Genomic DNA, 57,671 nt, shown 5'->3' with positions numbered 1-57,671 from the left:
AACGCCCTGGCCGGCGCCTGGCTGCAGTTCATGGTCCACGACTGGCTGAGCCACGGCGAGAACGATCCGGAAGACAAGTTCTACGTGCCGATCCCCGAGGGCGACAGCTGGCCGGGCGGGGTGATGGAGGTCCTCAAGACCCTGCGCGATCCCGACCGTCCGGGCGACGCGGGCCGGCCCCAGGCCTACACCAATGTCGAGACCCACTGGTGGGACGCCTCGCAGATCTACGGCTCGTCGCTGCGGCGGCAGATCAAGGTGCGCACCGACCCGACGACGGGCCAGTTCCTGACCGACGGCAAGCTCGGTTTGCAGCCCAACGGCCACCTGCCCATCGACGAGGCCGGCAAGATCCCGGGCCTGGAGCTGGCCGGGGTCAACGGCAACTGGTGGATCGGCCTGTCGGTGATGCACACGGTCTTCGTGCGCGAGCACAACTCGGTCGTGGACCGGCTGAAGATCGACTTCCCCGAGGCCTCGGGCGAGTGGCTGTTCCAGAAGGCCCGTCTGGTGATCTCGGCCCTGCTGGCCAAGATCCACACCGTCGAGTGGACGCCGGCCCTGATGAACAGCCCCGAGGGGCGCCTGGCCATGCGCGCCAACTGGTGGGGCCTGGCGGGCGAGACCTTCCACCGGGCCTTCGGCCGGCGCGGCGAGAGCGAGATCCTGTTCGGGGTGGCCGGCTCGCCGGTCGACCACCACAACGCGCCCTACGCGATGACCGAGGAATTCGCGGCCTGCTACCGCATGCACCCGCTGATGCCGGACGACTATTCGTTCCGCAGCCACGTGGACGACAGGGAGCTGCTTAAGCGCGACCTGATCGGCGTGGCCCGCGGCCAGGCCTCCAGCGTCTACGAGCACGCCAGCTTCGACGACGTCGTCTACTCGCTGGCCACCAGCCACCCGGGCGCGCTGTGCCTGCACAACTACCCCAACACCCTGCGCAGCCTGCCGCCCAAGCGCGAAAACGACGTGCTGACGGATCTGGCGGCCACCGACATCCTGCGCGACCGCGAGCGGGGCGTGCCGCGCTACTGCGAGTTCCGGCGCCACATGAGCATGCGCGCCCCCAAGACCTTCGCCGAACTGACCGACAACAAGGAATGGCAGAAGGAGCTGGAGGAGATCTATGGCGACGTCGAGAAGGTCGACCTGCTGGTCGGCACCCTCGCCGAGAGCCAGTGCACGCGTAACGGCACGCCGCCGGGCTTCGGCTTCTCCGACACCGCCTTCCGCATCTTCATCCTGATGGCCACCCGCCGCCTGAAGAGCGACCGCTTCTACGGCGAGGACTTCAACGCCAAGGTCTACACCCCGGCCGGCTTCGCCTGGGTGCGCGACAACGGCCTGCGCCAGGTGATGGAGCGACACGTTCCGGCCCTGGCCGCCCAGTTCGCCGACGCCCGCAGCATGTTCTTCCCCTGGGCCAAGGGAACGGCGGGATGAGCAGCCGGATCCGCATTCCCGGCCTCGTCGACGTGATCCGCCTCGACGAGCCAGCCGCCATCCGCGCGATCGTCGCCGATCCGCGCCTCGACCGCGACTTCAAGAAGGAAGGGCCGCTGATCAACCGGCTGCTGGCCGGGCGCATCCGCAAGGTGCTGCGCGTCGGCTCGCACCCGCTGCCGGCCGTCGCCCCGCGCGAGGCCGAGGACCGGGCCCGCCTCCAGGCCCTGCTGGAGCAGCGCTTGCAGAACGCCCAGCTGGGCACGCCCGAGCAGCGCGCGACCCTGGCCGCCTATGTGCGCGGCGAGAAGGGGGAGGGGGTTCTGGGCCCCACCGCCCAGGCCGCCGTCGGCGAGCTGTTCGCCCCCGGCTACGCGGCCCGCAAGGATCGCTGGAAGGCCGCCCGCACGCTAGACGCCGCGCCGCGCTCGTTCAATCCGCTGCAGATCCTGTGGTGGGGCCTGACCGGCGCCGTCGACCGGGCCCGCAAGACCCTGGCCGCGCCGGTCGACAACGATCCGGCCGCCGTCCACGCCACCGGCGTCGCGGTGCATAACCTTGTGCGCGGCCTGAAGATCATGCGCGGCCTGTGGCGCCAGCCCTTCGCCCGCGAAAGCCTGACCGAAGAGGCGGTGATCTGCCAATGCGCGGTCGCTCCGGCCAACGTGCTGCGCCAGTGGAAGGCCCCGGCCAGCACCCTGTGGGGCGAGGTCGAGCCCGGCGCGATCACGCTCTTGCAGCTCGACGCGGCCCGCTATCGCAGCCCCAGCCACCAGATCGTGTTCATGACCGACAGCTGGAGCCGCTGCCCCGCCCACCACTGGACCGCCTCGCTGCTCGGCGCGGTCTGGCGCGAGGCCAAGGCCAGCGCGCCCGTGAAGGCAGCGTCCGGCAAGGGAGCGCGCTGATGACCGACGTCCTGCCGCCGCGCGCCGCCGCCGGTCCGATCATCCGCACCCCCGCCGATGCGGCGGCCGCGGGCGACCCGATCTTCCAGCCGCTGCATTTCCGCAATCTCACGGTCAAGAACCGGATCTTCCGCTCCAACATCTCGGGCATCTTCGACAACCAGGACGGCTCGCTGACCCAGACGCGGATCAACTGGGAGAGCAAGTTCGCCAAGGGCGGGGTGGGGGCGATCATCTCGTCCTATGTGCCGGTGCTGATGGAAGGCCGGATCATCGCCGGCTACGCCACCGTCCACCGCGACGAGTTCATCCCGCTGTGGGCCAAGCTGGGCGAGGCGGTGCACAGCTTCGACGCCAAGTACATCATGCAGCTGAGCCACTCGGGCCGGCAGATGGACCTGCCGGGCGTGCACAACCAGATGCGCCCGAGCCTGACCTCGACCAGCAACAGGGAAACCCTGCACGGCTTCCTGTGCCGGGCGATGACCAAGGGCGACATCGAGCACACGATCAACGCCTTCGCGGCGGGGGCCTGGCGGGCGCGCGAGGCGGGGCTGGACGGGGTCGAGCTGCACGCGGCCAACGGCTACCTGTTCACGCAATTCCTCAGCTCGGGGATCAACGACCGCACCGACGAGTACGGCGGCTCGCTGAAGAACCGCGCCCGCTTCCTGCTCGACGTGATCGGCGCCATCCGCTCGCGGGTGGGGCGCGACTTCCACCTGCAGGTCAAGCTCAGCGCCATCGACCGCAACAACGTCATCCCGTGGGAGCACAAGGGCAACACCCTGGCCGACACGGTGCAGGTGGCCCAGTGGGTCGAGGCGGCCGGCGCCGACGCCATCCACGTCTCGTCCGGCTCGCTGTTCCCGCACCCGCTGAACCCGCCGGGCGACCTGCCGATCGACATCCTGGCGGTGACCTACGACGCCATGATCAGCTCGGGCGTCTACGGCTTCCGCAACTTCCTGCTGTTCCGCTACCCGCTGCTGCGGCCGATCTTCCACTGGATCTGGTTCCGCATGAAGAAGGGCCATCCGATCGAGGGCGTCAGCCTGGAGGAGGCCCGGGCGATCAAGGCGGCGGTCAGCGTGCCGGTGCTGTGCACGGGCGGCTTCCAGACGGCTTCGTTCGTGCGCGACGCCATCTCCGGGGGCGTGGTCGACGGGGTGTCGATCGCCCGCTCGCTGATGGCCAACAAGGATCTGGTCCAGCAGTGGGCGGCCGGCCACGACCTGCCGGAAAAGCCCTGCACCTACTGCAACAAGTGCCTGGCCAACGCGCCCAAGAACCCGATGGGCTGCTACGAGGAGGCCCGCTTCCCGTCCCGCGAGGCGATGATCGACGAGATCATGAGCGTCTACAAGCCGCGCGCCGACATGCGCATCCCCCTGGCTTCGGAGCTCTAGGATGGCGGCGCGCAAAGCGGTGACGGCGGTCGAGGCCCATCTGGCCGCAACGCGCTGGCAGCTTCGGCTGGGCGTGGCGGTGGTGGCGCTGCTGATCGCCCTGGCGGTGATCGTGCTGGGCCTTGGCCTGTGCGCGGCGCTGCGGCTGTCGGGTTCGGCCACGCCGCGCTACGCCAGCGACGTCGACCACTTCAAGTACGGCTCGATCGGCTCCGAACCGCAGAGCGGCGTGCCCTATGCGGTGTGGAAGGCCCTGCCGGCCCTCTATCCCAAGCAGTTCGAGGGGCGCAACGACTACACCGCCTTCGGCTTCATCTACGAGACCGACGACAAGGGCGTCCGCAAGGAGCTGCCGATCGGCGTCTCCAAGCGCCAGGTCAACGGCGTCGACGTGGTCTGGCTGAACTGCGCCACCTGCCACACCGGCACCTGGCGGGCCTCGGACGGCGGCGTCGTCCACGTCGTGCCAGGCATGCCGTCCAACAATCTCGACTTCCACCGCTTCGTCTCCCTGCTGCTCACCGCCGCCACCGACGAGCGGCTGGAGGCGGCCGACCTGTTCGGGCCGATGGAGAAGGCCGGAACGCGTCTGGACTGGTTCGACCGCCTGGTCTGGCAGGCCGCCGTCATGCCGCGCTTCCGCGAGGGCCTGATCCGCGTGCGCGGCCGCCTGGCGCCGCTGCTGGAGCGGCAGTCGCCCTGGGGAGCCGGCCGCGTCGACACCTTCAACCCCTACAAGCTGCTGCAGTTCGGCACGCCGGCCGCCAGCCTGACCGAGGCCGAGGTGCACGGGGTCTCCGACTTCCCGGCGATCTTCAACCAGCGCCCGCGCGAGGGCATGGAGCTGCACTGGGACGGCAACAACACCTCGCTGCAGGAGCGCAACCTGTCGGCCGCCATCGGCGCGGGCGTCACGCCCAAGACCGTCGACCACGCCTCGCTCCGGCGGGTGGCGGGTTGGCTGATGGACCTTCCGGCGCCGGTCAGCCCGCATCCGCTGAACGCCCAGGCGGCCTTGCGCGGCCAGGCGATCTACAAGGCCGAGTGCTTCGCCTGTCACGGCGGGCAGGAGGCCGGCGGTTACGTCTTCAAGGCCGAGAAGCTGGGCAAGGTGACGCCGATCGCCCTGATCGGCACCGACCGCGCGCGGCTGGACTCCTACACCAAGGAGTTCCGCGAGCAGCAGCTGAGCAAGATGTTCGCCGGCACGCCCTACCAGTTCCGCTACTTCCGCAAGACCGACGGCTATTCCAACCAGCCGCTCGACGGGCTGTGGCTGCGCGGGCCCTATCTGCACAACGGCTCGGTGCCGACCCTGACCGACCTCTTGAAGGCGCCGGCCGAGCGGCCCAAGGCCTTCCTGCGCGGTCGCGACCAGGACGTGATCGACCCGGTCAACGGCGGCTTCCTGACCACGGCCTGCACGCCCGGTCAGCCGACCCCGCGCGGGACCAACTGCTACGACACGGCCCTGCCCGGCAACGGCAATGGCGGACACCTCTACGGCGTGGGTCTGACGCCCGAACAGAAGGCCGACCTGTTGGCCTATCTGCTGACTTTCTGAAGGGGGAACGACGATGAGCGACGGCCTCAGCATCGGCTGGTCGGATGAGCAGGCCAGGCGCGCGCGCGACGTCTATCGCGGCGTGCTCGGCTTCAACATGTTCCTGCACCTGGTGGTCGGCCTGCTGTGCATGTTCGCCCCGAACTTCGTCTCGCAGACGGTGGGCCTGGACGCGCCGAATGTCGCGGGCTGGACGCGCGGCTGGGGCGCGACCCTGATCCTGGTCACGGCCCTTTACGTGCCGGGCCTGCTGGAGCCGGTGCACAAGCGCGCCCCCAACCTGATCGGCATACTGGGCCGGATCTGGATGGGCACGGTCTGGGTGTTCTGCGGCGGCGGCTTCCTGTGGTTCGCCCTGTTCGACTACGCCTGGGCGCTGATCATCTTCCTGTTCTACCTGCGCCTGTTCCGCGCCCACGTCATGACGCGGCCTTAAGGAGGCGCGCGCCATGGCGACCGATCGCACGCCCGCCGTCCTGATCAAGGCCCCGCCGCTCAAGTCGCAGAGCCTGCGCCTGGGCATCGGCGCGGCGCCCGTCCGGCTGAAGGCCGAGCCTCTGTTCGAGCACATCTCCCAGCCGGCCGGCGAGGGCGAGGGTTTCGCCGCGGCCGGCGGAGGCGGGGCCGAATGGCAGAAGCTCAGCCTGGAGCAGGGCGACGAGCGCAATCTCTGGGACCTCTGCCACGCCCTGGCCGGCCAGGGCGGCGAAGGCCTCGGCGCGGCCGGCGGCGGCGGACCGGTCTTCGCCGAGCCCGACCTCGAGCAGCGCTGGTCCTATCCCGCGCCCGAGGTGACGATGGGCGCGGCCCCGGCCTGCCGGGCCCAGCCGACGCCGCAGCGCCGCAACTTCCCCCATGTCGACAGCGACAATCTGTGGTTCCGCAACGGCGACCATTCGGGCTTCGGCCCGGCCAGCCACCAGACCGGCGCGGGCGCGCGCATCGCCCATATCGACACCGGTTACGACCCGACCCATCGCTACCTGCCCAAGCACCTGCGGCTGGATCTGCAGCGCAACTTCGTCGACCGAGACCATCCGCGCGACGCCAGCGACCGCTCCGAGGGCCTGTGGGTGCAGGACGGCCACGGCATGGGCACCATCGCCATCCTGGCCAGCGAGCAGTACGGCGGCGCGCCCGGGGCCGAGGTGGTGCCGATCCGCATAGCCGACCGCGTGGTGCTGTTCCGCTCCAGCACCTTCGCCCAGGCGCTCGACTATGTTTACGGCCTGCGCAACGACCCCAAGACCCGCATCGACGTCATCACCATGAGCATGGGGGGGCTGGCCTCCCAGGCCTGGGCCGAGGCGGTCAACCGGCTGTACGAGGCGGGGATCTTCATCGTCACGGCGGCGGGCAACAACGACAACAACTTCCCGACCCGCAACGTGGTCTATCCGGCTCGCTTCAACCGCGTGGTCGCCGCCTGCGGGGTGATGGCCGACGGTTCGCCCTACGCCGATCTGGGCCAAGGGCGGATGGCCGGCAACTACGGCCCCGACAGCAAGATGGGCACGGCCCTGGCCGCCTGCACGCCCAACCTTCCCTGGGCGGTCGGCGGCTGCGCGGACCTTGTCGACTGGAGCGGCCAGGGCACCTCCTGCGCCACGCCGCAGATCGCCGCGGCCGCGGCCCTGTGGATCGCCGAGAACCGCGCCAAGCTCGACGCCTATCCCGAAGGCTGGATGCGGGTGGAGGCCGTGCGCAAGGCGCTGTTCTCCAGCGCCCGTCCGGGCGCGCGCACCACTTTCGGCGCCGGCCTGCTGCGCGCCGACAAGGCCCTGGGCGTCAAGCCGGCGGCCGTCGGCTCCCTGAAGAAAGCGCCCGCCGACGATGCGGCCTTCGCCCTGATCCGCCTGGCCGCCGGCCTCGGCGCGGCCGGAGGACCGCCGGTCGATCCCGCCGTGCAGCGGATGCTGGAGTTGGAGATCCTGCAGCTGTCGCAGTCGGCCGCGATCGAGGCGATCATGCCCGATCCCGCCGAGCCGCCGGACACCGAGACCGGCCGCCGCAAGCTGCGCGAGGCCCTGGCCGAGCAGCCCCGCGCCTCGCGCCGGCTGAAGGCCTATCTGCGCGGGTCCGACAGCCGCACCGTCCAGCCGCCGGCCGCGCCCGCAGCGCCGGCCCCCGCTCCCGCCGCCGCCCCCGCCCTGGGCGACATGGAGCGGCTGCATCTGGACCACGCCCTGAACCCGACCGTGCGCGAGCCGGCCGGCCGCCGCCTGCGCGTCTACGCCTTCGACCCCTCGTTCAGCGCCTCGCAGGACACCGCCGGCATCAATGTCGCCCGGCTGGAAGTGCCCTGGGACGCCAATCTCAAGCCCGGGCCGATCGGCGAATATCTGGAAGTCATCGACGTCGATCCGGTCAGCGACGCGGCCTATGCGCCGGTCGACCTCAACCATCCGCACCTGCTCAGCCAGGACGGCCTGTCGCCGAGCCCCTCGGACCCGCGCTTCCACCAGCAGATGGTCTATGCGGTGGCGATGAAGACCATCGGCCATTTCGAACGGGCGCTGGGGCGCACGGCGCAATGGTCGTCGCGCAAGCTCAACGAGGGCGACGTGCCGACCCTGGCGCCCGATGACCTGGGCAAGCCGCCCAAGCGCCGCGAGCGCGAGGAGTACGTCCAGCGCCTGCGCATCTATCCGCACGCCTTCCGGGGCGCGAACGCCTATTACAGCCCCGACCGCAAGGCGCTGCTGTTCGGCTATTTCCCCGCCGCCGGCGGCGACTGGCGCGGCTCGCCCGCAGGCCAGATGACCTTCAGCTGCCTGTCGCACGACATCGTCGCCCACGAGACCTCGCACGCCCTGCTCGACGGCCTGCATCCGCGCTATCGGGAGTCGACCCACCCCGACGCCATGGCCCTGCACGAGGCCTTCGCCGACATCGTCGCCCTGTTCCAGCACTTCACCCTGCCCGAGGCGCTGGAGCACCAGATCGGTCGCAGCCGCGGCGACCTCACCGGCGGCGGACCGCTGGTGCAGCTGGCCGTCGAGTTCGGTCGCGCCACCAGCCGCGAGGGCCAGTTCCAGAAGGCCCTGCGCGAGGCGGTCGACGGCCTGTCGAAGGAGAAGCTGTCGGAGCTGCAGGGCGCCGCGCCCGAGCTGCCGATGGAGGCGCACGATCGCGGGGCCATGCTGGTGGCCTCGGTGTTCGACGCCTTTCTGACCCTCTACGCCGCCCGCCAGGAAGAGGTGATCGTGCTGGCCACCGGCGGCAGCGGCGTGCTGCCCGAGGGCCAGCTGCCCCAGCCCCTGGTCAAGGCCCTGGCGCGGGTGGCGGCCAAGCTGGCCGAGCAACTGCTGAACATCTGCATCCGGGCGCTCGACTACTGCCCGCCGGTCGACGCCACCTTCGGCGACTATCTGCGGGCGATGATCACCGCCGACCGCGACGTGGTGCCCAACGACGTGCGCGGCTATCGCCTGGCCCTGATCGCCGGCTTCGCCAAGCGCGGGATCTTCCCGCAGAACGTGCCGCACCTGTCGCCCGGCAGCCTGGTCTGGGAAGCGCCGCCGCCGGTCATCACCACGGCCTCGCGGCTGCTGCCCAAGCTCGACCTCGGCTGGAACCTGCGCAACCGCCGCCAGAAGGCCTGGAACCTGTCGCGCGACAACGCCCGCGTCCTGCATGCCTGGCTCTCGGGCCGGCGCTGGGAGAACGGCGCGTGGGTCCAGGTCCCGCTCGACGAGCGGGCCACCGACTTGGAGCTCAAGGCCTTCGGCCTCTACCGCGACGAGGGCGTGCAGAAGATCGACTATGTCGAGAACGGCGAGACCTTCAGCGAGGAGGTGACGATCGGCAAGATCGAGGTCCACTCGGTGCGGCCCGCCCGGCGGATCGGCCCCGACGGGGTCACGGTCAGCGACATTGTCGTCGAGATCACCCAGAAATGGACCGACAGCGGCGGGGTCACTCGCCGGGGCGGCTGCACGGTGCTGTTCGATCTGGAGAGCTACCAGGCCCGCTATCTGATCCGGAAGCGGGTGGCCAATCTCGCCCAGGCCTGGGCCGAGACGGCCGCCGCCCCGCCGCCGCGCGGGACCGGCCACGTCCGCAGCGCCTATTTCGGCGTCATGGGCGACCGCGAGCCCTTCGCCATGCTTCACGACTGCTGTTGAGACGGGGAGGGCGAGCGTGACCGAGCACCGCGCCAAGGTGAGAATGTATCGCCACGGACTGGGCGACTGCCTGCTCGTCCGTCTGGCGCGCGACGGCGACCGGGACTTCAACATCCTGATCGACTGCGGCGTCATCCTCGGCACCAAGGACGCCCGCGCCAAGATCAACGCCGTGATGGAGAACGTCGTCGCCGAGACCGGCAACGTCATCGACCTGCTGGTGCTGACCCACGCCCACGGCGACCACGTCTCGGGCTTCCTCCAGGCCGAGACGATCTTCCGCAAGCTGGAGGTCGGCCAGGTGTGGATGGCCTGGACCGAGGATCCGGACGACAGCTTCGCCAAGTCGCTGCTCGACGCGCGGGGCCGGCGCGGGGCGGTCGACGCCCTGCAGGCGGTGGCGGGCCAGATGCAGGCGGCCGGCGACGCGGCGGCGGGCGAGAAGATCGCCGGGCTGATGGACTTCTTCGGGATCGACGACGTGCCGTTCGGGGCGGCCGGCGGCCGCGCCACGACGGAAGACGCCGTGCAGGTGGCGCGCGAACTGGCCCCGGAGGGCAAGCTTCTCTACTGCAAGCCCGGCCAAGACCCCTACCGGCCGCCGGGCGCCAAGGCGCGGATCATGGTGCTGGGGCCGCCGCGCGACCACGACCTGATCCGCAAGTCGACGCCCAGCAAGAAGGCGCCCGAGACCTTCGACATGGCGCTCGACGCGCCGGGCGGCGGGCCGCCGCCGGGGATCGAGGGACGTCCGTTCTCGCCGCTGTTCACGATCCCGCTCGACGTGGCCCGCGCCGAGGTGAAGTTCTTCCAGGACAACTACTGGAACCAGGCCGGAGCGTCCGGCTGGCGAGGGATCGACGATGTCGGCTCCAGCGCGCTCGACTTCGCCATCAAGCTCGACAACGACACCAACAACACCAGCCTGGTGCTGGCCATCGAGCTGGACGGGCCGGGGGACGGCGGAGGTGACGCCGGCCGCGACGTCCTGCTGTTCGCCGCCGACGCCCAGGTCGGCAACTGGCTGTCCTGGAAGGACGTCAAGTGGACCAAGCCCGAGGGCGAGGCCGCCGACGTCGAGGGCCTGGACCTCGTGCGCCGCACCATCGTCTACAAGGTCGGCCACCACGGCAGCCACAACGCCACCCTGAAGGACTATCTGCTGTCGATGGAGCGGCTGCGCATCGCGCTGAACCCCGTCGACGAGGTGATGGCCGGCAAGAAGCACTGGGAGCACATCCCCCTGCCGTCGCTGGAGGAAGCCCTGCGCAAGCAGGCCAAGGAAGCCCTGGTCCGCGCCGACGAGAACGGCGTCAAGGGCGACGACATCGTCGAGGATCCGCTGTTCTACGAGGTGACGGTCTAGCGGGGATCGACAGTCGGCCGTTCGCGACCTTCAGATCCGTCTCTCCCGCCTCGAAGGCGGGGGATCCAAGCTGGATTTCGGGATGAGGCGCGAGCGTGGATCGAGCGCAACCTCGGCTTGGATCCCCGCCTGCGCGGGGATGCTCGGTGAAGAATGAGCTCAGGCGGGTGAGTGCCTACAGCCTGCTCCGTCTTTCCTCGCGAAGGCGGGGGTGCTCGGTGAATGGCCGGGGTTCTTGAAGCCTGACCCGACCTAGTCCGAGCCAACGCCGGGCGAGACCGCCCATTCACCCTTGATCAACAGAGGGTCTTTCCCGGCGTGCGCGGGAGACCTGCACGTTCACGCCAACAGCTGTTTGGTTTCTTCTGTCTTCGATTCGCCGTTCTGGGAGTAACCTTAACGGGCGAGCCAAATACATGCCTGGAGCTTGACTTTAAGCATTCGCTTTTGGCGGCTTTCGTCTCTTCCACATTAAATTCATGCAGATTTTTCATTCGCCGTAAAAGCGCCGCGCCTTTGTGCCTAATGGCCGAGTGGGCGCCGGAAACTTCGGCCGTCGGCGAAATCTTTTCAAATTGTCACCGACTAACGATTGCCTTCGGGCGCGGAATGTCGAATGACGAACACCGATGTTTTTGTGCCGCCGATTGGCGGGGCTCTGATGAGCAGGGGATAACAGATGCGCGTAGCGATGATTGGCACGGGCTATGTGGGCCTGGTGTCTGGGGCGTGTTTTGCGGACTTCGGTCACGTGGTGACGTGCATCGACAAGGATCCGCGCAAGATCTCGCGGCTGCTGGCCGGCGAGATTCCGATCTTCGAGCCGGGCCTGGACGATCTGGTCGCCCGCAACGTCCGTGAAGGCCGGCTGTCGTTCACCCTGGAAGGCGCCCAGGCGATCAAGGACGCCGACGCGGTGTTCATCGCCGTCGGCACGCCCACCCGCCGCGGCGACGGCCATGCCGACCTCTCCTACGTCTACGCCGCCGCCGAGGAGATCGCCGGCCTGATCGACGGCTTCACGGTGATCGTCAACAAGTCGACCGTGCCGGTCGGCACCGGCGACGAGGTCGAGGCCATCGTCAAGCGCGTGGCCCCGAACGCCCAGTTCGCCGTGGTCTCCAACCCCGAGTTCCTGCGCGAAGGCGCGGCGATCGAGGACTTCAAGCGTCCCGACCGCGTGGTGGTGGGCACCGAGGACGAGCGGGCCCAGGCGGTGATGCGCGAGCTCTATCGCCCGCTGAGCCTCAACGAGACCCCGATCGTCTTCACCGGCCGCCGCACCAGCGAGCTGATCAAGTACGCCGCCAACGCCTTCCTGGCGATGAAGATCACCTTCATCAACGAGATGGCCGACCTCTGCGAAAAGGTCGGGGCCGACGTGCAGCAGGTGGCCAAGGGCATCGGCCTGGACAAGCGCATTGGCGCCAAGTTCCTCAACGCCGGCCCCGGCTACGGCGGCTCGTGCTTCCCCAAGGACACCATCGCCCTGGTCAAGACCGCCGCCGACTATGGCGCGCCGACCCGGCTGATCGAGACCACGGTCGAGGTCAACGCCGCCCGCAAGAAGGCCATGGCCGACAAGGTCGCCGCCGTGCTCGGCGCCGAAGACCTGTCGGGCAAGACCGTCGGGGTGCTGGGCGTGACCTTCAAGCCCAACACCGACGACATGCGCGACGCTCCCAGCCTCGACATCCTGCCGGCCCTGCAGGCCAGGGGCGCCAAGGTCCGCGCCTTCGACCCCGAAGGCCGTCACGAGGCCGAGCACCTGCTGCCGGGCGTCGAGTTCGTCGGCGGTCCCTATGAGGCCGCCCAGGGCGCCGACGTGCTGCTGATCCTCACCGAGTGGGACCAGTTCCGCGCCCTCGACCTCGTCCGCCTCAAGGGCCTGCTGGCCGCCCCGGTCGTCGTCGACCTGCGCAACATCTACAAGCCCGCCGAGATGGTGCGGGCCGGGTTCACCTATGCCTCCATCGGCCGGGGAAGCGCCTCGGCGCCGGCCGTGGAAGAGCCCGTTCTCGACGTCGCCGGTCAGGGCTGATCCCATGTCGGCGCGAGAAGAAGGCCAACGCCGGGGCTCGGCCCCGGCGGTCGGCGGCGTGCTCGTCGTCATCCCGACGCTGAACGAAGCGCGCCACATCGGCGGCATCCTGCAGCGGCTGTCCGAAGACCTGCCGGCCGACGTGCGCACGACGTTCGTCGTCGCCGACGGCGGCAGCACTGACGGCACCGTCGGCCTGGTCGAGGCGGTCGCGGCCGAGCGCGCCGACGTCCACCTGCTGCACAATCCGCTCCGGCTGCAGAGCGCGGCGGTCAATCTGGCCGTCGAGCGCTTCGGCGACGGCATGGACGTGCTGGTCCGCTGCGACGCCCACGGCGCCTATCCCGCCGGCTTCGTGCGCCAGTTGGTGACCACCATTCAGCGCGAGCGTTCGGACTCGGTGGTGATCCCGATGGATTCCACCGGCGGGGCCTGCCTGCAGAAGGCCGTGGCCTGGGTGTCCAACACCCCGGTGGGCACCGGCGGATCGGCGCACCGCGGCGGCCGCGTCAGCGGCTATGTCGATCACGGCCACCACGCCGCCTTCCGCATCGACAGCTTCCGCCGCGTCGGCGGCTACGACGAGACCTACAGCCACAACGAAGACGCCGAGTACGACTGCCGCCTGCGCGGCGTCGGCGGGCGCATCTTCCTCGACGCCGAGATCCGCCAGGAATACTTCCCGCGCGACACCCTGCGCGGCATGTGGAAGCAGTACTTCAACTACGGCGTCGGCCGCTCGCGGACGGTGCGCCGGCATCCGACCTCGATCCGCCTGCGGCAGCTGGCCCTGCCGGTCCACCTGGTGTTCGCGACGCTTTCGCTGATCGCGGGCGTGGCGATCCATCCGGTGCTGGCCGCCTGGCCGGTGCTCTACACCGCCATCCTGGCCGCCACCGGCGTCATGCTGGCGCTGAAGCACCGCTCGATCTGCGGCCTGCTGGCGGCGCCGGCGGCCTTCGTGATGCACACGGCCTGGTCGCTCGGCTTCCTGTGGGGCTTCGTCAAGGTTCGCGAGACGCGCTGGACCGCGCCCGCGGTCGAGGGCGAGGAGAGCGTGGCGGCGTCGTGTGCCGCATGACGGAGCGGCCTCTTTCCGCTCTGCTGCTTGATCCCTCCCTGTTCACCGCGCCCTACGACACGGGACTTTCGGAAGGCCTTGAGGCCGCGGGCGTGGCGCAGACCTGGGCCGTGCGGCCCGAGCGTGCCGGCGAAGCCGCGTTCCGGCCCGCCGGCGAGGCCTCGCCGGTCTTCTACCGTCGTTTCGATCGGCCGGATTTTCTGCCCAAGCCCCTGCGGGCGCCGGCCAAGGCCCTGTCGCACCTGGCCGGCCTGCTGCGCGTGCTGGCCGCGGCGCGCCGTTTCGACGTCATCCATTTCCAGTGGACGGTGCTGCCCCTGGCCGACGCCGCGGCCATCTGGCTGCTGAAGCGCGCCCGGCCGGTGGTGGTGACGGTGCACGACACCAACCCGTTCAACGGCGAGAAGATCTCGTTCTTCCAGAACCTGGGTTTCGACCTGCCGATCCGGCTCGCCGACAAGGTCATCGTCCACACGCAGTCGGCCCGGCGCACGCTCGAGGCGCGGGGCCTCGCGCCCGAGCGGATCGCGGTTGTCGATCACGGTCCCCTGCCGGTCGGCGCGCCGCCGCCGGCCGTGTCGCCGCGGCTGGACGACGGCCGCTGGGTCTTCGTGCTGTTCGGCCAGATCAAGCCCTACAAGGGTCTCGACATCCTGGTCGAGGCCGTCGGACGCGCGGCCGCCGACCTACGCGGCAAGGCCCGCTTCGTCGTCGCCGGCGCCGCGCACATGGACATGCAACCGATCACCGACGCCATCGCGCGTTATGGGATCGAAGACCTGGTGGAACTGCGCCTGGGCCGGCTGAGCGAAGCCGAGATGGCCTCGCTGTTCGAGGAGGCCGACTGCTTCCTGTTCCCGTATCGGGCCATCGACGCCAGCGGCGTCTATTACATGACCCGCTCGTTCAACAAGTGGATGATCGCCAGCCGTGTTGGCGTCTTCGCCGAGGCCATGGAGGACGGCCGCACGGGCGTGCTGACGCCGCCCGAGGACGTCGAGGCCCTGGCCGGAGCGATCGTGCAGGCGGCCAACGACCGCTCGATTCCGACGGCCGGCGCCGAGGATAGTTCCTGGCGGGGCATTGGCGAGACGACGCGGGCGCTCTACGAAGCCCTCCTCGCTGCGCGTGGGGCGCGATGACCAGCCGTCGCGATCCCGCCAGCCTCGCAGGAGGTCCGTCGTCATGTCGCTGATCACGATGGATGCGCCGTCGCCCCGCGTGGCCGCCCGGCCCGCCGCGCCGGCCGGCGCGCCTTCGCGCAACGCCAAGGGCGTCGTCACGGCGGTCTTCGTCTCGATCCTGTTCCTGGCCAATCTCGGCCTGACGGTCGGCGGGTTTCCGCTGAAGTTCAGTCTGGTGGCGATCTACGTCCTGGCCGCCTACGGCCTGTGGACGCGCAACTTCATCGTCAGCCTGCCGTCGGTGGCGTTCTACGGCGTGCTGGCGACGGCCGCCTGGGTGTCGACCGCGATCAATTCCGAGGCTTCGGCGGGATCGCTGTCGCTGCTGCTGGTGCTCTACGCGCCGTTCGTCCTGCGGCTTCATCCGCGGATCAACGCCCGCCAGTGGATGGAATTCTGCCTGCGCCGCTATGGCGACCTGGCGATGATCCTGGCCTTCGCGGGCATGCTGCAGTTCATGCTGCAATTCGCCATCCACGCCCCGTGGCTGTTCGACATCAAGCAGCTGCTGCCCGAATTCCTGCGGGCGGGCGGCAACTACAACACCGTGATCGCCGCCGGCGGGGTGATGAAGTCGAACGGCTTCTTCCTGCGCGAGCCGTCCAGCTTCTCGGCGCTGATCGCCATCGCCCTGCTGATCGAGCTGGTCTATTTCAAGCGCCTGCAGCGGCTGGGCGTGTTCGCCATGGCCATGGCCCTGTCCTATTCGGGCACCGGCATCCTGATCCTGCTGCTGGGCCTGATCGCGCCCACCGGCGTGAAGGCGATGGGCCGCGCCTTCGTGGTGCTGGGCGCGGCGTTCGTGTTCTTCCTGCTGTTCGCCGACGCGCTGAACCTGTGGTTCTTCCTGGGCCGCCTGAACGAGTTCTCGACGGTCGGCACCAGCGGCTACGCCCGCTTCGTCGCGCCGGTGAACCTGCTGAAGACCGGTTTCTACTATCCGGAGTGGGCCAAGCTGCTGGGCCACGGGCCGGGCACGATCGACCGGGCCATCGTCTTCGCCAACGTCAAGTTCGAGATCTTCGACCCCACCTGGGCCAAGCTGATCTACGAATACGGGCTGGTCGGGTCGGGTGCGATCCTGCTGTTCCTGTTCGCGACGTTCGCGGGCAGGGCGCTTTCCCCTTCGATCCGCCTGGCCCTGCTCTATGCGTGGCTGGCGTCGGGCGGTCTGCTGCTGCAGTCGGACTTCTGCGCCCTGCTGCTGCTGATCGTGGTGCTCAGCCCGTCCGTCGCGGCGTTCAAGGCCGCGAGTCCAAAACCGGCGACCGCCGCTCCCCGGTGGTCGCAGCGAGGTGTGTCATGACCCAGGCAAGCCCGTCCGTCGCCGTCGTCATCACCTGCTACAACTACGAGCGCTATGTCGCCGCGGCGATCGACAGCGTGCTGTCGCAAAGCCGTCCGGCGGCCGAGATCATCGTCATCGACGACGGCTCGACCGACAACTCGGCCGACGTGATCCGCGCCTATGGCGACAAGGTGATCCCTGTCATCCAGGCCAACACCGGCAAGGTGGCGGCGGTGAACATCGGTTATGCCCGCTCGAGCGCCGACATCGTGCTGTTCCTCGACGCCGACGACCTGCTGCTGGACGGCGCGCTCGAAGCGATTCTCGACGCCTGGACCCCCGAAACGGTCAAGGCGCAGTTCGAGCTGGAGATCATCGACGGGGCCGGCGAAGCGCTGGGCCGGCGCTTCTGCAACTTCCCGCAGCCCTACGGCCCGGGCGAAGTGCGCGCCGCCTTCGAGCGCACCGGCACCTATCTGTGGCCGGTCACCTCGGGCAACGCCTATGCGCGCAGCTTCCTGGACAAGCTGCTGCCGATGACGCCGCCGGTGTCGCAGGACGGGGTGCTCAACACCCTGGCCCCGCTCTATGGCGAGGTGGCGACCATCGCCCGCCCGCTGGGCCAGTACCGCCTGCACGGCCAGAACCGCAGCCGCCAGGACGCCAAGGGCAAGGCCAAGCGGCATCCAGACTTTGGCCGGCGCATCGCCTTCCGCGCGGCCGAGTTCGACATCCTGCGCGACCACGCCCAGGCGCTGGGAGCGGCCCTGCCGGCCGGCGACCTGCTCGACAGCGAACTGGTCTTCGTCAACTACCGCCTGATGGCGCGCAAGCTCGACGACGCCTATCCGGGCCAGGAGCGCGAGAGCGTCGCTGGGCTGTGGCGCACGGCGATCGGCCTGGTGGCCGCCCAGCCGGCCAGCGCCAAGTCGAAGCTCGCCAATTTCGCCTGGCTGACCCTGCTGCTGGCCTGCCCGAAGGGGCTGGCCCGGCCGCTGATCAACCTGCGCTTCAACCGCTCGGAAGTCCTCGCACCGCTCCGCAACGCGCTCTCGCGTCTTCGCGGCGGCCCTGCGAGCGCCGCTCCCATTACCCAGTGACCAGACCCAGTGACCGGGGCGCGGCCGAGAGCCGCGCGCCCGTCACGATCGAGGACATCATGGCCGTCGACCGCGCGACAGCGTCGAAATCCGCATTCTGGAGCGCGCTGGAGAACGGCGGGCTTTCGCTTGTCTCGTTCGCTTCGCTGATCATCTATTCGCGGCTGCTGCCGCCGGCGCAGTTCGGCCTGTTCGCCATGGTCCTGGCCGTCGTCGAACTGATCGGCATCCTGTCGAACATGGCGTTCCACGACGCCCTGGTGCAGCGCAAGGACATCACCGAGCGCCATTTCGACACCGCCTTCACCGCTTCGATGGGCATCTGCGTGCTGCTGACCGCCGGATGCTGGGCGATCGGGCCGCTGTTCAGCCAGCTGACGCACGAGCCCGAGGCCGGCAAGATCCTGGGCTGGATGAGCCTGAGCTTCCTGGCGGCCGGCGCGACCTCGACCCTGGTGGCCCGCCAGCGGCGCGAGTTCGGCTTCAAGGCCCTGGCGCTGCGCTCCTTCGCCGGACGCCTTAGCGGCGCGGCGGTGGGCATCGCCATCGCCTTCATGGGGGCCGGCGTCTGGGCGCTGGTCGCCCAGCAGCTGCTGATGGTCTATCTCGGCTCGGCGGTGCTGTGGATCGCCAGCAAGGACCGCCCGCGCTTCCGGTTCGGCCTGGTCGAGTTCAAGCAGCTGACGGCGTTCGGCGCGCTGTCGGTCAGCGCCCTGTTCGTCAACTTCGCCATCAAGCGGATGTTCGTCTTCTTCGCCGGCATCTATCTGGGCGCGGGCACGGCGGGTTTCGTGAACCTGGCCTTCCGGACCATCGACACCTTCTGGTCGATCTCGGCCACCGCCCTGCAGCAGGTGACCCTGCCGATGATGTCGCGGCTGCAGAGCGACCTGCCGCGCCTGCGCCGCGCCTACGGCCTGGCCGTGGGCCTGGCCTGCACGGTGATGTACGCCGGCTTCGTGGGCCTGGGCGTCACCGCGCCCGAGGTGGTGGAGCTGCTGTTCGGGCGCCAGTGGATCGCCGCCGCGCCTTACGTCACCGCCCTGGGCTTCCTGGTGCTGCTGCAGGCCCCGCGCCTGTTCATCATCCCGATCCTGACCGCCATGGGCCGGCCGCACATGGTCATGATGGGCTATGCGGTGGGGCTGAGCTGGCTGATCGCTGCCATCTTCGTGACCCACCTTTCCTCCGCCAGCGTGGCGGTGGCGGTGTGGGTGAGCTGCGAGTTCATCTACGCGCCGCTGTTCGGCGGCATGCTCAAGCGCGCGACCGGCCTGACCTTCAAGGACCAGTTCGTGCAGATCCGGGCGCCGCTGGCGGCCGCCCTGGTCATGGCCGGGGTGGTGTACGGCCTGCGCCTGATCCTCCCCGACAGCCTGCCGGCCGTGGTCCGCGCCCTCGCCTTGGTCCCGGCCGGAGCGGTGGCTTTCGCAGGTGTATTGTTCGTGCTAGATCGCGCGCTGGTTAAGGAGCTGGTCGATTTCGGCCTTAGCTTCGTCAGACGTCGCGTTGCGGCCAGCGCCTAGCCAGCGCAGCCGGAAGCACTGCCCGGGGGGGCAAGTTGTACAATCTGAATAAAGTCTCGGTAGTAATACCGAACTACAACTATGCCGAGTTTGTCGGCGCAGCGATCGAGAGCGCCCTGGCGCTGGACTGGCCTGATGTAGAAGTGATCGTCGTTGACGACGGTTCGACCGATCATTCGAAGGATGTGATCGGTCGCTACGAGAACCGGATCACCGCCATCTATCGCGAGAACGGCGGCCAGGTCGCCGCCACCAACGACGGCTATGCGGTCAGCAGCGGCGGTCTGGTGGTGTTCCTGGACTCCGACGACCTCGTCGCGCCGGACCTGATCAAGGAAGTCTTCCCCCTGGTCACCGAGAAGGTGAGCAAGGTGCAGGTCCAGATGGAGTCGATCGACTTCCACGGCAGGCCGCTTTCGAACGTGTTCCCGAAGTACGGCGCCAGCCTGGATCCGGCGAAGATCCGCAGGTGGGCCGGGTTCGCCGGTTCCTATCCGACGCCGCCGGGATCGGGGAACGTCTATACCCGCCAGTTCCTGGACAAGCTGTTCCCGCTCGACGCGGCCATGGACTTCGCCCCCGACAGCCACACCCTGTCGACCGCGCCGTTCCTGGGCGACGTGGTGACGGTGGCCAAGCCGCTGGTCTCCTACCGGGTGCACGGCCGCAACATGGGCGCGATGGCCGAACTCCATGAGGCGCGCTTCAGCAAGGAGGTCGGGCGCTCGATCACCCGCTCGCGGTTCAGCGCCAGCCTGGCCAGGCAGAACGGCGTGGCCGTGCGCCCCGACGCGTTCCGCCGCAGCCTCAACGTCTGTTCGCTGCGGGCTTCGAGCCTGGTGCTGACGCCGAACCAGCATCCGCTGGAGGGCGACAATCGCCTGGTGGTGCTGCGCGACCTGATGCGGTCCGTGGTGACGCCTCAGGGCAATTCGGCGAAGGCCCAGCTGGCGCTGTTCCTGTGGGTCCTGGCGATCGCCGCGGCGCCCCGGCGGATGTCGCGCACGCTGATCCTCTGGCGCTATGTGCCGGTGTCGCGCCCGCGGCTGATGCGCCGGGCGATCTCGCGCATCTGATCCGTCACCGACCGGGCAGGGGCGTCGCCGCGGATGCGTGGGCGGCGACGCGACGCCTGCATCGGTTAACTGAGATGCTGGTCAAAACTTCGGCGGTTCGCTTCATCGATCTGCCGCGTTCGCGCGCTATTCTTGTGAAGGAAAAATAATAACACCATCATGAAGAACCGAAGGCGCATTCGTGCGTTGCCGGTTACGGTGAAGCTGACGTCCATCAGAAGGCGTAGTCTTCACTGAAAAAGGAGGAAGCGTCGACTTCGGCGCAATCGCCATTGTTTTGACCCGGTTTGTCCTCTAACGGGGCTTTTCGCAGGGTCTGCATGGGTGATGCGTGGCCGTGATGTCCAGCCAGGTTGTGCAGTGTGAGTATGTTGCAGCTGGAGATCGTTGAAATGACTGGCGAAAAGCTTCTCAAAGTCTCGGTCGTCATCCCCAACTACAACTACGAATCCTTCGTTGGCGCGGCCATCGAAAGCGCCCTGGCCCTCGATTGGCCGGACGTGGAGATCATCGTGGTGGACGACGGGTCTACCGACGGCTCGCGCCAGGTGATCGAGCGCTACGCCGATCGGGTGACGCCCGTCTTCAAGGCGAACGGCGGCCCGGCCACGGCCTGCAACGCCGGCTACGCCCTGGCGACCGGCGACCTGATCATCTTCCTCGACTCCGACGACCTGGTCGATCCGTCGCTGATCCGCGAGGTGGCGGCCGTCCTGACGCCGCAGACCAGCAAGGTCCAGGTGCAGATGCAGACCGTCGACGCCGAGGGAAAGCCCCTGGGGAACGTGTTTCCGAAATACGGCGCCAAGCCCACGCCCGGGCAGATCCGCCAATGGGCGGCCTCGGCGGGCTCCTATCCGACCCCGCCTGGATCGGGCAACGTCTACACCCGCCGCTTCCTCGACCAGCTGTTCCCCCTCGATCTGACCATGGACCGGGCGACCGACAGCTATTTCCTCTCCACCGCGCCGTTCCTGGGCGAGGTGGTGACGATCGCCAGGCCGCTGGTCTCCTACCGCGTGCACGGCAAGAACATCGCCGCGATGGCGTCGCTGAATGTTTCGCGCTTCAGCAACGAGGTGCGGCGGGCGGTCAAGCGCTCGGCGTTCAGCGCGGGCGTGGCCCAGCGCAGCGGCGTCGCCGTGCGTCCGCAGGCCTTCCGCGGCAGCCTCAATGTCTGCGCCCTGCGCGCGTCGAGCCTGGCCCTGACGCCGGGCGACCACCCGATCGAAGGCGACAGCCGTCTGAAGCTGATCGGCGACGCGGTGGGGGCGGTCTTGCGCCCTCAGGGCAATTCGAGCGCGGCCCAGGCCGTCCTGTTCTTCTGGGTGCTGGCCATCGCGGCGACGCCGCGGGCCTTGGCCACGCGGCTGATCCAGTGGCGCTACGTGCCGGCGGCGCGTCCCGCTTTCCTGAAGCGGGCCGTGGCGCGGGTCTAGATACAAGGGCGTCCGGTCGCCTGGCGGCCTTCCCGTTGAGGGCGGCGGTCGGCGAGAACGTCCAGGCATATGAGCGCGCGGTCGCCGCGTGTCTTCCGAGCGAATGGGAATAGAGGTGGGCAGATGACGGACGCGGTGACGGCGGGGGGCAGGCCCGCGCCAAGGGTCCGCCTCGGCGAGACCTCGTCGGCGTTTCTGGACTTGGCGCGCGGTCTGGCCGCCAGCCTGGTCGTGCTGGCCCACACGCGCCTGGTCTTCCATCTGCCCTGGCCCATCCAGGAGCTCGGCGGCTACTGCGTGGTCGTGTTCTTCCTGCTCAGCGGCATGCTGATCTTCACCTCGCTGCTCAACCACCTGCGGTCGGGCGAGGAGCGTTTCGCCGACTTCCTGGCCGACCGGATCGCGCGGATCTTCACCCCGCTCGTGCCCGTGCTGGTTCTGGCGGTGCTGGCCAACTTCTTCCTGATCGACGGGCGCTGGGGACAGCGCGGCGTGAACGAGGGCGTGGCCGCCTTCTTCGGCAACCTGTTCCTGCTCAACGACTATCCGCTGTTCCAGGCGGCGTCGAAGTTCGTGAACGTCTGGCCCTACTATGTGCGCTCGTACAACGCCGCCGAGCCGCTGTGGACGGTGGCCATCGAGTTCTGGATCTATGTCGTCGCGGGCCTGTTCGCGTTCCTGGTGGTCGCCCGCCAGCGGATCAACTGGCTGACCGCCGCCGTCGCCGCGGGCCTGGCCCTGCCGGTCTTCGTCTGGAACCTGTTCGCGGGCGGCGGTTCGGGGCTCAGCCTGACCTGGATGATCGGCGCCGCTTTCGGCGCGCTGTGGGCGGCCATGGCGGGGCGCGAATACAGCCGCCGCTTCTTCGCCAGCCTGCTCGTCGTCGGGGCCCTGGGCGTCGCCGGCAAGATGCTCGACAAGTCGAACCTCGCCTACAGCACTCAGACGGCCACCTTCATGGCTATGATGTTGTTTGGATTTGCGTTTTCGATAGATATCAAAGGTGTGTCACTTTTTGTGCTTAAAAAGGTGGCGCATTTCTTCTCATCTTATTCCTACAGCTTGTACTTGGTTCACAACATCGTGCTTGTTGTGGTCTTCGAATCCAAAATTGCTACGCTTGTTCCTTCGTATGTCCTGGCGATAATCGCGGCTCACTTGGTTGCTTCCGTAATTTACTTCCTGTTCGAGCGTCACCATAAGAAAGTGTCGAAGGCTATACGCCCTGCGTTGCAATATTTGCTGCAACGCCCCGCGCGGAAATTTGCGGAAACGGCTCCTGGTGCGATCGGCGCGATGGAGGCCCTCGATGAAAACCGCAACGCGGCGCTGGCAGGCGCTGATCCTGGCGGCGACGATGCTCTCGGCGCCGCCCGCCGCCCTGGCGAGCGGCTGGAAGCTGGTATTTGAGGACAATTTCGACGGGTCGGCCCTGGACCGCAGCGTCTGGGCCACCCGCTACATCTACGGCAACGAAAAGCAGGACAAGCTCAACGACGAGGTCCAGCGCTACCGCGACAACGACAACCATGTCGTCAAGGACGGGGTGCTCGACCTGGTCGCCCGCAAGACCGGGGAGGGGGCCTACGAGTCGGGCATGATCCGCTCGCTGCAGACCTTCTATTACGGCTACTACGAAGCGCGGGTGAAGCTGCCGAAGGGCAAGGGCATCTGGCCGGCCTTCTGGCTCAATTCCGACTACGACGCCTCCGGCGCCCTCAGCTGGCCGCCCGAGATCGACATCATGGAATATGTGGTCAACGGCGGGGAGGACCTGCCGAACATGGTGCACTCGGCCGCCGTGGACACCCCGCGCGGCTCGGCCGTGACCTATTACGAGACCCATCCGGAATATAACACCAAGCTGAAGTCCTTCGTCGGCACGGAGGATCTCAGCGACGGCTGGCGCGTGTTCGGGCTGGTGTGGACGCCGACCGACTACACCGTGCTGCTGGACGGCAAGGTGCTCTATCGCCGGCCCTATGCCTGGCTGAACAAGTCTGGCGTGCTGGCCGCGCCGGCTCACGTGCTGCTCAACTTCGCGATCGGCGGCAGCTGGGCGGGGCGCTACGGGATCGACGACTCCTATTTTCCGCAGGCCCTCAGCATCGACTATGTGCGGGTCTGCCAGTTCAGCGAGGCGTCCGACGCCGGGGCGCGTTGCGGCGACAGCGCCTATACCCCCGATCCGGCGGACTATCGCTACAGCGCGCCCGGCGACATGGATCGCGTGGTGTTCGGCGCGGCCGCCATCGGCGACGCCGAAAGCGGCGGCTCTGTGTCGTTGCCGGCCGGCGTCGCGTCGGTGAAGGTGACGTCCCGCCTGAGCGCGCCCTCGGGCGTCGCCGCGACCCAGAGCCTCTATTCGGTCATCAAGGCCAATGGCAGCGGGACGGTGCTGTCCGAGCAGACCACGCCGCTGGACGGCTACGACAACGGCGAGATGCGCACTGTCGTGCATGAGATGCCGCTGCCCGCGACGGTGAAGCCGGGTTCCTATCGCCTCGTCGAGGCGATCGTCGGCAAGACGCCGCCGGCCGGCGCCTCGACGCCCCTGAAGGCGCCGGTGCTGTGCGGCGGCGCCAAGACGCGGACCCTGACCTGCGACACCACCCAGGTGACGGTCACGACCGCGAGCTACTAGAGCTTCCGTCCTGACGGCGTCAGGACGGAAGCTCTAGTCTTTTGCTTTGACGCATTTTCTGACGACGAACCGGTATCTGCTTCGTCGGAAAATGCTCTGGCTGCGGCTGCAGGCCGGGTCAGACGAAGGTCTGGCCCGTGGCGGCGGCCCAACGGTCGACGCCGCGCGAGAAGCCGTTCTCGGGGAACAGCTTGTTGTCCACCGCCCAGCCCGGGAAGACGTGGGTGGAGCGGACCAGCTTGGTCACGCGGTCGGGGTGGATGCCGATGCCGACGCCGTTGAGGGTCGACAGACCCTTGGCCGCCGCCATCACCACGCCCTGCGGCACGTCGATGAGCTTGGCCTTCGGGAAGTAGCGTTCCTGCAGGGTGGTGACGATGTTCTCGAGCGTCGGGCACTCGGGATAGCTGCCGTTCAGCGTGATCAGGGGCTGGCCCTGGCCGCCGGCCGTCAGCACCAGGTCGAGCAGGTCCTCGACATAGATGCACGACTTGACGGTGTCGCGCCGGCCCGGAAACACGAACACGCCCTTCTTCAGCAGCCCCGCCATGCGGGCGAAGTTGCCGCCCTCGCCGGCGCCGAACACCACGGCCGGGCGCACGACCACCAGCGAGCGGCCCGTGCCCTGGCCCAGCCAGGCGCGATGGATCTTCTCGGCCATCAGCTTGGACTTGCCGTAGGCCGAGACGGGATCGGGCGCGCTGGTCTCGGTCTTGCGCTCCTCGGAGGGGCCGTAGATCGAGATCGAGCTGGTGAAGGTGATGTGCTTGACGCCGTCACGCTCGGCCAGGCGCACCACTTCCAGGGCGCCGTTGACGTTGGTGTCGTAATATTCGTGGTCGGGGTGGCCCGGCGTGGTGTGCACGGCCGCCAGGTTGAAGATCTCGTCGATCTTCGGAAGCTCGGCCGCGCCTAGATCGCGCACGTCGCCGACGACGTAGGTGACGCCCGGCAGGGTCTCGCGCTGGGGTTTGAGGTCCAGGCCGATCACCTCGGCGCCGGCGGCCGCCAGGCGGCGCGTCAGGTGCGTGCCGATGAAGCCGGACGAACCGGTGACGAGCACGCGACGGCCAGCCATCCGTCCCAGATCGATCTGGTCAGTCACATTGTCGGTCATGTCGATGTCTCGATACGCTCGGGGAGGAGCTTTCGCACTGGGCCCTAATTAGCCTATCTCGCGCGAATGGGGCGACTAGAAATCACCCTCGCGCCAGGACTTTTTCTGGAATTGCTGAGCTTTTGTGCGCTTCTGGGAAGAGCAATCGGCCTGTTAAGGCTGCGCTATTCTGCGCCTTGCTGTGGAAAAGCGCGCCGCGTGGCGAAAAATTTTCCGATTTACGTATAAAGCCGTCGCAATTGCGCCTAACGGTGAGGGCTCATGCCCTGCCGTTGAATGTGTGTGTGGTGGCCCATGTCGAATACGGTCGAGAATCGCCTCCAGCATCTTGATGGCTGGCGAGGACTCGCGATCTTGAGCGTGCTGGTCGGTCATTTCGTGACCACCAAGTGGCTCAATCTCGGACGCTTCGGCGTCGAATTGTTCTTCGTGCTCAGCGGCCGGCTGATGGCCGAGATCCTGTTCGTCAAGCAGGTCCCGCTGGCCAGCTTCTTCCCGCGCCGCATCTCGCGCGTCTATCCGGCGCTGCTGGTGTTCTGCACGATCATGTTCCTGGCCGCGCCGTTGCTGAACGGGCAGGGGCCGGACCTGAAGCAGTATCTGAGCGCCATCACCTTCACCGCCAACTACGCCCAGGGCCTGGTCGGCCGCAGCCCGGCGCTCGACCACATCTGGTCGCTGTGCGTCGAGGAGCACATGTACGTTCTGCTGGGTCTGGTGGCCCTGTGGAGCCGCAGCCGCGACGGCGAGGTCCCGGTGGCGACGATCTGCTTCGGCCTGGCGCTGGCGGCGATGGTCAACGGCCTGCTGCAGACCCTGGCCGGCGGCGGCTACAACGAGGTCTACTGGCGCAGCGACGTGCGCGGCGCCTCGATCCTGCTGGCGGCGGCCTTCTACCTGAAGCTTCGCGAGGAGCCGACGGGCCTGCTGGCCTCGCCCTGGGCGGCGCTGGTGCTCGGCGCCCTGGGCCTGGTCTTCAGCTTCGACAAGGTTCCCGACCCGGTGAAGTACAGCCTGGGCACCGCCTGCGTGGCGCTGAGCCTCTGCCTCGCGCACCGCTTGCCCGCCGTGCTGCTGAACCTCCTGCAGCACCCGATCCTGATCCGGACGGGCCTCTATTCCTATTCGCTCTATCTGTGGCAGCAGCCGTTCTACAAGGCCGGCCACAACGCGGTCAGCAAGCTGGCCCTGCTGCCGATCGCCATCGTCGTGGCCCTGGTCAGCTTCTATCTGATCGAGCAGCCCGCGCGCCGCTTCCTCAACGGCCTGCTGGAGCGCCGCCTCAAGCCCGCGCCGGCTGCCGGCTGACATGGTCCGCGCGGCGGCGTGAGAGCGCCGTCGCGCGGGCGACCCGCGGCGAGGTTTTCGAAGAAGTGAAGAGGGTGGAGGCCCGGCCCGGAATCGAACCGGGGTGCACGGATTTGCAGTCCGCTGCGTCACCACTCCGCCACCGGGCCACCGGGTCGACACAAGCTGCGTCGGCGAAGAGGGCGGATGGCTATCAGACGGCGGCCGCGCTCGCAATGGCCAACTTCGCTTCGTCCCCAGCGATCACTTCCGGCGTGGCGGTTTGAGCGCGAGGCCAACGCTCAGCGGGGTTCCTTGGCTCGTGTCAGGTGCAGGCCGGCGATCAGGGCCAGGGTGACGAGCGCCAGGCCGCCGGCCAGCCAGACGGCCGGCCGCACGTCATGTTCGCCGACGATCAGGGCGGCCAGCAGCGGTCCGGTCGCGCAACCCAGCAGGCTGGCGCCGGGACCCAGCAGGGCGGCGCGCCGGCTGGGGTCGGCCTCGATCGCCAGGGGCGTCAGGAACGGCGAGGCGAACAGCCAGGCGAAGCCGAACAGGCCCGAGGCGGCCAGGAAGGCCGGGGCCGGCGGCAGGGCGGCGAACACCAGCAGGCAGGCCGCCGCCGCGATCACGCCCACGGCCAGCGACACGAACCACGACACCCGTCCCGCTAGGGCCGTCGCCGCCAAGCCGCCGGCCACCTGGGCGGCCAGCGAGATCGAGAAGGCCAGGCCCGCCACCTTCGGCGCGTGTCCGGCCTGGCGCGACAGCGGCTCGGCGTAGATCCACAGGGCGAGGATGAAGGCCTGGAAGCAGAACACCGCCAGCAGGGCGACCCAGCCGCGCGGGCTGGGCAGGCCTCCCTTCAAGGCGTTCGGGGGGGCGTCATCGGCCTGGGGCAGGGCGGTCCAGGCGCGCGGGGCCAGGAAGCCCGCCGCCACGGCCGATACAGCCAGGCCCGTCAGCACGACGAAGCCGCCGTCCGGCCCGAAGCGGTCGATGACCAGGGCGCTCAAGGTCGCCACCACGGCCAGCTGGATCAGGGTCTGGACGGTCAGGTAGATCCCCGACCAGCGGTCCGGGCGCGGCGAGCGCACGATCATGCCGGTCACCACCCAGATCAGCGCCCCGGCCGGCAGGCCCGCCAGGGCGCGGACCAGCACCAGCAGCCCGCCGTCCACCTGCGTCGAGGCCAGGTTCAGCGCCGCCAGGAAACAGCCGCAGGCGATCGCCGCCGGCCTCAGGCGTCTGGCGCCAAAGGCCGGGCCGAGCAGCGCCGCCCCAACTCCCATGGCCGCCAGCTCGGCCATGCCGGCCAGGCCGATCTCCATGGCGCTGAGGCGTCCGGCCGCCTCCAGCCCGCCCAGCAGCAGCGGCCCGACGCCGGGAAACAGCACGCCGACGACGCCGATCCACAGCACCGCCAGCCGTTCGCTCAGGCTCGGCGCCGGACCTATCCAGTTGGCGGTCTCCACGGCCTCGCCGCTCAATAGCGGGCCCGCAGATAGACGCCGTAGGTGCGCGGCGGTCCCATGCTGAAGGCGTCGAAGCCCAGGCCCTCGATGGCGGTGATGTCGAGGATGTTGGTCTCGTCGAACAGGTTCTTGCCCCAGACGCCCAGCTCGTAGCGGCCGCCGTCCAGCTTCCAGCCGACCTGGCCGTTGACGAAGGTGCGGGCCTCGTCGCTCAGCCGCTCGGTGTTGGCGGTGTCGAAAAAGACCTTGGAGCGGTGGGTGAAGTCCAGCTGGCCGGTGAAGTCGCCGATCGGCAGCGGATGCTCGTAGCGGACGGCGCCGTTGAAGCTGAGCTTCGGGGCCGAGGGCAGGCGGTTGCCCGAATAGTCCTGGTCCACCGAATGGAAGTCGCGGTACTCGGCGCTCAGCAGCGCAGCGCCCAGGGTCAGCGACAGGCCCCGCGCCGGCCGGGCCTCGACCTCGGCCTCGGCGCCGTAGACCCGGGCGGCCGAGGCGTTGGTGAAGTACTGCACGGTCAGCAGGCCGCGCTGGATGGTCGTGTAGACCTGCAGGTCCTTGTAATCATAGTAGAACGCGGCCGCGTTCAGGCGCAGGCGGCGGTCGAGGAACTCGCTCTTGGCCCCCACCTCGAAGGCGTCGACGGTCTCGTCGGAATAGGGCTCGAGGTCGGCCTCGTCGGCGGTCTGGCCGGTGAAGAAGCCGCCGCTCTTGTAGCCGCGATTGTAGGTCGCATAGAGGTTGGCGTCATCGGTCAGGGCGTAGCGCAGGCCCAGCCGCCCCGACAGCGACTTGAAGCTCTTGTCGCCGTCGTGGACGAACAGGGTGACGAGCCCGTAGTCGACATCGCTGACGTAGTGGATGCTCTTGTCGTCGACCGAGTAGCGCAGGCCGCCGGTGAAGGTCAGGCGCTCGGTCAGGTCGTAGTCGAACTGTCCGAACACCGCCCAACTGCGCGACTTCAGGGTCAGGGGCCAGCCGAACACGCCGATGCTGGCGGCCGGATCCATGCCGGTCGGGTTGTCGGGCGTCGGATTGCGCAGGTCGGCCAGCACGTCGTAGTGGCTGTCGTTGGAAAGGTCGTCCTTGGCCCAGTAGAGGCCGGTCACCCAGCGCAACGGACCCTCGCCGTTCGACTGCAGGCGGAACTCCTGGCTGGCGGTTTCCTGCAGGGCGATGTAGCGGGCGCTGATCACCTGCAGCGGGTTGGCGTCGGTGTCTTCCCAGTCGTCGCGGGCGGCGCGCTGGTAGCTGGTGATCGAATAGAGCGTCATGTCGCCCAGATCGTAGGAGACGCTGGCGGTCGCGCCGAACAGCTTGACGATGTCCTTGCCCTCGAACCGGTAGTCGCCCTCGTAGAGGTTCCCGCTGGTGTTGGCGTAGCCCAGGGCGTTGGTGCACTGGCCCGAGGTGTAGAAGCCGGCCTTGCAGAAGCCGTCGGCGCCGGTCGCTTCGGCCGTCTGGGGCAGGATCGAGCGGTTGTAGGTCCAGATCGAGCCGCCGCGCGACTGGTTCAGGCTCAGCGACAGGTCGGCGGTCAGCTTGTCGTCGGGCTTCCAGCGCAGGGCCGCGCGCAGCGCCCAGCGGTTGGCGTCGTTGCCCTTGTTCCCGGTCAGCCGGTTGGTCGTGTAGCCGTCGTTCTTGTCGTAGAGGCCGCTGATCCGGAAGAAGAGCGTGTCGTCGATGATCGGCCCGCCGAACCCGCCCTGGGCGTTGACGGCGTTGAACCGGCCGTACTCGACGGCGATGTCGCCGCCCGGGCTGTTCGACGGCTTCTTGGTGACGATGTTGATCGCCCCGCCGGTGGTGTTGCGGCCATAGAGCGTGCCCTGCGGCCCGCGCAGCACCTCGACCTGCTCCAGGTCGTAGAAGCCGGCCAGCTGGGCGAGCGGGGAGGCGATGTAGACCCCGTCGACATAGACGCCGACGGCGCTGGCCGTGCCCGGGTTGAAGTCGTTGACGCCGATGCCGCGAATGAACATCCGCGGATTGGCGGCGTTGTCGTCGGTCTTGATCTGCAGGCCCGGCGCCATGCCCGACAGGGCCAGCACGTCGCTGACCCTCTGGTCCTGCAGCTGCTTGCCGGTCATGGCGGTCACCGAGACCGGCACGTCCTGCAGGTTCTCGGCCCGTTTCTGAGCCGTGACGACGATCTCGTCGAGTGCGACCGGCGCGGCTTCACTTGCCGTCTGGGCCCTGGAAGAGGTCGCGACCGCCATCAAGGCGACAGTCGCGACCCCGGCGAACACTTGCAGCTTGCGCACTACAACCCCCCGCATGTCCGTACGAGGAGGATGCTAGCTATAACTATCGTTTTGGCAAGCGCCGTTCGACGAGTCGGGTTCGGCTATTTGTTTCCTGCCTTCGCCAGGGCGGCCGACACCTCGGCGCGGGCCATGTCGATGTCGAAGCGGAAGGCGGCCGAGCGATGCTCGGCGGCGTAGATCACGGCCCCCGCCTGCAAGCCGGCCTCGGTGGCGCTGACCGTGTGCGAGCCGCAGATCCAGCGGCTCTCGGCATATTCCCGGCCGCGCGCGTAGAGGGCGTCGGCGCGCGAGGGGGCGACCTCGGCCAGGATCATCGCCACGTGCTCGCCATGGGCCGAGTGGCCGGACGGATAGTCGGGATTGCCGGCCAGGTGGTCGGTCTTCGCTTCGCAGACGGGCGCCGTGTCCTTGCCGATATAGGGGCGCTTGGTTCCCCAGAAGGTCTTGGCGGTTCCCACCACGGAGCGGTCGTCGCCGGCCCGTTCGAGCAGGGCGGCCAGGATCGGCGCTTCCTGCGGCGTCAGGCGCACGCCCAAGGCGTCGGCGAAATGGTCGAACATCGAGCCCTTGACGTCGGCGGTCGCCAGCGCCCAGCGGGGGGTGTCCTTCAGCGATCGGCTGGCGTCGAAGATCGCGGCGTCAGAGATAGCGCGGGGCGAGCCCTGGGCCGGCGGAGCGGCCAGCACCTTGGTCAGGTCGGGGCGTTGGGCCGGGGCGAGATAGCCGGTGGCCGAGGCGCCCGCCGTCAGTTCCAGCGCGCCGTCGCATCCCTTGGGCGCGCGGACGGGATTGCAGGCCGCCGCCTCGCCGCCGGGCAGGCGGGCGGTGTAGTTCCAGGGCAGGCGCGGGTCGGCCCACAGATAGTCGGTCGAGACGTACTGGGCGCCGCTGGTCAGGGCGGCCGTGCGCTGGGCGATGTCGCCGTTGCGGGCGGCCCAGGTGTCGGCGTCGGCGCGGGTGCGGACGATGAAGCCGGCCTTCACGGCCGCGGCGATGCGGTCCTTCTGGGCGATGGGGTCGTTCAGCGTCAGATAGGCGGCGGCCGGCGAGGCCTCGTCGGTGTTGACGAACATCGCCCGGCCTTCCAGCGAGGCGCGCTTGCCGCGATAGATCGCCACCTTCTCGGGACCCTCGTCGAGGGCGAAGAACACCTTGCCGCGCGCGGCCTCCAGCGTCGGCCAGCCGCCGGCCAGCACCGCCTCGCGCAGGGTCGGCTTCTTGCCGCGCACCAGGTCGGGGTCGATCAGGCGGTCGGGGCCGAACACGCTGCGGATTTCGGCGTCCAGCGCGTCGAAGGCCTTTTCGTCGAAGGGCAGGGGCGTGACGCCGCCCGGGATGGAGGCCGCGCCTTCCTTGGCGTTGAGCATGATCAGGATCGGCGCGTGGTCGCGATGGGCGTCCGACCAGGCGCGCACCTGCGACAGGCACTCCACGAAGGTCACGCACGAGCTGCGGAAGTCGATGTCGGGCATGTGCAGGGTCTTGAAGCCGGGCTTGGCCAGGGCTTCGGCGACGCGGGGCGGCAGCACCGTTCCCCGGCCCAGCGCCGTCAGCGGCTTGGCGTAGAGGCCGCCGGCCGGGTCATTGACGACGTCGATCTCCAGCTGCCGGGCGCCGGCGTCCAGCTGTTCGGCCAGGGGGCGGTGGGCGTAGTCGATGGCCAGCACCGGCTGGCCGCGCGCGGCGACCATGGCCGCCAGCTCGTCGGCGGGGATGGCCTGCTTGTAGGAATTGTGGGTGCCGACGGCCGTCAGATCGTTCATCCGCAGCGGGGCGTCGCTCGCCGCCGCCGCCATCGCCATCACCGCCACCAAGCCGAACATGGGCCGCACTCCACCAGAACAAGCGGCCTCTCTAGCGGCGCCGCATGACGGTTCGACGTCAGTGTCGCCGCTCTGATTTGCGACCGACACGCAATAAAATCGTGGATAGTCGGCCGCCAAACGCTCGCTTCATACGCTCGTTATCGAACTCGTAACACACCGTCACAATTTCGCCCTAACCGCCCCGCCATCGCGCCGTGGCCCGCTCTCTGGAGGCTTCCGGCGATCCAGTTGCAGGGGGTCTCATGTCCACCACTAAGAAGGCGCTGTCGCTTGGCGCCGCTTCGGCCGTCCTGGCCTTCGCCATGCTGACGGCCCAGGCCCACGCCGCCGAGGTCGCGGCCGACACGCCGATCGCCACCGCGCCGGCCGACGACGCCAGCGAAGTCGACGCCATCGTCGTCCAGGGCTTCCGCAAGTCGCTGGGCGTGGCCCGCCAGATGAAGCGCGACAGCAGCATCGTCGCCGACGTCATCGTCGCCGAGGACATGGCCAAGTTCCCCGACCTCAACCTCGCCGAGTCGCTGCAGCGCCTGCCGGGCGTGGCCATCAACCGCGAAGCCGGCGAAGGCCGTCGCGTGTCTCTGCGCGGCCTGGGTCCCGACTACACCCGCGTGCAGCTGAACGGCATGGAAGTGCTGGGCAACGTCGACTCGCCGATGGACAGCCGCGGCCAGACCTCGCGCGACCGGGCCTTCGACTTCAACATCTTCGCCTCGGAGCTGTTCTCGAAGATCGACGTGCGCAAGTCGTTCTCGGCCGAGCAGGACGAGGGCGGCATGGCCGGCACCGTCGGCCTCTACACCGCCAAGCCGTTCGCCTATGACGGCCGCAAGATGGCGCTGTCGCTGCAGGGCGGCACCAACAGCGCCACCGAAGACTTCCAGCCGCGCGTCGCGGGCATGTTCAGCCAGAACTTCGACGACAAGTTCGGCGTGCTGGTCTCGGTGGCCTACTCCAAGCGCCAGGTCGAGGAGCAGGGCTACAACACCTACGGCGCGGGCCAGCAGAAGGCCAACGCCGCCAACGTCGTCAATCTCAGCGCCGCCGACGCGCTGAAGGCCACCAACGGCGAGCTGATCTTCCAGCGCGGCAACCGCCTGTCGGTCTGGGGCGCCGACAACGAGCGCCTGGGCGTGACCACCGCGCTGCAATGGCGTCCGGTCGAGACCGTGACCCTCACGCTCGACGGCCTGTACGGCAAGTTCTCCAACGACCGCAGCGAGAACCACCTGGCCACCCGCGCCAGCGTCGGCTCGACCATCCTGGGCGCGGCCACGCCGCACTCGGGCGTGACGACCGCCGCCCCGGTGCTGCGCTCGATCCAGTACGACCAGTACAACACGATCATCTACGCCGACGTCGCCAACACGGTGTTCGCCACCGAGACCCGTCGCCAGGAGACCGAGAACACCTTCAAGCAGCTGGTCCTGACCGGCGAGTGGGAGGTTTCCGACAAGCTGAAGTTCGACGGCCACATCGGCCAGGAGACCTCGGACTACGACATCCCGATCTCGGACAAGTTCTACACCGAGGCCTTCGGCGACCTGATCACCGACTACCGCGGCAAGACGGCCAAGAACATCTACGGCTGGGACACCACCGACCCCAACAACTACCGCGCCCACGAGATCGACTTCTCGGCCACCTACCAGACGACGAAGCTGAAGAACGCCGAGTTCAACGGCTCCTACCAGTTCGACGACGTGTTCACCCTGAAGGGCGGCGTGTCGTTCCGCGGCTTCGAGAACTCGGGCTACACCCAGACCAACGACGACGTGAACAAGACGGCCTGGGAAAAGGGCACGCTCGATGACCACGTCAACAGCTACTACAAGATCTTCCGCGAGCACGACGACCAGTCCTGGCTGATCGTCGACTGGAACAAGGCCCTGGCGGCCTACAACATCACCCGCACCCTTGGCGCGCCCAAGTCGATCTACGCGGTGCAGGAAGACACCAACGCCGGCTACCTGCAGCTGGACTGGAAGACCGAGCTGGCCGGCATGCCGCTGCGCGGCAACGTCGGCGCCCGCGCCTACGACACCGAGTTGACCTCGACCGGCGTCATGGCCGTGCGCGGCGTCAACACCCCGACCACCGTCAAGAAGAGCTATTCAGGCGTCCTGCCGGCCTTCAACGCCGTGCTCGAGGTCACCGACCAGTTCCAGATCCGCGCCGCCGCGGCCCAGAACATCAACCGTCCGTCCCTGGCCGCCTACGCCATGAACGGCTCGATCAGCGTCGACGGCTCGACGGTGACGGTGTCGAGCGGCAACCCGAACCTCGACCCCTACACCTCGGACGAGTTCGACCTGTCGGCCGAATGGTACTTCGGCAGCATCGGCATGCTGACCGCCGGCGTCTTCCACAAGAAGATCGACAATCTGGTCAGCAGCACGACGTCCAACGCCCTCTATTCCGACACGGGCCTGGCCGAAGGCCTGGTGACGGGCGTTACGGCTTCGACCCCGGTGATCTACACCCGCTCGGTCAACAACGCCTCGGCCACGCTGAGCGGCCTGGAACTGAGCGCCCAGAGCGACTTCTTCTTCCTGCCCGGTCCGCTCAAGAACCTGGGCATGGTCGCCAACCTGACGCTGATCGACTCCGAGACCACCAACAAGATCAGCGGCAAGGAGTTCAAGGGCCAGATCTACGGCCTGTCGGACGTCAACACCAACATCACGCTCTACTACGAGACCACGAAGTGGGGCGCGCGGGTGTCGTCGAACTACCGCTCGGACTACACGATCGACAGCGGCGGCTTCGAGGCCACCACCTATGTCGACGCGGCGGCCTTCTACCAGGTCAGCCCGCGCATCCGCCTGACGCTGGACGGGGTCAACCTGACCGACGAGCGCGAGGCGCAGTACAACAGCTTCTACGTCTACAACTCGACCACCGGCGTGAACGTGACCCAGCCGGGCGCCCACCGCCTGTGGAACCACACCAAGAGCGGCCGGACCGTCTTCTTCGGCGCCAACATCCAGTTCTAAGACTTAAGGTCAGAACTGAAAGAGAAACGCCCCGGAGCCGAAAGGCCCCGGGGCGTCGTCGTTTCCGGCTCTGGCCGAGCTCTAGCCGAACAGGGGCACGGGACCGCGCCCGCCGCCGTTCCAGGTCGCCCAGTTGGGGAAGACATAGGGCAGGTCGGTCGCCGACACGCCGTACCACTGGGCGATGGCCCCGACATATTCCTCGACCGCGATGGTCGGGATCCAGCGGCCGTCGTTATAGGCGTCGTCGGGCCCGCCGAAGGCGGTGTCCGGATAGGCGCCGTGCACCTTGCGCGAGGCCAGGCCCGCGCCGAGCACCAGGTGGTTGGAGCCCCAGGCGTGGTCGGTGCCGGCGCTGGCGTTGGCTTTGAACACCCGCCCGAAGTCCGACATCGTGAAGGCGGTGACGTTGTTGGCCAGGCCCAGCGCCTTCATGGCGTTGTAGAAGCCGGCCAGGGCCATGGCGAGATCGGCGTACAGCGAGGCGTGAACGGCGACCTCGTTGGTGTGGGTATCGTAGCCGCCCTGGCTGACGAAGAAGGTCTGCTTGGCGTGGCCCAGGGTGTTGCGGGCCTCGATCATCCGCGCCGCCCGCAGCAGCTGGCGGGAGATCTCGCTGGTCAGGGCCGCGCCGGTGGTCGGGTTCTTGAAGTACTGGTCCACCACCGAGGTGGTCGAGCTGATGATCGTGTTGGCCGTCGCCGCCTGGGCGTAGGCCGACGACATGCCCCGGCCGGTCAGGTCGGTCACCGCGCCGAACGCCGAGGCGTCCGAGAAGGTGTTCAGCGCCGCCTGACGGGCCACGACGGCCGCGTCGGTGCTGGCGGCGTTGTAGCCGGTGCGGGTGATGCCGCCGCTCGACGGCAGGATCAGCGGCGACTTGCGGCTGCCCAGCAGGGCCAGCTGCGAGCCGGCGATCGAGACCAGCGGCGGCAGCTCGGCCGCGTCGGCGCGGTCGAGGATGCGGCCCATGTAGCCGTCGAGGTTTTTCTCCCGCGTGCGCATGCCCTGCCACTGGTTCTGCTGGTCCTCGTGGGACATCAGGTTCAGCGGCCGCAGGTCCGGACGGGTCTGGTAGAGGCTCTTGGTCAGCGGCTGGAACAGGGTGCCGGTGTTGAGCACGACGCTCAGCGCGCCTTCGTCCCAGGCGGTCTTCAGCGGAGCCATGGCGGCGTTGAGGCCGAAGGCCGTGCCGGTCAGCGGGACCAGGCTGTCCTGCTTCAGGGCGATCGCGCCGCGCTGACTGGCGTAGGCGGCGTAGCGGCCGTCGGTGGGCACGACCATGTTCCAGGCGTCGTTGCCGCCGAACAGGAACACCCCGACCATCGCGCGATAGCTGGAGGTGTCGGCGATGGCGGCCGAGATGCCGATCTGGGTCAGGGCGGCGGTGGCGGAGGCGCCGGCGAGCAGCCGGCCGAAGTCACGTCGGGAAAGGGTCATGGCTCAGCGGTCGACTTGGAATTGCGGGGACGAGGCGACGATGTAGAGGGCGACCTGCGCCCGCTTGCGCGCCTGGACGGCGGGGTCGGTGTTCTTGACGGCGGCCATGGCCGACGACAGCGCGGCGCGCTGGGCCGAGGTCATGGTGCCGTTCAGGAACACGAGGTCGATGCGGTCGAGCATCCTGGCCTCGTCGGCGGCCAGGGCCTCCCACTCGGTCCACGGCAGTTCGACGGCGGTCGAGCCGGTGATGGTCGACTGGACCTTGAACTCGGTGCGCGTGGCCTCGCCGGCCATGGTCCAGTCCCAGGCCAGGTTGTGGCGGGCGATCATGGTCGAGGTGGTCATCAGCTTGCTGACCGGGCTGGCCTCGCCCGAGCCCAGCGGCAGGGGGAAGTCGTAAGGGTAGAAGTTGAACACCGAGGTGGCGCGGAAGGGCATCTGGCCCAGGGCGTTGTCGCGGTAATAGAAGGCGTAGCCGTCCGACTTCAGGCCCATGCCGCGCGCCAGGCCCGTCAGGAACAGCACCGGCTCCTTGACCTTGCCCGGGGTGGCGGCCGAGCCGCGCGCCTCGGTGTCGGTCAGGATCGCCTTGATCACCGCCTTCATGTCGCCGCGCACGCCCGCGCCGTTGTCTGCGAAGGCCGCGGCCACCCGGCCCACATAGGCCGGCGACGGGTTGGCCAGCACCAGCTGCTGGATCAGCCGCTTGCTGATGAAGGGGGCGGTGTTGGGGTGGTTGAAGACGGTGTCGACCACCGTGTCGACATTGGCCTGCGGCGTGGCGTCGGCCGCGATGGTGGCGCCCAGGAAGGTCTTGGACTTGGTGTCGAACCGGGCCGTGTTGACGATCATCGGCTTGGAGTAGTCGAGCTTCGTGCCGTCGCTGATCGCCGCGCCGTCGAGGCGGGCGTAGGTCCAGCCTGTCAGGGCCCGGGCCACTTCCTTGACCTCGGCGTTGCTGTAGGTGGCGATCACCGCCCCGTCGGCGCCGGTCTTGGTGGTGCCGTCGGCGTTCAGCAGCACCGTGCCCACCGAGAACAGCTGCATCAGCTCGCGGGCGTAGTTCTCGTTGGGGGCCGACTTGTTGCTGTCGACCATGTCGAGGAAGTTGCCCATGAACGGGTTCAGGGTGACCTCGCGCAGGATGTCCTTGTAGTTGCCGAACGCGTTGCTCAGCAGGATCTGGTTGAAGGTCGCCAGGCCCGCGGTGGTGTGCACCTCCAGGTCCGACGCCACGACGATCTGCGACAGGGCGAAGGCCACGCGCTGGCGCAGCTGGTCGTCCTTGCCCACGGCGTTGGAATAGAACCGCATCGACATCGGCAGGGCGCCGAAGTTGTCGCGGTTGCAGTTGTTGAGGTCGGTCCCGGTCAGGCCCTGGGCCGAGCAGAAGGTGGTCGCCACCGGCTTGGCGGCGATGTCGGCGTAGGTGCTGCCGCTCAGGGCGAACTGCTGGTCGATCCAGGCCGAGGCGCTCTTGGCCGCCACGATCTGGTCGATCAGGGCCGGGGTCGGGCCGAAGGTGGCCTGCTTGGCCAGGCGCGCGGCCTCGGCCGCCGAGATCACCACCGGCGCGGGCGGGGTGGTCGGCGTCGTGCCGCCGCTGCTCTGGGGCGTCGACGACGAGCCGCCGCCTCCACCGCCGCCGCCGCAGGCCGAGAGCACGAGGGCGAGGCCTGCCCCCGCCGTGGAGGCCAGAAGTTTCATACGCATTGCACAAAGGTCCCCGATCACGCCCGTGGCGCGGGCGCGTTGAAACTGGAAAGAGGTTGAGTGGAAGCGGCCGCTATCGGTCGATGAAGACGATCTCCCGGACGGCGCGGACGCCGTCCTGGCGATGGAGCTGGACGAAGACGTCGACGACGCGTTCGACATGGTCGATCACGTCCTGGCGTCGCAGGTTGGCGCCGGCCTGGAGGGCCATCAGCGCCAGCTGTTCGATGGCCCCGCGCGGGTCGTCGGCGTGGACCGTGGTCATCGAGCCGGGGTGGCCGCTGGAGACGGCGCGCAGGAAGCTGAAGGCCTCCGCGCCGCGCAGCTCGCCCAGGATGATGCGGTCCGGCCGCAGGCGCAGCGAGGCTTGCAGCAGGTCCTCGGTCCCGACCCGGGCCTGGCCCTGGTCGCCCTTGGCGGCCACCAGGCCGACGGCGTTGGCGTGGACGAGGCGGATCTCCGGCGCGTCCTCGATCAGGACGAGGCGCTGGTCGCGCGGCACTTCCTTCAGCAGGGCGTTGAGGAAGGTTGTCTTGCCGGTCGAGGTGCCGCCGCTGACCACGATGTTTTTGCCCGCGCGCACGGCGGCCGACAGGAAGCCGCGCACGTCGCCCGCGTCGAGCAGGGCGCGCAGGGCCGCGTCGGGCCTGGTCAGGGGCGCGGTGGCGCGGTCGAAGGCGCCGGCCGCGGCGTAGTCGTCGAGCGACAGGTCCGAGACCACGTGCTTGCGGATGGCCATGACGATCCCGCCGCGCGTCGCGGGCGGGGCCACCACCTGCACCCGCGCGCCGTCGGGCAGCACGGCCGACAGCAGGGGGTGCTCGCGGCTGACGCCTTGGTGAACCAGGGCGGCCACCTGGCGCGCCAGGCGCCAGAGGTTGGTCTCGTCCAGCTCGGGGGCCGCGACCTTGGCGACCGCGCCGCCCAGCCGCTCGACCCACAGCTCGCCGGGACCGTTGACGTAGAGGTCGGTCACCTCCGGATCGGCCAGCCACGGCGCCAGCGGCGCGAGGTAGGCTTCCAGATAGACCCCCATGGGCGCCTGGTGGGTCATCGGCCTGCGACGCCGGCGCTGGCCCCGCGCACGCTCGAGAAGTCGAGGTCACGGGCGACGAAGATCGTCACCGGCGCGCCCTGCGGCGTCTTGATGGTGGGCGAGGTCTGGGTCGTCTTGGCGCTGTTGGCCAGGTTGGCGGCCTCCGACACCGAGCCGATGTAGATCTGCGAATTGGCGCGCGTGTTGCTGACGGCGGCCACGCCGGCGCTGAGCACCGAGGTCAGGATCGAGCCGCCGAAGCGGGTGAAGAAGTGGCGATCGACCTTGCCGGCCAGTCCGCCGCGACCCAGCGGATCGGCGGCCGGCGAGCCGATCTGGATCGACACGCCGTCGGGACGGATCACCCGGGTCCAGATCACGAAGACGCGCGAGGCGCCCATGGCCACGCCCGACTTGTACTGGCCGATCACCCGGCTGCCGCGCGGGATCAGGACGGCCTTGCCGTCGAAGCTCTTGACGTCGCGGGTGACCATGGCGCGGGCCAGGCCCGGCAGGTCGGAATTGATCGCCGTCTCCATGACCGCCGGGATCACCGCGCCCTGCGGCACGATGGCGTCCAGGTCCTGCATGGCCGAGGCCTTGACGGGCGCGGAGTCGTCCAGGCCCTCGACGCTGGGGCCGGCCTCGGGCTTGTCGCCGGCCGGGCGGCCGGGGCCCGCGACGGGGCCGCCGCCGAGATCGACCACCAGGGCCGGCGCGCGGCGGCGCGCGTTGTCGTCGCCGGCCGGCGTGACGATCGCGGGCGGCGGTGGCGGGGGGATGAACTCGTTGGGCATCATCGTCGGCTCGCCGGCCGGGACGCTGTTGTCGACGGTGAACTGCGGGGCGGGCACGGCCGCGGGCGGGGCCTCCACCCGGGCGACCTGCATCGCGGCGGGCGCGGCGGCGGGAGCGGCCGCCGCCGGCGGGGCGACGGGCTGGCGCTGGTGGGCGTCGGCGCGATGGCTCGACAGCCAGACGAAGACCGCGATCCCGAACACGCCGAAGCCGGCGAGGATGGCGATGTTCGAGACGCCGCCGCCGCTGCCGACCACGGGGCGGGCGTTGGCGTCGGCCCGGGCGAGGTCGTCCTGGACCTCGGGCGTCTGGCGCGGATCGATGTCCTGGGTCATCGGGCCTTCCCCGCGCTCGGCGCGGTCCAGCCGCTGTTGACGATGGTGGCGCTGGCCTTGGCGCTGCGCAGGACGAAGCGGGGGGCCAACTGGTCGACGACCAGGTAGCCGTCCTTGACCACGGCGTTGGCCAGGCCCTCGACGCCGTCGGCGCCGATCACGAAAATCGCCGGCAGGTCGGCCTGCTGGGGCCAGGCGAGATAGGTCGCGCGGCCGTCGTCGAACACCTGGGACGGCGCCAGGGCCTGCGCGCCCTCGATGCGGTAGGCGGTGTTGCGGGTCGCCGGCGCGGCCGGCTGGGCGGGCGGCGCCTCGGGGGCGAGGGCCGGATAGCGGAACCGCACGACATAGGCCGCGTCGGAGCCGGCGGCGGCGGACGCCCCCACCGACAACTCGAACACATAGCGGCGACGGTCGGTGACCACGGTCATGTTGGTGGCCGGCGCGTTGTCGATCGGCTTGAGGAACAGCAGGGTGGCGCGTTTGTTGGGCGTGATCTGCCAGCCCAGGGCGTCGCCGATCGAGACGTTCTCGATGCGCTCGTCGGGGCCGAACTCCAGCATGGTCTGGAAGCCCATGAAGCCGGTCAGGCGGTGCACCTGGTCCGCGTCATAGGTCAGGGTGCGGATGCGCGGGTCGACCGGCTTGGCGGCCGGCGGCTGCACGACGGCGGGCGCGACGGTCGTGCCTGCGGTGGGGGCGGCCGTCTGGGCCAGGGCCGGCGCGGCCAGGGGCGCGACGAGGCCGCAGGCGATCGACAGGGCGAGAAGCGGGCGCTTCACGGGCGAAACTCCGGAACGGGAAAGCGGGGTCACTGGTCTCTCCGGGCGCCGGAGGCGGCGAGGCGGGGAGAGGCGGGGCGGCGGTAGCTGGCGCCGAGCGGGACGGCGGCGCCGGCGGTCGACGAAGCGGGCGTGGCCGACGTCGCGGGCGCAGAGCGGTCGGACACCACCGTCAGGCGGCGCGGTCCGATGGTCGCGCTCGAGGCCGAGGAGGCGGCGGCCGCCTGTTCCTCGCGTCGGGCCAGGGCGGTGGCCGCGGCGGCGACGTGGGCGGCGCGCGAGGGCGGCTCCAGCGGCGCGGCGGTCTGGCCGGCGCCGAGCGACGCAGGCGCGGCCTGGTCGCGGGACTGTTCGCGCGGCAGCCGCAGGCCGGCGGCCATGACCGAGACCGCGATGGCCCCGGCGACCAGCACCACGGCGAACACCAGGCTCAGCATCAGCACGGTCACGGCCGGGGTGATGTCGAGCTCGGCGAACTGCTGGGCGGTCTTCATCGCGCCCAGGGCCTTCAGCGACGGGGTCATCATCGCCAGTTCCAGCGCCAGGCCGACGGTGGCGATCATCGGCAGCAGGGCCAGGGCGATCATCGCCTTCAGCCAGCCCTCGACGAGGCCGCGGGTGGTTTCGAACAGCAGCAGGCCGGCGACCAGCGGGGCCAGGGCCAGCAGCAGCGACAGCACCACCTTGCAGGCCAGCACCGCGCCCAGGCTGGTCAGCAGCATGACGAGGCCGCCGACATTGGCCGCGAAGGCGGCGAAGCCGGGTCCGCCCTGCAGCGCGGAGTCGTGCGTCCCGGCGCGGGCGACGAAATATTGCGACGCCTGCTGCAGGACCTCGTAGGCCGATTGCAGGCGCACATAGGGATCGACGCGTCCGGCCTCGCCGCCGAGCTGGCCCAGCAGCAGGCCGCCCAGCTCGGCCGGCGCCCTGAACAGGGCGTCGTAGGCCAGGGTCTCCAGCAGCGCCCAGTTGGTGGCCAGGGCCACGACCAGGGCCATCTTGACCACGGCGATGGTGGCGTCGCCGATCCGCAAGGAGCCGCGTCCGAGGACGAGGCGGTAACCCATGAAGCCGACATAGACGGTCATCAGCACCGTCAGCAGCATCGAGACCGGCGAGCCGGGCGAGGCCAGGGCGGCGTAGCCGGCCTGGGCCAGGCCGTGCACCTGGCAGTCGACCGAGCCGATCAGGCCCTGCACCAGCGGGGCGTCGGCGGCGGGGCAAGCGACGGGAGTCATGCGGCGTCCCTCACCAGCTTGGCCATCCAGGCCTCGGGCGCGTCGCCCAGATGTTCGCGCAGGGCGTCGAGCCGGCGCACCGTGCTCTCGCGGCCCGACAGCACCGTCAGCAGTTCGGGCGAGCCGGCCAGGTTCAGGCGGGCCACGACGCTGTCGGTCCCGTGCTTGATCAGGAAGCAGCGGGCGGTGTCGGGCAGGCTGCGGACGAGCTCGAACTCGTGCTCGGTCAGGCCGAAGCCGTCGCAGTAGTCCCTCGCCTGGGCCTTGGGGTTGGCCATGAAAATCTGGGTGGCGGCCTGCTCGACGATGGCGCTGGCGATGCGGCTTTCCAGGGCGTCTTGCGCGCTCTGGGTGGCGAAGCCGACCAGGCCGTTGCGCTTGCGCAGGGTCTTTTCCCAGTCCTTGATCCGCGCGACGAAGACGTCGTCGTCCAGCGCCTTCCAGCCCTCGTCGACGACGATCAGGGTCGGGTGGCCGTCCAGGCGCTGCTCCACGCGGTGGAACAGGTACATCATGGCCGGGGTGCGCAGGGCCGGGTCGTCCAGCAGCTGGGTCATGTCGAAGCCCAGGGTGGCGGCCGACAGGTCCAGGCCGTCCTGGGCGTTGTCGAACAGCCAGGCGTGCTCGCCCGCGCCGTGCCAGGGCGCCAGCCGCGCGGCCAGGTCGGCGGCGTCCGGACGGCGCGAGCCCTTGAACAGCTCGGCGAAGAACCGCAGGCGGCGCAGCTTCGGCGCCTGGTCGTAGTTGGCGTCGACCGCGTCCTTGATGCGGGCCAGGTCGTCCGGCGTCAGGGTCTCGCCGGGCTGGCTGACGAGGCGTGCTACCCAGTCGGCGACGAAGCGGCGGTTGGCCGGCGTGTCTTCCAGGGCCAGAGGGTTGAAGCCCGTCGCCTGGCCCGGGCGCAGCACCTCGTAGCGGCCGCCGATGGCGCGCAGGAAGATCTCGGCCCCGCGGTCCTTGTCGAAGAAGACGGTGCGCGGCTTGTACTTCTGGGCCTGGGCCAGCAGGAAGTTCAGCACCACGGTCTTGCCCGAGCCCGACGGGCCGATGATCGTGAAGTTCCCCAGGTCGCCCTTGTGGAAGTTGAAGTGGTACGGGCCGGCCGAGGTGGTCTCCAGCAGCGTCACCGCCGGACCCCAGTGGTTGCCCAGGGCCTTGCCGACCGGGAAGTTGTGGCCGCTGGCGAAGCCGGCGAAGTTGGCGGTCGAGATCATCGCCCGGCGGGCGATGTCCTTGAAGTTGCCCGGGAACTGGGCCCAGAAGGCCGGCTCCAGATTGACGTCCTCGCGCACCGCGATCGCGCCCATCTCGGTGAAGGCCGACAGCACCTCGGCCGTGGACTGGTCCAGGCCCTCCAGGCTCTCGCCGCGCACCAGCACCGACAGGTGATGCTCGCCGAAGGCCGCCCGGCCGCTGACCACGTCGTCCTTGGCGCGGATCAGGTCGGCTTTCAGGCTGACGCCGTCGTCGTCGGCCGCGCGCATGCGGCGCAAGGCGAGGTTCATCTTGTCCAGCGTCGGCTGGCGGTCGACGAAGCCGAAGCTCTGCGTCACCACCATCTCGCAGGGCAGGCGCAGCAGGTCGTCCAGCATGCCGGGCGTGGTCTGGGCGGGGTAGTCCTTGACCGAGACGATCGAGGAAAAGCCGCGCGCCAGGGCGCCGGCCCGCGACAGTTCCAGCGTCTCGTGGCCGAAGCTGACCCGGCGATAGGGCAGGTACTCGCCGGCGTCGCCTTTCGGCGCCAGCACTGGGCGCATCTCGCCGTTATAGAGGCAGGACAGGAATTCCAGCGGCTCCGAGCAGGTCCCGTTCGAACCCTCGTACTGGCCCAGCACCCGCGCGCCGTAGGGCGCCAGGGCCGAGACCAGGCTGTCGCGGGCGGCGTCGAGTTCGCGGCGGTCCTGGGTCTTCTGGCCGGCGCTTTGCGCCGAGCCCTTGGCCAGGCGCAGGGCCTTGTCGATCAGTCCGCCCTGGCCTTGCAGCGGGCGGCGCACGATCGTCAGGAACAGGTCGTTGACATAGAGCTTGCGGCCGGCGAGGCGCTCGCTCCATTCGGCGTCCAGCCGAGTGCTGAAGGCGTCGGAGAATTCGCCTTCCGTGCCGACCTTGGCCTCGCGGCGGATGATGTGGTGGTAGACGGCGAAGCGCGAGCTGGCCAGGCCGCGCAGCATCACGTCGCGCACCGCCTTGCGGTAGTTCAGCGTCTCGCTGTCGGCCGTCTCGAACGGCAGGCCGGCCAGGTGGATCACCTGGAGCAACAGCCCGTCGCGGGTCTCGATCGTCCGCGCGTCCAGGTGGCGGGCGTAGGGCAGGCGCTTGCCGGCCGACGCTTCCTTGCCTGCTTTGGGCCTGGGATTCACGGTTGGTAGCTGTTGCATCGCCAGGCCCGGAAGTTGGGAACGCGGGGGCAGCGGCTGACCTTGGCCAGCCACAGGTCGAAGATGCGCGGTTCGCGCAGGCAGGCCGCGTAGCCGATCGCGTGGACCACCAGGGCCGCGAGCAACGCCCAGAACGACTTGGTGATCAGGAACAGCTCGGTCGTGACCACGCCGTTGACGACGAAGTAGCTGTAGGTCACGCCGGCGAACATCTGGGGCCGGGTGAGCGCCCCGAACACCACGTCGCGATCGAGGGGAGCGGCCATGCCGGCTTAGGCCCCCGCCGCCGAGCGGATGCCGCTGACGATGGTGGTGGCGCCGAACAGGATGAAGCAGCCCAGGATGACGGTCGCGCCGTAGCGCCAGTTCATCCGGCCCGTCAGCATCATGAAGCCGACGGCGGCCACGGCCATCACCGCCACGGCGGTGGCGACGTTGCCCATCAGCGTGCCCTGCAGCCACAGCACGCCCGACAGCACGGCCGACGAGCCTTGCGGGTCGGCCTGCGAAACCTGGGCATGGGCCTGGCTGGCGGCGGCGGCGAGAGCGGTCGCCAGGGCGGCGGCGCGGGCGTTCAAAAACTTACGCATGAATTGGGGGCGCATCAGTTTGGAGCTCCGAGGGCGGGAAGGGCGAGGGCGGGACCCATCACGGCCATGCGGCCGAGGATCGAGGCGACGTAGGCCTGGGTTTCGGCGTAGGGGGGCACGCCGCCGTGCTTGAGCACCGCGCCGGGGCCGGCGTTGTAGGCGGCCAGGGCCAGCTTCACGTCGCCGCCGAAGCGGTTGAGCATCTGGCGCAGGTACATCGCGCCGCCCTTGATGTTCTGGGTCATGTCCGACGGATCGACGCCGAGGTCGCGGGCGGTTGCCGGCATCAACTGCATCACGCCCATGGCGCCCTTGCGCGAGCGGGCGGCGGGACGGAAGCGGCTTTCGCGCCAGGCGACGGCCTCGACCAGCTTCGGATCCAGGGCGTAGTCGGCGGCGGCGGCGTGCAACTCGCGCCGCACGGCGTCGCTGGCCACGGTCTCGACGACGGCGACGGGCGGCGGCGCGGCCGCCTTGATCGCCTCGACCGTTTCGCCGTTGAAGACGGCCGGACCGTCGAAACGCGTGACCTGGCCTTCGTCGCCGATTTCCAGAACCTGGGCGGCGGCCGGGGCGGCGAGCAGGCAGCAGGTCGCGATGGCCGCCAAGCTCATGGCCTGGCGGGCGAGATCGAACGTCATCGACGCCCCCGAATAGCTATGGTTAAGCAATATGCTTAATGCATGTGTATAGGGCTCGCCCGACTCGCGTAATGCGGCAGGACAGCGCACAAGGTGGCCAGTTATCTGTGTCGTGAAGTCTACGTACGAAGTTATCGTGCGTTAACTGTCATTAATTACTTCGCGATTTTACTTATGCTGAAGCTTGCCGCATGCTTGTCGGTAATGGCTAAGCTTGACCGGCCGGCCAGGCGGAACTTCAGGCGCGCCCTGGGGCTCCACGGCGGACGGGCGACGATCCGGACGACGATCTAAAGCATCGCCGTGATTGTTTCCGCCCAGTGATGGTGCTGCACAACTTACGCCTTAGGAGCCCTGCTTCGCTCATCCTGGACGAAGAGGGACCATGGCCGTCGCACCGTTTGTCATTCTGGCCGCAGCCGCCCTGTCGACGGCCCCGGACGCGGCTCCAGCCCCGACGCCGACCGACGTCTCCGGCGTGGTGGTCGAGGCGACCAAGCGCGGCGAGGCCCGCGGCGGCCAGACGCCGCTGGTCGCCTACGACCCGATGCAGATCCAGGCCTTCGGCGCGGCCACGGTCGACGAGCTGATCGAGCTGCTCGAAGCCCAGACCACCAGCGCCCGCGGTGGCTCGCCGGTGTTCCTGATCAACGGCCGCCGCATTTCCGGATTCCAGGAACTGCGCGGCCTGCCGACCGAGGCCATCGAGCAGTTCCAGATCCTGCCCGAGCAGACCGCCCTGGCCTATGGCTACAGCGCCGACCAGCGGGTGGTGAACATCATCCTGCGCGAACGCTTCCGCTCGCTGTCCGAGCAGGTCGACGCCGAGCGGCCGCAGGGCGGCGGCCGCACGGTCGGCAGTTCACGCACCAACGCCCTGCGCATCCAGGGCGGCGCCCGCACCTCGCTGAGCCTGGACCTCAAGAACCAGTCGGCTCTCTATGAAGACGAGCGCGACATCGACCGCTCGGAAAGCGGCGGCGTCACCACCAACCGCACGCTCGCGCCGCGCCTGCGCCAGGCCCAGCTGTCGGGCGTGGTCAAGCGCGACCTGACCGACAAGGTCGGTCTGACCCTCAGCGGCGGCCTCAAGTCGGTGGACCAGGTCAGCCGCCTGGGCCTGCCGGAGGTCGCCGACGACGTCTATGTCGACCGGCCCGACACGCTGCAGAAGCGCACCAAGACCACGACCGCCGATCTGGGCGCCCTGGTCGACGGCTTCGTCGGCTCCTGGGCCACGACCGGCAGCCTGGCCTATCAGCGGGTGGAGACCAATTCGGTCACCGGCCGGGGGCTGGACACGACGGCGCTGGATGCGGCGATCGACGCCGGGACGGTCGATCTTTCCGGCGACCTCGACGCCTACCTCTCGGTGCTGGATCCGACCCGCGCCGCTTCGGTGGCCCAGAGCGTGACGGGCGAGGTGGTGACCAACGGCTCGCTGCTGCGGCTGCCGGCCGGCGCCGTGCGCCTGTCGCTGAAGGTCGGCGGCGATCACTCAAGCCTCGACAGCGAAAGCCTGGTCGAAGGCGTCTCCACCAGCCGCGAGGTGTCGCGCGACCAGGGCTCGGTCCAGGCCAGCTTCGACCTGCCGCTGCTCGCGGCGGGGGAGGGCGCGGGCAAAAGGCTCGGCGCGGTCTCGGCCAACCTCAATCTCGCCGCCGCGCAGGTGTCGGACTTCGGGACCCTGCGCACGCTTGGCGCCGGCCTCAACTGGACGCCGGTCGAGAAACTGGTCTTCACCGGCGACTACACCACCAAGACCACGGCCCCGACCCTGTCGCAGCTGAACGATCCGACGCAGACCACGCCCAACGTGGCGGTGTTCGACTACGCCACCGGCCAGACGGTGTCGGTGACCCAGACCAGCGGCGGCAACGCCGACCTGGAGGCGCCCGAAAGCCGCATCCTGCACTTCGGCGTCAACTGGACCCCGACCTCCAGGCACGCCCTGCAGATGAACCTGAACTGGACCCGCACCGAGGTGCTGGACGGGATCAGCAGCTTCTCCAGCGTCACCGCCGGCCTGGAGGAGGCCCTGCCCGAGCGCTTCACCCGATCCGCCGACGGAACCCTGCTGAGCATCGACGCCCGGCCGATCAACGTCGCTCGCGAAGTGAAGGAAGAGGCCGCCTGGGGCTTCACCTTCTCGCGCGCCTTCGGCAAGCCGATGCAGTTCCCGCCGCGCCAGGGCTTTGGTCCGCCGGACGGCGGTCCCCCCGATGGCGGCCCGCCGCCGGGAGAAGGGGGCGGTCCGCCTCCGGGCGAGGGCGGCGGTCCTCCGCCTGGCATGGGCGGTCCGGGCGGTGGTCCCCCGGGCGGGGGTCCTGGCGGCCCTCCGGGCGGCGGCGGGCGGCGTCCGGCCGTGATGATGCGGCCCGGCCAGGGCCTGATCAACATCTCGCTGACCCATACCTGGCGGCTGAAGGACGAGGTGACGATCCGCGACGGCTCGTCGGTGCTCGACCTGCTGAACGGGGATTCCATCTCTGGCTCCGGCGGCGAGTCCGAGCACGAGGTCAAGCTGCAGGTCGGGGCCTCGCGCCGCGGCGTCGGCGGCTTCGTCAACGCCAAGTGGGAGTCCGGCACGGTCACGAAGGGCAATGGCCTGACGCCCGACTACAAGTTCGGCGACCTGGCGACCGTGAACCTGCGGCTGTTCGCCGACCTCTCGCAGCGCCGCGAGTGGGTGCAGAAATATCCGTGGCTGCGGGGTACGCGGGTGACGGCCGAGGTCACCAACCTGTTCGACGCCCGCACCAAGGTGACCAGCAGCGACGGGACCCTGCCGCTGACCTACCAGCCCGACTATCTCGATCCGTTGGGCCGGGTGTTCCGCATCGGCTTCCGCAAGATCGTGTTCTGACCTGAAGGGGAGGGGCGGCCCGGCGGGCCGCTCCCGATCCGGCGGGCGATTCCGGCCGGCTAAACGACGCGCTTCCAGCTTCGGCGGACGGTTTCGGCCGTCCGGACGCGACTTCGCGCGCGCGAACGATCACGCCGTCTGGCGTTGGGAAAGCTTTGCGATTTCAGGGGTGTGGTGGGGACCCAGACTTCCGTCTGGGTCCCCGTGGTGCCGCCGGGCAGGATTGAACTGCCGACCTCAGCCTTACCAAGGATGCGCTCTACCACTGAGCTACGGCGGCGACGAGGAGGGGCGTATAGCCAACGATTTCGGGGATTGCAAAGCCCAAATCGCGTTGACTGAACGTCGCGGGCAATTCACCTGTGGACACATGAGTCAGTCATCGAAGCCAAACCCCAGTCAGGACAAGGAAAAAGCCGAACGCGAGGCGCGTCTGGCCCAGGCCCTGAGAACCAACCTCCGCCGTCGCAAGGCGCCCGCCAGCGCGTCGGCCAAGCCGGAATCGGCTTCGGAATAGGAATCGGCGCGGCCTCTTGCATGCCCCCTTGCAAGCGTTAGAACCGCGACCTCACATGTGACCCGCGTGGAAGACGGCTTTTCCGCGCGTTCGAGGGAATTTCATTGGATCGCATCGCCATCACCGGCGGCGCGCAGCTGAACGGGACCATTCCCGTCAGCGGCGCCAAGAACTCTGCCATCAAGCTGATGGCCGCCAGCCTGCTCACGGATCAGCCGCTGCGGCTGACCAACATGCCGCGCCTGGCCGACACGCGATTCCTCGGCAAGCTGCTGACGCGCCTCGGCGTCAGCGTCACCGAAAGCGACGACGGTCCCGACGGCCAGCAGACCATCCTGCACGCGCCGGAGATCACCAGCGGCTTCGCGCCCTATGACCTAGTGCGCCAGATGCGCGCCTCGTTCAACGTGCTGGGCCCGCTGGTCGCCCGCTCGGGCCAGGCCAAGGTTTCCCTGCCCGGCGGCTGCACCATCGGCGCCCGCCCGGTGGATCTGCACCTCCAGGCGCTGGAGGCCCTGGGCGCCAAGATCGACCTGCACGAAGGCTACGTCTACGCCCAGGCCCCGCGCGGCCTGAAGGGCGCCGAGATCGTCTTCCCGATCGTCTCGGTGGGCGCCACCGAGCACGCCATGCTGGCGGCCGTGCTGGCCGACGGCGTGACGGTGATCCGCAACGCCGCCTGCGAGCCGGAACTGGCCGACCTGCAGGAATGCCTGAACGCCATGGGCGCCAAGGTCGAGGGCGCGGGCACCCCCACCATCACCATCACCGGCGTCGCCCGCCTGAACGGCGCGACCCACTCGGTGATCCCCGACCGCATCGAGATGGGCACCTACGCCGTCGCCGCCGCCATGGCCGGTGGTGAAGTGCGCCTGACCAAGGCCCGTCCCGAACTGATCGAGAGCCTGTCGGTCAAGCTCGAGGAGGCCGGCGCCACCGTCGTGCGCACCGAGGACGGCGTCATCGTCAAGCGCAACGGCTCGCGCCTCAACGCCGTCGATCTCGAGACCGCGCCGTTCCCGGGCTTCGCCACCGATCTCCAGGCCCAGTTCATGGCCCTGATGACCACGGCGAACGGCGAGAGCCGCATCCGTGAGACCATCTTCGAGAACCGCTTCATGCACGCCCCCGAGCTGATGCGCCTGGGCGCCGACATCTCGGTGCACGGCGGCGAGGCCCGCGTGCGCGGCGTCGCCCAGCTGGAAGGCGCCGAGGTGATGGCCACCGACCTGCGCGCCTCCGTCAGCCTGGTGATCGCCGGCCTGGTGGCCCGCGGCGAGACCGTGGTGTCGCGCATCTACCACCTCGACCGGGGCTTCGAGCGCCTGGAAGAGAAGCTGGGCGCCTGCGGAGCCCAGGTGCGCCGCATCAAGGGCGACGGCGAGCCGGAGCTCTGAGCATGAGCGCCGCGCCCCTCCGCCTGCTGGCCCACGAGCCTGAAGACCTGCCGGTGATCTCGGCGGCGTTGCAGGACGCCGTCGCCAAGATCGGCGACATCCGCTGGGACGCGGCCGCCCGCACCCTGACGCTCGCCTGCAACCGCTTCCGCTGGGAAGCCGGCGGCAAGAAGAAGGGCGGCGAGCGCGTGCGCTCGGCCCTGCAACTGGGCGACGTCACCGGCGTCCAGGCCCGCAACCTGCGCCGCGACGCCAAGCAGGCGGTGGTCGAGCTGCTGTCGATCGCCTTCGAGCCGGGCGAAGAAGCCCCCGGCGGCGTGATCCTGCTGACCTTCGCCGGCGGCGGCGACCTGCGGGTCAGCGTCGACTGCGTGGAAGCCGCCCTGGCTGACGTCTCCGAGCCCTGGGCGACGCCCCGGAAGCCTGGGCACGAGGGGTAGGGGCTCAAGCTCCCTTATTCTCCCGTCATTCCCGCCCTTGTGGCGGGAACCCCTCTGTCAGCCGCAGGTGAGAGTGGGGCGGCGTGCTTAGCACGCCGCTTGCGCAGCCCGTGCGAACGGAACCAGGGTTTCCCGCCACAAGGGCGGGAATGACGGGAGGGGGAAGGGGCTGTCGGCGGTTAACCAATCAACCTTCTGATTTCCAAACATTTCAAATCGCATCCGACCTGATACGTTAACTCGCAGTTGAATCGACTTCGAGTGCGTGATGACCAGGATCGGCTCTCAGGGCTACGCCGCCGCCTACGCCTATGCGGGCGCGACGAGCAGTCAGACGGGAACTACGACCGCCGCCCAGGCCAAGGCAGCGGAAGCCGCCAAGACCGGCGCGTCCAGCGTCAGCGTCACCCTGTCGGCGGAAGCCCAGGCCGCCCTCGCCGCCGCGAGCGCCGACGGTCGCAGCCTCGCCACCGTGACCTCCGACGCCCGCAAGAGTCTCGACAGCCTGCTCTCCGCCGCCAAAGCCACCAGCGCGCTGAAGGACGGCAAGGCGACCATCGACGTCTCCGGCCTCGACCGCCGATCGCTCTACGCCGTCGCTTCGAACCAGGGCGGAAGCTTCCCGATCGAGGAGCAGGTGGTCGCCAGCCTCCAGTTGAAGGCCGGCCTCGACAAGGCCCTGGCCGCACCCGCCGCCGACGCCCGGGTCACCGGCGACTATGCCGGCCTCTACAAGGCCGCCCTGACCCGCCACGAGGCCGCCGGGACCGAGGAGAAGGGCGCGCTGGCCTGGCAGAACGCCAAGGCCGCCCTGGTCGAGGGCCTGCGCCAGGCGACCGCCAAGCCCGGAACCGCCCCCACGGGGATCGCCGACGATCCGGTCGCCGCCTACCTCAAGGAAAACGGCGGCGTCGTCGCCAATCCGCGCTCGCGCGACATCGACGCCGTGGCCTCCGACGTCCGCACCGCCCTGGACCGCCAGTACGCGCTGGCGACCGGGGAGGGGATGGCGACCGACGGCGACGCCGGAACCATCGACTTCACCCGTTTCGACGACCGCTCGCTGTCGGCCATCGCCCTGAACAAGGGCGGCCAGTTCTCCGGGCACGAGGTCAAGGAGGCCGCCGACGAGGTGCGCGCGCGCAACCGCGAGGGCGTCTCCTCGAACTGGAAGTCGGCCCAGCAGTCGGGCGACGCCTCGGTCTTCGGCCGCAACCTCGTCTCGCAATACGTCTCGATGAGCGACGAGGAGCGCGAGGCCGTCGGCTGGACCCCGGCCCTCTACGACAAGATGGTCTCGCTGCAGACCCTGTCGGACAAACTTTCCTCGATGTTCGGCGCGGACGGAACGCTCAAGACGGGTATGAGCCTGCTCGACTATCTGTAGGCCCCGGTATCTGGAATAAGAGGCGCAAAGTTCCGCTTCCACGGATTCATCGTCTCATGTCCCTGATCTCGAACACCTCGCGCGCCCTGCTGATGGCCGCGCTCCTCGGCGGCGTCGCCGTCCCGGCCCTGGCTTCGGCGGCGCCCGCGAAAGCGCCCATGATCGCCCCGCTGTCCACCCGCTCGGACGCCAAGGACATCCACTCCTACGCCAGGCCCCAGGTCGCCCGCGTCACCCATGTCGACCTCGACCTGACGGCCGACTTCACGGGCAAGAAGATGGTCGGCAAGGCCGCCCTCGACCTCAAGCTCGCGCCCGGCGCCAAGGAGGTCGTGCTCGACACCAAGGGCCTGAAGATCAAGTCGATCACCAACGCCCAAGGCAAGCCGCTGAAGTGGACGCTCGGGACGTTCGACCCGCATCTGGGCGCGCCCCTGACCGTCACCCTGGCCGGCGCCAAGCGCATCGTCATCGCCTATGAGAGCGCCCCCGACGGCGCGGCCCTGCAATGGCTGTCGCCCTCGCAGACGGCCGGCAAGGTCAAGCCGTACCTGTTCAGCCAGGGCGAGGCGATCCTCAACCGCACCTGGATCCCCACCCAGGACAGCCCGGGCATCCGCCAGACCTGGACCGCCCGCATCGTCGCGCCCGAGGGCCTGAAGGCGGTGATGAGCGCCGAGCAGCTGACCCCGAACGGCGAGCCCGTCGCCGGCGGCCGCGCCTATCGCTTCAGGATGGACAAGCCGGTCGCGCCCTACCTGATCGCCATCGCCATCGGGGATCTCGCCTTCCAGCCGCTGGGTCCGCGCACCGGGATCTATACCGAGCCCTCGGCCCTGAAGGCCGCCGCCTGGGAGTTCGCCGACGTCGAGAAGATGGTCGAGGCCGCCGAGAAGCTCTACGGCCCCTATCGCTGGGGTCGCTACGACCTCTTGGTGCTGCCGCCGTCGTTCCCGTTCGGCGGCATGGAGAACCCGCGCCTGACCTTCGCTACTCCGACCGTGATCGCCGGCGACCGCTCGCTGGTCAGCCTGGTGGCGCACGAGCTGGCCCACTCCTGGTCGGGCAATCTGGTCACCAACGCCACCTGGGCCGACTTCTGGCTCAACGAGGGCTTCACGGTCTATTTCGAGAACCGGATCATGGAGGCCCTCTACGGCAAGGACACGGCCGCCATGCTGGCCGACCTGGGCTGGACCGACCTGCACGAGGCGATCGAGGAGGCCGGCGGCATGACCGGTCCAGACACCCGCCTGCACATCGACCTGACCGGCCGCGATCCCGACGACGGCATGACCGACATCCCCTACGAGAAGGGCGCGGCCTTCCTGCGCACCATCGAGAAGGAGGTCGGCCGCGAGCGCTGGGACGCCTATCTGCGCGGCTATTTCGACCGCCACGCCTTCCAGCCGCAGACCGCCGAAGGCTTCATCGCCGACCTGCGCGAGAACCTCTTCAAGGGCGATGCGGCGCTGGAAAAGAAGATCGACGTCCAGCGCTGGATCTATCAGCCGGGCCTGCCGGAAAACGCCGTCCACGTGCAGTCCAAGGCCTTCGAGCCTGTTGACGCCGCCGCCAAGGCTTTCGCGGACGGCGGCGTTGCGCCGGTCGAGGCCTGGAAGGGCTGGGGCACATCAGAGCGGGTGCGGTTTGTCAGCCAACTGCCGCGCAAGCTGACGCCGGCCCAGCTGGCCGCCGTCGACGCCGCCTTCGGCCTGTCGGCCCAGGGCAACAGCGAGATCCGCTTCGCCTGGCTGCAACTGGCCATCGCCAACCGCTACGCGCCAGCCGTGCCGTCGCTGGAGCAGTTCCTGACCGGCCAGGGCCGCCGCAAGTTCGTCGCCCCGCTGTTCGTCTCGCTGTGGGGCCAGGGCGACTGGGGCCAGCCGATCGCCAAGCGCATCTATGCGGAGTCCCGGCCGCTCTATCACGCCGTCACCCGCGAGACGGTCGACAAGACGGTGAAGTAGGGGCCGCTTGCGCCCGAGGGTATTTGTAGGATGAATGCGCTCCGTCCCTTGCTGGTGGCGGAGCGTTTTCTTGTCGGCATTCCTTAGAGGCCTCGCGGCCGCCCTGGCCTGCGCATTGCTGGCTGTCCCGGCGCTCGCCGCGCCCAAATACCCGCTCTCCACGCGGGGTCCCGACATCGTCGACGCCAGGGGCGCGAAGGTGCGGCTGGTCAGCGTCAACTGGTTCGGCGCGGAGTCGGCCGAGTTCGTGGTCGGCGGGCTCGACAAGCAGCCGCTCGAGAAGATCGTCAGGACCATCAAGGCCGGCGGCTTCAACTCGGTGCGCCTGCCGTGGTCGAACGAGCTGGTCGAGCGCAACCCGGTGGTCGAGGACCGCTTCCTGGCCGCCAATCCCAGGCTGAAGGGCAAGACGGCGCTCCAGGTGTTCGACGCGGTGGTCGACGCCTTCGGCCGCGAGGGGCTGATGGTGGTGCTCGACAACCATCGCAGCCGCAGCGACTGGTGCTGCGACGAGGCCCATGGCGACGGCCTGTGGTGGACGCCCGCCTATCCCGAAAGCGCCTGGCTGGCCGACTGGAAGACCGTGACGGCGCGCTACGCCAACCGCCCCTTCGTGGTCGCCGCCGAACTGCGCAACGAGATCCGGCCCGATCCCTCCCTGGGCCTCAAGCCGGTGTGGGGCGGCGGCGATCCGCGCACCGACTGGCGGGCGGCCTCGATGCGCGGGGCCGAGGCCGTGCTGGCGGTCAATCCGAGGCTGCTGATCATCGTCGGCGGCATCGACTACCAGAACCACCTGACCGGGGTGCGCGATCAGCCCGTGACCCTGTCGGTTCCGGGGAAGCTGGTCTACGCCGCCCACGACTATGCCTGGAACCGCAAGCCCGAGGAACTGGCCGATCCGGCCCTGTTCGCCCGCCGCTCGCACGAGCGCTGGGGCTTCGTGCGTGACCCGGGCCAGCCCTGGACCGCGCCGGTCTATATGAGCGAATGGGGCGGCTGCACCCAGCCCGGCCCCGACGGCCAGCCGTGCAAGAGCGACCGCATCACCTTCGTCCAGGCTCTGGCGGGGTATGCGCGGGACACCGGCATCGACTTCGCCTGGTGGCCGCTGAACGGCACGCAGTCGGGCGGCTACAACCGCACGGCCGGGGCGGTGGAGCCCTATGGGCTGCTGGATCCGACCTGGGGCAAGTGGGCTGATCCGAAGGTGGTCGAGGCGCTGACGGGGAAGGCCGTTCGCTAGGCCCTACCCCCAAACCGTAAAACCTCCGCGAAAGCGGGGGCCCAGGCCTTTTCTGAAACGCGGGGCGCTCGACGATAAAACGCCTGGGTCCCCGCTTTCGCGGGGATTTTACGGAAGAAAGTATCAGGCGGTGGCCGGAGCCTCCTCCGGCTGGATGTCCTCCAGCTCCCCCTCCCACTTAGCCACCACGGCGGCGGCGACGGAGTTGCCGACCACGTTGGTGGCCGAGCGGCCCATGTCGAGCAGGTGGTCGACGCCGAGCACCAGGGCGATCCAGGCCTCGGGCAGGCCGAAATAGGTCAGGGTGGCCATGATGACGACGAGCGAGGCGCGCGGCACGCCGGCGATGCCCTTGGAGGTCACCATCAGCAGCAGCAGCATGAAGATCTGCTGCTGAACGGTCAGGTGCACGCCGTGGGCCTGCATGATGAACATGGTGGCGAAGGTGCAGTAGAGCATCGAGCCGTCGAGATTGAACGAATAGCCCAGCGGCAGGACGAACGAGACGATGCGGCGGCGCACGCCCACCTTGGGCAGGCTGTCGAGGATGCGCGGGTAGGCGGCCTCCGACGAGGCGGTCGAGAAGGCCAGCAGGGCCGGCTCGCGGATCACCCCGAACAGCGGGATGGCGCGCTTGCCCAGCACCACGAAGGCGGCGGCGAACAGCAGCACCCAGAGGGTCCCCATGGTGGCGTAGAAGCCGAGCACGAACTTGGCGTAGGTGCCCAGCATGGCCAGGCCCTGGGTGGCGATGGTCGAGGCCAGGGCCGCGAAGATCGCCAGCGGGGCCAGCTTCATGACGAAGCCGGTGACCTTCAGCATGATCTGGGCGCACTGCTCGACCAGGTGCAGCACCTGCGGGGCCTTGTCGTCGAGCGCGGCGACGGCGGTGCCGACGAACAGCGAGAAGACGACGATCTGCAGGATCTCGTTCTTGGCCATGGCGTCGAAGATCGAGGTCGGCACCAGGTGGGTGATGAAGCCCTTGAGGGTGAAGGCGTCGGTCGAGGCGGCGGGCTTCGAGGAAACCGCGGCTTCCACCAGGTGCAGGCCATGGCCCGGCTGCAGCAGGTGGACCATCAGCAGGCCCAGCAGCAGGGAGACGGCCGAGGCGCCGATGAACCAGCCCAGGGTCTTGGCGCCGATGCGGCCGACCGCGGCGGCGTCTTCCATGTGGGCGATGCCGGCGACGAGCGTGGTGAACACCAGCGGGGCGATGATCATCTTGATCAGGCGCAGGAAGATGTCGGTGATCAGGCTCAGACCCGAAGCCGCCGACTTGGCCCCCTCGGCGTCGAGGAACTGGTTGCACCCCCAGCCGACGAGCACCCCCAGCACCATCGCGCCGATGATCAGATAGGCGAAGCGTTTGTTCATCGGGCGGAACCTCTGCGCATGCGGCCGGCGAGCCGCCTGTCGCTAAGGCGTCCGCAAGGTGCGTGAATTTTTGGGGAAAAGGCGGACGGCGGGGCCGGAAAAGGCCGGTCCCGGTCAGGAATGGGGACGCGCTTGCGCGGTTATCAGGAGGCGGCGGCCTTTTGCAGGCGCTCGTAGCGGCTCAGGAGGCGCTCCCAGGTGACCCGCTTGATCGGCTCGCCCCGGCGCAGCTTGGTCCAGGTGGTCTCGCTGATCCCGTAGACGTTGTTGAGGTGCTCGCGAGTGATAGCGGGCAGGCGGCTCTTCAATCGCTCGAAGTGTTCGGCGGGGATCTGGATCACGTCCGGCAT

General features: G+C 69.1%; 41 protein-coding genes, 2 tRNA genes and 1 pseudogene (1 of these 44 running past the window's edge). 25 read left to right on the top strand and 19 right to left on the bottom strand.

Translation table 11 applies throughout. From position 1 onward, the window contains the following. The 17 genes from AC1RRS_RS00470 to AC1RRS_RS00390 form a co-directional block, all read left to right on the top strand. Positions 1-1,449, top strand: the 3' portion of a protein-coding gene (locus tag AC1RRS_RS00470; protein ID WP_492853492.1) for a peroxidase family protein. The gene continues 402 nt to the left of window position 1, outside the view; 1,449 of the gene's 1,851 nt are visible here — the last part of the coding sequence; the start codon falls outside the window, past its left edge; it ends in the stop codon at positions 1,447-1,449. Further along, positions 1,446-2,357, top strand: a complete 912-nt coding sequence (locus tag AC1RRS_RS00465; protein ID WP_492853491.1) for a hypothetical protein — start codon at positions 1,446-1,448, stop codon at positions 2,355-2,357. Before AC1RRS_RS00470 ends, AC1RRS_RS00465 begins: the two co-directional genes overlap by 4 nt. Next, entirely contained in the window at positions 2,357-3,766 is a 1,410-nt protein-coding gene (locus AC1RRS_RS00460; protein WP_487288632.1) for an NADH:flavin oxidoreductase, read from the top strand. Before AC1RRS_RS00465 ends, AC1RRS_RS00460 begins: the two co-directional genes overlap by 1 nt. A 1-nt stretch (position 3,767) precedes the next feature. Continuing rightward, a complete protein-coding gene (locus AC1RRS_RS00455; RefSeq protein ID WP_492853490.1) occupies positions 3,768-5,330 on the top strand; it encodes a c-type cytochrome in 1,563 nt (520 codons plus the stop codon). A gap of 13 nt (positions 5,331-5,343) precedes the next feature. Beyond that, positions 5,344-5,766, top strand: coding sequence for a hypothetical protein (locus AC1RRS_RS00450; RefSeq protein ID WP_492853489.1), 423 nt, complete (start codon positions 5,344-5,346; stop codon positions 5,764-5,766). Between the two features lie 13 nt (positions 5,767-5,779). Beyond that, a complete protein-coding gene (locus tag AC1RRS_RS00445) occupies positions 5,780-9,457 on the top strand; it encodes a S8 family serine peptidase (RefSeq protein ID WP_492853488.1) in 3,678 nt (1,225 codons plus the stop codon). Positions 9,458-9,473: 16 nt separating this feature from the next. Then, entirely contained in the window at positions 9,474-10,823 is a 1,350-nt protein-coding gene (locus AC1RRS_RS00440; RefSeq protein WP_492853487.1) for an MBL fold metallo-hydrolase, read from the top strand. 679 nt (positions 10,824-11,502) lie between these two features. Next, positions 11,503-12,864 carry a UDP-glucose dehydrogenase family protein gene (locus AC1RRS_RS00435; protein ID WP_492853486.1) on the top strand — a complete coding sequence of 454 codons (1,362 nt, stop codon included), beginning with the start codon at positions 11,503-11,505 and terminating at the stop codon, positions 12,862-12,864. A gap of 4 nt (positions 12,865-12,868) precedes the next feature. Continuing rightward, positions 12,869-13,945: a glycosyltransferase family 2 protein gene (locus AC1RRS_RS00430; RefSeq protein WP_492853485.1), complete on the top strand. Its 1,077-nt coding sequence runs from the start codon at positions 12,869-12,871 to the stop codon at positions 13,943-13,945. Then, positions 13,942-15,087, top strand: coding sequence for a glycosyltransferase (locus AC1RRS_RS00425; protein ID WP_492853484.1), 1,146 nt, complete (start codon positions 13,942-13,944; stop codon positions 15,085-15,087). The genes AC1RRS_RS00430 and AC1RRS_RS00425 overlap by 4 nt, the downstream gene beginning before the upstream one ends. A gap of 43 nt (positions 15,088-15,130) precedes the next feature. Further along, the gene (locus AC1RRS_RS00420) at positions 15,131-16,435 is read left to right on the top strand and encodes a hypothetical protein (protein WP_492853483.1); all 1,305 of its coding nucleotides are present in this window, start codon (positions 15,131-15,133) and stop codon (positions 16,433-16,435) included. Next, a complete protein-coding gene (locus tag AC1RRS_RS00415; protein WP_492853482.1) occupies positions 16,432-17,517 on the top strand; it encodes a glycosyltransferase family 2 protein in 1,086 nt (361 codons plus the stop codon). Before AC1RRS_RS00420 ends, AC1RRS_RS00415 begins: the two co-directional genes overlap by 4 nt. Then, positions 17,514-19,043 (top strand): lipopolysaccharide biosynthesis protein, encoded by a 1,530-nt coding sequence (locus AC1RRS_RS00410; RefSeq protein ID WP_492853481.1) that lies wholly within the window; start codon positions 17,514-17,516, stop codon positions 19,041-19,043. Before AC1RRS_RS00415 ends, AC1RRS_RS00410 begins: the two co-directional genes overlap by 4 nt. Positions 19,044-19,078: 35 nt before the next feature. Next, entirely contained in the window at positions 19,079-20,119 is a 1,041-nt protein-coding gene (locus AC1RRS_RS00405; RefSeq protein ID WP_492853480.1) for a glycosyltransferase family 2 protein, read from the top strand. A 392-nt stretch (positions 20,120-20,511) separates the two neighbouring features. Beyond that, complete coding sequence (locus AC1RRS_RS00400; protein ID WP_492853479.1) at positions 20,512-21,558, top strand: glycosyltransferase family 2 protein; 1,047 nt, start codon at positions 20,512-20,514, stop codon at positions 21,556-21,558. Positions 21,559-21,681: 123 nt separating this feature from the next. Beyond that, complete coding sequence (locus AC1RRS_RS00395) at positions 21,682-22,968, top strand: acyltransferase family protein (protein WP_492853478.1); 1,287 nt, start codon at positions 21,682-21,684, stop codon at positions 22,966-22,968. Beyond that, positions 22,868-24,202 carry a glycoside hydrolase family 16 protein gene (locus AC1RRS_RS00390; protein ID WP_492853476.1) on the top strand — a complete coding sequence of 445 codons (1,335 nt, stop codon included), beginning with the start codon at positions 22,868-22,870 and terminating at the stop codon, positions 24,200-24,202. The genes AC1RRS_RS00395 and AC1RRS_RS00390 overlap by 101 nt, the downstream gene beginning before the upstream one ends. Positions 24,203-24,320: 118 nt before the next feature. On the opposite strand, the gene AC1RRS_RS00385 is transcribed toward AC1RRS_RS00390, so the two are convergent. Beyond that, on the bottom strand, positions 24,321-25,319 hold the full coding sequence (locus AC1RRS_RS00385) for an NAD-dependent epimerase/dehydratase family protein (RefSeq protein ID WP_110132634.1): 999 nt from the start codon (positions 25,317-25,319) through the stop codon (positions 24,321-24,323). Between the two features lie 276 nt (positions 25,320-25,595). On the opposite strand from AC1RRS_RS00385, the gene AC1RRS_RS00380 reads away from it, so the two are divergent. Further along, complete coding sequence (locus tag AC1RRS_RS00380) at positions 25,596-26,627, top strand: acyltransferase family protein (protein WP_110132633.1); 1,032 nt, start codon at positions 25,596-25,598, stop codon at positions 26,625-26,627. 75 nt (positions 26,628-26,702) lie between these two features. Here AC1RRS_RS00380 and AC1RRS_RS00375 read toward each other — a convergent pair. The 5 genes and pseudogenes from AC1RRS_RS00375 to AC1RRS_RS00355 form a co-directional block, all read right to left on the bottom strand. Further along, positions 26,703-26,776: transfer RNA gene (locus tag AC1RRS_RS00375), tRNA-Cys, on the bottom strand. 132 nt (positions 26,777-26,908) lie between these two features. Next, entirely contained in the window at positions 26,909-28,096 is a 1,188-nt protein-coding gene (locus tag AC1RRS_RS00370; RefSeq protein WP_492853475.1) for an MFS transporter, read from the bottom strand. Continuing rightward, complete coding sequence (locus AC1RRS_RS00365; protein WP_492853474.1) at positions 28,093-30,342, bottom strand: TonB-dependent receptor; 2,250 nt, start codon at positions 30,340-30,342, stop codon at positions 28,093-28,095. Before AC1RRS_RS00365 ends, AC1RRS_RS00370 begins: the two co-directional genes overlap by 4 nt. An 83-nt stretch (positions 30,343-30,425) precedes the next feature. Further along, positions 30,426-30,905, bottom strand: coding sequence for a phosphatase PAP2 family protein (locus AC1RRS_RS00360; protein ID WP_492853991.1), 480 nt, complete (start codon positions 30,903-30,905; stop codon positions 30,426-30,428). A 198-nt stretch (positions 30,906-31,103) separates the two neighbouring features. After that, a pseudogene (locus AC1RRS_RS00355) lies at positions 31,104-32,168 on the bottom strand (phosphatidylinositol-specific phospholipase C1-like protein); the annotation flags it as partial. Between the two features lie 245 nt (positions 32,169-32,413). Here AC1RRS_RS00355 and AC1RRS_RS00350 point away from each other — a divergent pair. After that, on the top strand, positions 32,414-35,167 hold the full coding sequence (locus AC1RRS_RS00350) for a TonB-dependent receptor (protein WP_492853473.1): 2,754 nt from the start codon (positions 32,414-32,416) through the stop codon (positions 35,165-35,167). A gap of 81 nt (positions 35,168-35,248) precedes the next feature. Here the strand turns inward: AC1RRS_RS00350 and AC1RRS_RS00345 are convergent, their stop codons facing one another. From AC1RRS_RS00345 to AC1RRS_RS00300, 10 genes are all read right to left on the bottom strand, one after another. Beyond that, positions 35,249-36,607 carry a DUF1501 domain-containing protein gene (locus AC1RRS_RS00345; protein ID WP_492853472.1) on the bottom strand — a complete coding sequence of 453 codons (1,359 nt, stop codon included), beginning with the start codon at positions 36,605-36,607 and terminating at the stop codon, positions 35,249-35,251. A gap of 3 nt (positions 36,608-36,610) precedes the next feature. Further along, on the bottom strand, positions 36,611-38,323 hold the full coding sequence (locus tag AC1RRS_RS00340) for a DUF1800 domain-containing protein (RefSeq protein ID WP_492853471.1): 1,713 nt from the start codon (positions 38,321-38,323) through the stop codon (positions 36,611-36,613). A gap of 73 nt (positions 38,324-38,396) precedes the next feature. Continuing rightward, a complete protein-coding gene (virB11, locus tag AC1RRS_RS00335) occupies positions 38,397-39,377 on the bottom strand; it encodes a P-type DNA transfer ATPase VirB11 (protein WP_492853470.1) in 981 nt (326 codons plus the stop codon). Further along, positions 39,374-40,492, bottom strand: coding sequence for a TrbI/VirB10 family protein (locus AC1RRS_RS00330; protein ID WP_492853469.1), 1,119 nt, complete (start codon positions 40,490-40,492; stop codon positions 39,374-39,376). The genes virB11 and AC1RRS_RS00330 overlap by 4 nt, the downstream gene beginning before the upstream one ends. After that, positions 40,489-41,274 carry a TrbG/VirB9 family P-type conjugative transfer protein gene (locus AC1RRS_RS00325; protein ID WP_492853468.1) on the bottom strand — a complete coding sequence of 262 codons (786 nt, stop codon included), beginning with the start codon at positions 41,272-41,274 and terminating at the stop codon, positions 40,489-40,491. Before AC1RRS_RS00325 ends, AC1RRS_RS00330 begins: the two co-directional genes overlap by 4 nt. Positions 41,275-41,303: 29 nt before the next feature. Then, entirely contained in the window at positions 41,304-42,512 is a 1,209-nt protein-coding gene (locus tag AC1RRS_RS00320) for a TrbL/VirB6 family protein (RefSeq protein ID WP_492853467.1), read from the bottom strand. Next, entirely contained in the window at positions 42,509-44,890 is a 2,382-nt protein-coding gene (locus AC1RRS_RS00315; RefSeq protein WP_492853466.1) for a VirB4 family type IV secretion/conjugal transfer ATPase, read from the bottom strand. The genes AC1RRS_RS00320 and AC1RRS_RS00315 overlap by 4 nt, the downstream gene beginning before the upstream one ends. Continuing rightward, positions 44,869-45,156, bottom strand: a complete 288-nt coding sequence (locus AC1RRS_RS00310) for a VirB3 family type IV secretion system protein (RefSeq protein WP_110121867.1) — start codon at positions 45,154-45,156, stop codon at positions 44,869-44,871. The genes AC1RRS_RS00315 and AC1RRS_RS00310 overlap by 22 nt, the downstream gene beginning before the upstream one ends. A 6-nt stretch (positions 45,157-45,162) precedes the next feature. Further along, positions 45,163-45,480: a TrbC/VirB2 family protein gene (locus AC1RRS_RS00305; RefSeq protein WP_492853464.1), complete on the bottom strand. Its 318-nt coding sequence runs from the start codon at positions 45,478-45,480 to the stop codon at positions 45,163-45,165. Between the two features lie 14 nt (positions 45,481-45,494). After that, positions 45,495-46,121 (bottom strand): lytic transglycosylase domain-containing protein, encoded by a 627-nt coding sequence (locus tag AC1RRS_RS00300; protein WP_492853463.1) that lies wholly within the window; start codon positions 46,119-46,121, stop codon positions 45,495-45,497. Positions 46,122-46,506: 385 nt separating this feature from the next. On the opposite strand from AC1RRS_RS00300, the gene AC1RRS_RS00295 reads away from it, so the two are divergent. Then, positions 46,507-48,987: a TonB-dependent receptor gene (locus tag AC1RRS_RS00295; RefSeq protein WP_492853462.1), complete on the top strand. Its 2,481-nt coding sequence runs from the start codon at positions 46,507-46,509 to the stop codon at positions 48,985-48,987. Between the two features lie 205 nt (positions 48,988-49,192). Here the strand turns inward: AC1RRS_RS00295 and AC1RRS_RS00290 are convergent. Beyond that, positions 49,193-49,267, bottom strand: a tRNA-Thr gene (locus tag AC1RRS_RS00290). 341 nt (positions 49,268-49,608) lie between these two features. Between AC1RRS_RS00290 and murA the strand changes: the two genes are divergently transcribed. The 5 genes from murA (at position 49,609) to AC1RRS_RS00265 (ending at position 55,944) form a co-directional block, all read left to right on the top strand. After that, the gene (gene murA, locus AC1RRS_RS00285; protein WP_487292323.1) at positions 49,609-50,901 is read left to right on the top strand and encodes a UDP-N-acetylglucosamine 1-carboxyvinyltransferase; all 1,293 of its coding nucleotides are present in this window, start codon (positions 49,609-49,611) and stop codon (positions 50,899-50,901) included. Positions 50,902-50,903: 2 nt separating this feature from the next. After that, a complete protein-coding gene (locus AC1RRS_RS00280) occupies positions 50,904-51,341 on the top strand; it encodes a DUF2948 family protein (protein ID WP_492853461.1) in 438 nt (145 codons plus the stop codon). 268 nt (positions 51,342-51,609) lie between these two features. Further along, positions 51,610-52,728 carry a hypothetical protein gene (locus AC1RRS_RS00275; protein WP_492853460.1) on the top strand — a complete coding sequence of 373 codons (1,119 nt, stop codon included), beginning with the start codon at positions 51,610-51,612 and terminating at the stop codon, positions 52,726-52,728. A 56-nt stretch (positions 52,729-52,784) separates the two neighbouring features. Beyond that, entirely contained in the window at positions 52,785-54,698 is a 1,914-nt protein-coding gene (locus AC1RRS_RS00270) for a M1 family metallopeptidase (RefSeq protein ID WP_492853459.1), read from the top strand. 70 nt (positions 54,699-54,768) lie between these two features. Then, positions 54,769-55,944 carry a glycoside hydrolase family 5 protein gene (locus AC1RRS_RS00265; RefSeq protein WP_492853457.1) on the top strand — a complete coding sequence of 392 codons (1,176 nt, stop codon included), beginning with the start codon at positions 54,769-54,771 and terminating at the stop codon, positions 55,942-55,944. A 123-nt stretch (positions 55,945-56,067) separates the two neighbouring features. Here AC1RRS_RS00265 and AC1RRS_RS00260 read toward each other — a convergent pair whose 3' ends face one another. Further along, positions 56,068-57,321: a dicarboxylate/amino acid:cation symporter gene (locus AC1RRS_RS00260; protein WP_492853456.1), complete on the bottom strand. Its 1,254-nt coding sequence runs from the start codon at positions 57,319-57,321 to the stop codon at positions 56,068-56,070. A gap of 143 nt (positions 57,322-57,464) precedes the next feature. Beyond that, on the bottom strand, positions 57,465-57,671 hold the full coding sequence (locus AC1RRS_RS00255) for a hypothetical protein (RefSeq protein ID WP_058346819.1): 207 nt from the start codon (positions 57,669-57,671) through the stop codon (positions 57,465-57,467).

Source organism: Caulobacter sp. GW821-FHT12A07 (assembly GCF_058807655.1).
This window is presented reverse-complemented; position numbering and strand designations above follow the sequence as displayed.

What these genes read in the sequence shown, in the direction of transcription:
- AC1RRS_RS00465 (WP_492853491.1), top strand. Translation starts at nt 1,446, where the DNA reads ATGAGCAGCCGGATCCGCATTCCCGGCCTCGTCGACGTGATCCGCCTC.
- AC1RRS_RS00460 (WP_487288632.1), top strand. Translation starts at nt 2,357, where the DNA reads ATGACCGACGTCCTGCCGCCGCGCGCCGCCGCCGGTCCGATCATCCGC.
- AC1RRS_RS00455 (WP_492853490.1), top strand. Translation starts at nt 3,768, where the DNA reads ATGGCGGCGCGCAAAGCGGTGACGGCGGTCGAGGCCCATCTGGCCGCA.
- AC1RRS_RS00450 (WP_492853489.1), top strand. Translation starts at nt 5,344, where the DNA reads ATGAGCGACGGCCTCAGCATCGGCTGGTCGGATGAGCAGGCCAGGCGC.
- AC1RRS_RS00445 (WP_492853488.1), top strand. Translation starts at nt 5,780, where the DNA reads ATGGCGACCGATCGCACGCCCGCCGTCCTGATCAAGGCCCCGCCGCTC.
- AC1RRS_RS00435 (WP_492853486.1), top strand. Translation starts at nt 11,503, where the DNA reads ATGCGCGTAGCGATGATTGGCACGGGCTATGTGGGCCTGGTGTCTGGG.
- AC1RRS_RS00430 (WP_492853485.1), top strand. Translation starts at nt 12,869, where the DNA reads ATGTCGGCGCGAGAAGAAGGCCAACGCCGGGGCTCGGCCCCGGCGGTC.
- AC1RRS_RS00425 (WP_492853484.1), top strand. Translation starts at nt 13,942, where the DNA reads ATGACGGAGCGGCCTCTTTCCGCTCTGCTGCTTGATCCCTCCCTGTTC.
- AC1RRS_RS00420 (WP_492853483.1), top strand. Translation starts at nt 15,131, where the DNA reads ATGTCGCTGATCACGATGGATGCGCCGTCGCCCCGCGTGGCCGCCCGG.
- AC1RRS_RS00415 (WP_492853482.1), top strand. Translation starts at nt 16,432, where the DNA reads ATGACCCAGGCAAGCCCGTCCGTCGCCGTCGTCATCACCTGCTACAAC.
- AC1RRS_RS00400 (WP_492853479.1), top strand. Translation starts at nt 20,512, where the DNA reads ATGACTGGCGAAAAGCTTCTCAAAGTCTCGGTCGTCATCCCCAACTAC.
- AC1RRS_RS00395 (WP_492853478.1), top strand. Translation starts at nt 21,682, where the DNA reads ATGACGGACGCGGTGACGGCGGGGGGCAGGCCCGCGCCAAGGGTCCGC.
- AC1RRS_RS00390 (WP_492853476.1), top strand. Translation starts at nt 22,868, where the DNA reads ATGAAAACCGCAACGCGGCGCTGGCAGGCGCTGATCCTGGCGGCGACG.
- AC1RRS_RS00385 (WP_110132634.1), bottom strand. Translation starts at nt 25,319, where the DNA reads ATGACCGACAATGTGACTGACCAGATCGATCTGGGACGGATGGCTGGC.
- AC1RRS_RS00380 (WP_110132633.1), top strand. Translation starts at nt 25,596, where the DNA reads ATGTGTGTGTGGTGGCCCATGTCGAATACGGTCGAGAATCGCCTCCAG.
- AC1RRS_RS00360 (WP_492853991.1), bottom strand. Translation starts at nt 30,905, where the DNA reads ATGTTCGACCATTTCGCCGACGCCTTGGGCGTGCGCCTGACGCCGCAG.
- AC1RRS_RS00350 (WP_492853473.1), top strand. Translation starts at nt 32,414, where the DNA reads ATGTCCACCACTAAGAAGGCGCTGTCGCTTGGCGCCGCTTCGGCCGTC.
- AC1RRS_RS00345 (WP_492853472.1), bottom strand. Translation starts at nt 36,607, where the DNA reads ATGACCCTTTCCCGACGTGACTTCGGCCGGCTGCTCGCCGGCGCCTCC.
- AC1RRS_RS00340 (WP_492853471.1), bottom strand. Translation starts at nt 38,323, where the DNA reads ATGCGTATGAAACTTCTGGCCTCCACGGCGGGGGCAGGCCTCGCCCTC.
- virB11 (WP_492853470.1), bottom strand. Translation starts at nt 39,377, where the DNA reads ATGACCCACCAGGCGCCCATGGGGGTCTATCTGGAAGCCTACCTCGCG.
- AC1RRS_RS00330 (WP_492853469.1), bottom strand. Translation starts at nt 40,492, where the DNA reads ATGACCCAGGACATCGATCCGCGCCAGACGCCCGAGGTCCAGGACGAC.
- AC1RRS_RS00320 (WP_492853467.1), bottom strand. Translation starts at nt 42,512, where the DNA reads ATGACTCCCGTCGCTTGCCCCGCCGCCGACGCCCCGCTGGTGCAGGGC.
- AC1RRS_RS00315 (WP_492853466.1), bottom strand. Translation starts at nt 44,890, where the DNA reads ATGCAACAGCTACCAACCGTGAATCCCAGGCCCAAAGCAGGCAAGGAA.
- AC1RRS_RS00310 (WP_110121867.1), bottom strand. Translation starts at nt 45,156, where the DNA reads ATGGCCGCTCCCCTCGATCGCGACGTGGTGTTCGGGGCGCTCACCCGG.
- AC1RRS_RS00305 (WP_492853464.1), bottom strand. Translation starts at nt 45,480, where the DNA reads ATGCGTAAGTTTTTGAACGCCCGCGCCGCCGCCCTGGCGACCGCTCTC.
- AC1RRS_RS00300 (WP_492853463.1), bottom strand. Translation starts at nt 46,121, where the DNA reads ATGACGTTCGATCTCGCCCGCCAGGCCATGAGCTTGGCGGCCATCGCG.
- AC1RRS_RS00295 (WP_492853462.1), top strand. Translation starts at nt 46,507, where the DNA reads ATGGCCGTCGCACCGTTTGTCATTCTGGCCGCAGCCGCCCTGTCGACG.
- AC1RRS_RS00280 (WP_492853461.1), top strand. Translation starts at nt 50,904, where the DNA reads ATGAGCGCCGCGCCCCTCCGCCTGCTGGCCCACGAGCCTGAAGACCTG.
- AC1RRS_RS00275 (WP_492853460.1), top strand. Translation starts at nt 51,610, where the DNA reads ATGACCAGGATCGGCTCTCAGGGCTACGCCGCCGCCTACGCCTATGCG.
- AC1RRS_RS00270 (WP_492853459.1), top strand. Translation starts at nt 52,785, where the DNA reads ATGTCCCTGATCTCGAACACCTCGCGCGCCCTGCTGATGGCCGCGCTC.
- AC1RRS_RS00260 (WP_492853456.1), bottom strand. Translation starts at nt 57,321, where the DNA reads ATGAACAAACGCTTCGCCTATCTGATCATCGGCGCGATGGTGCTGGGG.
- AC1RRS_RS00255 (WP_058346819.1), bottom strand. Translation starts at nt 57,671, where the DNA reads ATGCCGGACGTGATCCAGATCCCCGCCGAACACTTCGAGCGATTGAAG.